The organism is Georgenia satyanarayanai, assembly GCF_009193135.1.
GTDB lineage: Bacteria > Actinomycetota > Actinomycetes > Actinomycetales > Actinomycetaceae > Oceanitalea > Oceanitalea satyanarayanai.
This window is the reverse complement of the sequence record NZ_VUKC01000001.1, coordinates 109937-167354: the sequence shown is the minus strand read 5'-3', so window position 1 is coordinate 167354 and position 57418 is coordinate 109937. Positions and strand designations below refer to the sequence as shown.

Annotated in this window: 54 protein-coding genes and 1 tRNA gene (2 of these 55 cut by a window edge); 9 read left to right on the top strand and 46 right to left on the bottom strand. The window is 71.2% G+C overall.

Annotated features, from left to right (window positions below):
* Positions 1-698, bottom strand: the 5' end (the start) of a protein-coding gene (locus GD632_RS00840) for an O-antigen ligase family protein (RefSeq protein ID WP_226924381.1). It extends 772 nt beyond the left edge of the window; the window shows 698 of its 1470 coding nt (coding positions 1-698); it begins with the start codon at positions 696-698; the stop codon falls past the left edge of the window.
* Positions 695-1384 (bottom strand): hypothetical protein, encoded by a 690-nt coding sequence (locus GD632_RS00835; protein WP_193311274.1) that lies wholly within the window; start codon positions 1382-1384, stop codon positions 695-697. The genes GD632_RS00840 and GD632_RS00835 overlap by 4 nt, the downstream gene beginning before the upstream one ends.
* A gap of 619 nt (positions 1385-2003) precedes the next feature.
* Between GD632_RS00835 and GD632_RS00830 the strand changes: the two genes are divergently transcribed.
* From GD632_RS00830 to GD632_RS00800, 7 genes are read left to right on the top strand one after another with little or no spacing between them, the layout of a single operon-like run.
* Complete coding sequence (locus GD632_RS00830) at positions 2004-3470, top strand: sugar transferase (protein WP_193311273.1); 1467 nt, start codon at positions 2004-2006, stop codon at positions 3468-3470.
* Positions 3457-4407, top strand: a complete 951-nt coding sequence (locus GD632_RS00825) for a glycosyltransferase (RefSeq protein WP_152187663.1) — start codon at positions 3457-3459, stop codon at positions 4405-4407. Before GD632_RS00830 ends, GD632_RS00825 begins: the two co-directional genes overlap by 14 nt.
* Entirely contained in the window at positions 4404-9500 is a 5097-nt protein-coding gene (locus GD632_RS00820; protein ID WP_152187659.1) for a Kelch repeat-containing protein, read from the top strand. The genes GD632_RS00825 and GD632_RS00820 overlap by 4 nt, the downstream gene beginning before the upstream one ends.
* A gap of 55 nt (positions 9501-9555) precedes the next feature.
* On the top strand, positions 9556-10875 hold the full coding sequence (locus GD632_RS00815) for a polysaccharide pyruvyl transferase family protein (protein ID WP_152187657.1): 1320 nt from the start codon (positions 9556-9558) through the stop codon (positions 10873-10875).
* Positions 10872-12110, top strand: coding sequence for a Coenzyme F420 hydrogenase/dehydrogenase, beta subunit C-terminal domain (locus GD632_RS00810; protein ID WP_152187655.1), 1239 nt, complete (start codon positions 10872-10874; stop codon positions 12108-12110). Before GD632_RS00815 ends, GD632_RS00810 begins: the two co-directional genes overlap by 4 nt.
* On the top strand, positions 12107-12952 hold the full coding sequence (locus GD632_RS00805; RefSeq protein ID WP_226924380.1) for a glycosyltransferase: 846 nt from the start codon (positions 12107-12109) through the stop codon (positions 12950-12952). Before GD632_RS00810 ends, GD632_RS00805 begins: the two co-directional genes overlap by 4 nt.
* Positions 12949-13926, top strand: a complete 978-nt coding sequence (locus GD632_RS00800) for a glycosyltransferase (protein ID WP_152187652.1) — start codon at positions 12949-12951, stop codon at positions 13924-13926. The genes GD632_RS00805 and GD632_RS00800 overlap by 4 nt, the downstream gene beginning before the upstream one ends.
* Here GD632_RS00800 and GD632_RS00795 read toward each other — a convergent pair.
* The 44 genes from GD632_RS00795 to GD632_RS00580 all read right to left on the bottom strand — a co-directional run bounded on the left by GD632_RS00795 (position 13884) and on the right by GD632_RS00580 (position 55577).
* Positions 13884-15743 (bottom strand): asparagine synthase-related protein, encoded by a 1860-nt coding sequence (locus GD632_RS00795; protein ID WP_152187650.1) that lies wholly within the window; start codon positions 15741-15743, stop codon positions 13884-13886. The genes GD632_RS00800 and GD632_RS00795 overlap by 43 nt on opposite strands.
* Positions 15733-16443, bottom strand: a complete 711-nt coding sequence (locus tag GD632_RS00790) for a cysteate racemase (protein WP_226924441.1) — start codon at positions 16441-16443, stop codon at positions 15733-15735. Before GD632_RS00790 ends, GD632_RS00795 begins: the two co-directional genes overlap by 11 nt.
* Positions 16444-16480: 37 nt before the next feature.
* A complete protein-coding gene (locus GD632_RS00785; protein WP_152187645.1) occupies positions 16481-18043 on the bottom strand; it encodes a lipopolysaccharide biosynthesis protein in 1563 nt (520 codons plus the stop codon).
* 192 nt (positions 18044-18235) lie between these two features.
* Entirely contained in the window at positions 18236-19642 is a 1407-nt protein-coding gene (locus GD632_RS15820) for a right-handed parallel beta-helix repeat-containing protein (protein WP_193311271.1), read from the bottom strand.
* A 136-nt stretch (positions 19643-19778) separates the two neighbouring features.
* The gene (locus GD632_RS00775) at positions 19779-20792 is read right to left on the bottom strand and encodes a glycosyltransferase (RefSeq protein ID WP_226924379.1); all 1014 of its coding nucleotides are present in this window, start codon (positions 20790-20792) and stop codon (positions 19779-19781) included.
* A 118-nt stretch (positions 20793-20910) separates the two neighbouring features.
* Entirely contained in the window at positions 20911-23427 is a 2517-nt protein-coding gene (locus GD632_RS16440) for a LuxR C-terminal-related transcriptional regulator (protein WP_152187643.1), read from the bottom strand.
* A gap of 2 nt (positions 23428-23429) precedes the next feature.
* A complete protein-coding gene (locus GD632_RS00765) occupies positions 23430-25820 on the bottom strand; it encodes a helix-turn-helix transcriptional regulator (protein ID WP_152187641.1) in 2391 nt (796 codons plus the stop codon).
* 91 nt (positions 25821-25911) lie between these two features.
* Complete coding sequence (map, locus tag GD632_RS00760; protein ID WP_152187639.1) at positions 25912-26739, bottom strand: type I methionyl aminopeptidase; 828 nt, start codon at positions 26737-26739, stop codon at positions 25912-25914.
* Positions 26739-27311, bottom strand: coding sequence for an adenylate kinase (locus tag GD632_RS00755; RefSeq protein ID WP_152187637.1), 573 nt, complete (start codon positions 27309-27311; stop codon positions 26739-26741). Before GD632_RS00755 ends, map begins: the two co-directional genes overlap by 1 nt.
* Positions 27308-28612: a preprotein translocase subunit SecY gene (gene secY, locus GD632_RS00750; protein WP_152187634.1), complete on the bottom strand. Its 1305-nt coding sequence runs from the start codon at positions 28610-28612 to the stop codon at positions 27308-27310. Before secY ends, GD632_RS00755 begins: the two co-directional genes overlap by 4 nt.
* Before the next feature lie 152 nt (positions 28613-28764).
* Positions 28765-29241, bottom strand: coding sequence for a 50S ribosomal protein L15 (gene rplO, locus GD632_RS00745; RefSeq protein WP_152187632.1), 477 nt, complete (start codon positions 29239-29241; stop codon positions 28765-28767).
* 2 nt (positions 29242-29243) lie between these two features.
* Entirely contained in the window at positions 29244-29426 is a 183-nt protein-coding gene (rpmD, locus tag GD632_RS00740) for a 50S ribosomal protein L30 (RefSeq protein ID WP_110852546.1), read from the bottom strand.
* Entirely contained in the window at positions 29426-30103 is a 678-nt protein-coding gene (gene rpsE / locus GD632_RS00735; protein WP_152187629.1) for a 30S ribosomal protein S5, read from the bottom strand. The genes rpmD and rpsE overlap by 1 nt, the downstream gene beginning before the upstream one ends.
* Before the next feature lie 34 nt (positions 30104-30137).
* The gene (gene rplR / locus GD632_RS00730; protein WP_152187627.1) at positions 30138-30509 is read right to left on the bottom strand and encodes a 50S ribosomal protein L18; all 372 of its coding nucleotides are present in this window, start codon (positions 30507-30509) and stop codon (positions 30138-30140) included.
* Positions 30509-31048 carry a 50S ribosomal protein L6 gene (gene rplF / locus GD632_RS00725; RefSeq protein WP_152187625.1) on the bottom strand — a complete coding sequence of 180 codons (540 nt, stop codon included), beginning with the start codon at positions 31046-31048 and terminating at the stop codon, positions 30509-30511. The genes rplR and rplF overlap by 1 nt, the downstream gene beginning before the upstream one ends.
* Positions 31049-31066: 18 nt before the next feature.
* Entirely contained in the window at positions 31067-31465 is a 399-nt protein-coding gene (rpsH, locus tag GD632_RS00720; protein WP_110852542.1) for a 30S ribosomal protein S8, read from the bottom strand.
* Between the two features lie 54 nt (positions 31466-31519).
* Complete coding sequence (locus tag GD632_RS00715; RefSeq protein WP_110852541.1) at positions 31520-31705, bottom strand: type Z 30S ribosomal protein S14; 186 nt, start codon at positions 31703-31705, stop codon at positions 31520-31522.
* Between the two features lies 1 nt (position 31706).
* Positions 31707-32273 carry a 50S ribosomal protein L5 gene (gene rplE, locus GD632_RS00710; RefSeq protein WP_152187623.1) on the bottom strand — a complete coding sequence of 189 codons (567 nt, stop codon included), beginning with the start codon at positions 32271-32273 and terminating at the stop codon, positions 31707-31709.
* Position 32274: 1 nt separating this feature from the next.
* Positions 32275-32616, bottom strand: coding sequence for a 50S ribosomal protein L24 (rplX, locus tag GD632_RS00705; protein ID WP_152187621.1), 342 nt, complete (start codon positions 32614-32616; stop codon positions 32275-32277).
* Position 32617: 1 nt separating this feature from the next.
* Positions 32618-32986 (bottom strand): 50S ribosomal protein L14, encoded by a 369-nt coding sequence (rplN, locus tag GD632_RS00700; RefSeq protein WP_110852538.1) that lies wholly within the window; start codon positions 32984-32986, stop codon positions 32618-32620.
* Positions 32987-33067: 81 nt separating this feature from the next.
* Positions 33068-33352 (bottom strand): 30S ribosomal protein S17, encoded by a 285-nt coding sequence (rpsQ, locus tag GD632_RS00695; RefSeq protein WP_152187619.1) that lies wholly within the window; start codon positions 33350-33352, stop codon positions 33068-33070.
* A gap of 8 nt (positions 33353-33360) precedes the next feature.
* On the bottom strand, positions 33361-33600 hold the full coding sequence (rpmC, locus tag GD632_RS00690) for a 50S ribosomal protein L29 (protein ID WP_152187617.1): 240 nt from the start codon (positions 33598-33600) through the stop codon (positions 33361-33363).
* Positions 33600-34019, bottom strand: a complete 420-nt coding sequence (gene rplP, locus GD632_RS00685; RefSeq protein ID WP_110852536.1) for a 50S ribosomal protein L16 — start codon at positions 34017-34019, stop codon at positions 33600-33602. Before rplP ends, rpmC begins: the two co-directional genes overlap by 1 nt.
* Before the next feature lie 5 nt (positions 34020-34024).
* On the bottom strand, positions 34025-34849 hold the full coding sequence (gene rpsC / locus GD632_RS00680) for a 30S ribosomal protein S3 (protein ID WP_152187615.1): 825 nt from the start codon (positions 34847-34849) through the stop codon (positions 34025-34027).
* Positions 34849-35247, bottom strand: coding sequence for a 50S ribosomal protein L22 (gene rplV / locus GD632_RS00675; protein ID WP_110852534.1), 399 nt, complete (start codon positions 35245-35247; stop codon positions 34849-34851). The genes rpsC and rplV overlap by 1 nt, the downstream gene beginning before the upstream one ends.
* Before the next feature lie 50 nt (positions 35248-35297).
* On the bottom strand, positions 35298-35579 hold the full coding sequence (rpsS, locus tag GD632_RS00670) for a 30S ribosomal protein S19 (protein ID WP_110852533.1): 282 nt from the start codon (positions 35577-35579) through the stop codon (positions 35298-35300).
* 18 nt (positions 35580-35597) lie between these two features.
* Positions 35598-36434, bottom strand: a complete 837-nt coding sequence (rplB, locus tag GD632_RS00665) for a 50S ribosomal protein L2 (RefSeq protein ID WP_152187613.1) — start codon at positions 36432-36434, stop codon at positions 35598-35600.
* Positions 36435-36468: 34 nt separating this feature from the next.
* Positions 36469-36774 carry a 50S ribosomal protein L23 gene (rplW, locus tag GD632_RS00660; protein WP_110852531.1) on the bottom strand — a complete coding sequence of 102 codons (306 nt, stop codon included), beginning with the start codon at positions 36772-36774 and terminating at the stop codon, positions 36469-36471.
* Complete coding sequence (rplD, locus tag GD632_RS00655) at positions 36771-37427, bottom strand: 50S ribosomal protein L4 (RefSeq protein ID WP_152187611.1); 657 nt, start codon at positions 37425-37427, stop codon at positions 36771-36773. The genes rplW and rplD overlap by 4 nt, the downstream gene beginning before the upstream one ends.
* A gap of 2 nt (positions 37428-37429) precedes the next feature.
* Positions 37430-38098 (bottom strand): 50S ribosomal protein L3, encoded by a 669-nt coding sequence (gene rplC, locus GD632_RS00650; RefSeq protein ID WP_152187608.1) that lies wholly within the window; start codon positions 38096-38098, stop codon positions 37430-37432.
* An 11-nt stretch (positions 38099-38109) separates the two neighbouring features.
* On the bottom strand, positions 38110-38418 hold the full coding sequence (rpsJ, locus tag GD632_RS00645; protein WP_110852528.1) for a 30S ribosomal protein S10: 309 nt from the start codon (positions 38416-38418) through the stop codon (positions 38110-38112).
* A gap of 880 nt (positions 38419-39298) precedes the next feature.
* Positions 39299-40492: an elongation factor Tu gene (gene tuf, locus GD632_RS00640; RefSeq protein ID WP_152187606.1), complete on the bottom strand. Its 1194-nt coding sequence runs from the start codon at positions 40490-40492 to the stop codon at positions 39299-39301.
* A 118-nt stretch (positions 40493-40610) separates the two neighbouring features.
* Positions 40611-42713 (bottom strand): elongation factor G, encoded by a 2103-nt coding sequence (gene fusA / locus GD632_RS00635; RefSeq protein WP_152187604.1) that lies wholly within the window; start codon positions 42711-42713, stop codon positions 40611-40613.
* A 46-nt stretch (positions 42714-42759) separates the two neighbouring features.
* Positions 42760-43230 (bottom strand): 30S ribosomal protein S7, encoded by a 471-nt coding sequence (rpsG, locus tag GD632_RS00630; RefSeq protein ID WP_152187602.1) that lies wholly within the window; start codon positions 43228-43230, stop codon positions 42760-42762.
* Positions 43230-43604: a 30S ribosomal protein S12 gene (gene rpsL, locus GD632_RS00625; protein ID WP_110852524.1), complete on the bottom strand. Its 375-nt coding sequence runs from the start codon at positions 43602-43604 to the stop codon at positions 43230-43232. Before rpsL ends, rpsG begins: the two co-directional genes overlap by 1 nt.
* A gap of 276 nt (positions 43605-43880) precedes the next feature.
* The gene (locus GD632_RS00620) at positions 43881-47771 is read right to left on the bottom strand and encodes a DNA-directed RNA polymerase subunit beta' (protein WP_152187600.1); all 3891 of its coding nucleotides are present in this window, start codon (positions 47769-47771) and stop codon (positions 43881-43883) included.
* Positions 47772-47864: 93 nt separating this feature from the next.
* Positions 47865-51380 carry a DNA-directed RNA polymerase subunit beta gene (rpoB, locus tag GD632_RS00615; protein WP_152187598.1) on the bottom strand — a complete coding sequence of 1172 codons (3516 nt, stop codon included), beginning with the start codon at positions 51378-51380 and terminating at the stop codon, positions 47865-47867.
* A 325-nt stretch (positions 51381-51705) separates the two neighbouring features.
* Complete coding sequence (gene rplL, locus GD632_RS00610; protein ID WP_152187596.1) at positions 51706-52095, bottom strand: 50S ribosomal protein L7/L12; 390 nt, start codon at positions 52093-52095, stop codon at positions 51706-51708.
* Between the two features lie 75 nt (positions 52096-52170).
* On the bottom strand, positions 52171-52695 hold the full coding sequence (gene rplJ, locus GD632_RS00605; RefSeq protein ID WP_152187594.1) for a 50S ribosomal protein L10: 525 nt from the start codon (positions 52693-52695) through the stop codon (positions 52171-52173).
* Between the two features lie 298 nt (positions 52696-52993).
* Positions 52994-53710, bottom strand: a complete 717-nt coding sequence (gene rplA / locus GD632_RS00600; RefSeq protein ID WP_152187592.1) for a 50S ribosomal protein L1 — start codon at positions 53708-53710, stop codon at positions 52994-52996.
* Positions 53711-53816: 106 nt separating this feature from the next.
* Positions 53817-54248 carry a 50S ribosomal protein L11 gene (gene rplK, locus GD632_RS00595; protein ID WP_152187590.1) on the bottom strand — a complete coding sequence of 144 codons (432 nt, stop codon included), beginning with the start codon at positions 54246-54248 and terminating at the stop codon, positions 53817-53819.
* Positions 54249-54338: 90 nt separating this feature from the next.
* Positions 54339-55124 (bottom strand): transcription termination/antitermination protein NusG, encoded by a 786-nt coding sequence (nusG, locus tag GD632_RS00590; protein ID WP_152187588.1) that lies wholly within the window; start codon positions 55122-55124, stop codon positions 54339-54341.
* Between the two features lie 48 nt (positions 55125-55172).
* Positions 55173-55442: a preprotein translocase subunit SecE gene (gene secE / locus GD632_RS00585; RefSeq protein WP_152187586.1), complete on the bottom strand. Its 270-nt coding sequence runs from the start codon at positions 55440-55442 to the stop codon at positions 55173-55175.
* A gap of 62 nt (positions 55443-55504) precedes the next feature.
* A tRNA-Trp gene (locus GD632_RS00580) sits at positions 55505-55577 on the bottom strand.
* Positions 55578-55769: 192 nt separating this feature from the next.
* Between GD632_RS00580 and GD632_RS00575 the strand changes: the two genes are divergently transcribed.
* Positions 55770-56996 (top strand): pyridoxal phosphate-dependent aminotransferase, encoded by a 1227-nt coding sequence (locus GD632_RS00575; protein ID WP_152187584.1) that lies wholly within the window; start codon positions 55770-55772, stop codon positions 56994-56996.
* An 85-nt stretch (positions 56997-57081) separates the two neighbouring features.
* Positions 57082-57418 carry the beginning of a sensor histidine kinase gene (locus GD632_RS00570; protein WP_226924378.1) on the top strand. The gene runs 1166 nt beyond the window's last position, so the window shows 337 of its 1503 coding nt (coding positions 1-337); the start codon lies at positions 57082-57084; its stop codon lies beyond the right edge, outside the window.

Genomic DNA, 57418 nt, shown 5'->3' with positions numbered 1-57418 from the left:
AGCACGAGAGCCAGGACCACACCGAACTCGATGTAGTGGTTCGCCGTGCCGGCCACCCGCGCGAAGTCACCGTCACCCCGTGCGCCGACGCCGATGAGCGTGGAGTTGTGCCGCAGGCCGGGGATGCGGATGAACCGGGTGAGGTCGACGACCCGGAAGAACTGGAGGATGCCCACGGTCGCCATGGCGGCGGCCAGTGTCACGAGGGTTCGCAGCAGCGTGTCGAGCTGCCGCCGCGTGACGAGGCCGTCGGCGACCGCGAGCGCCACGCCGACCATCGCGACGTTGAAGATCAGCCAGCGGTCGGCGCTGTTGGCCTCGATCTGCGGAAGGAGCCGGTCGTAGCCGACGGCGTAGCCGACGAGCTGGACGGCGAGGTAGCCCGCGAGGAGCCACCGCACCGGCTGCCGGCCGGCGGGCAGCCGCTGCGGACGCCGCATGGAGACGCACCACAGGAAGGCGAGGAGGATGCCGACGGCGACGGAGGGGCGACCCACCGACCCGAGGCCGCCGATGACGAGCCGGGCCGGGATGAGGAACTGCAGCACGAGGAAGGTGAGGAGCAGGGCGAGCGTGCTGATCCGCCGCCGGCGCAGCAGCACCGGCTGCCACTCCCCCGCGCCGCCCGGGCGGCGCAGCAGCGCCGGCTCGAAGTCCAGGTCCTGGCGGCCCGTGGACCGCCGCGGTCGCGCGCTCACGCGTGGGCGTGGTCGCGGTCCCGGCGCGGGTCCACGGGCGGCTGCGCGCCCTCGGACCACTCGGGCAGCTCCTCGACGGCGGGCGTCGAGCGTGCCTCCGCCCTCGCCCTCCGGCGGGCACGACGGCGCCGGAAGAGCCCGACGATGTCGTCGAAGAGCACCGCGACGAGGAGGGCGGCACTGGCCCCGAGCAGCCCCGTGACGGCCTGCACCTGGAGCTTGCCGTCGTAGACGACGGCCATGAGGGACGGAGCCGCGAGGACGTCCAACCCGTACTGGGCCGCTGCTGGGATCCCGGCGGCCGACTGACGCGCCTCGAGCTCCTCGACCGCCAGCCCGAAGACGAAACCGGCCGTGGCCATCGCCTGGTCGGCGTCGCCACCGCGCACCGTCACGGTCATGATCGTGCTGCGTGACTGGCCGGACACCTCATAGCTCGGGAGGAACCCCTCCGCCTGGGCGCGTGCCCGCATCTCGGCGCTGTTGAGGACGATGGCGACAGCGACGTTCGCCTGCTGCTCACCGCCGTACGGGTTGGGGACAGGGGCCGGCGCACTGCCGGGAGTGATGAGCGCGGTGCCGGCCACCTCGTACTCCGGGGCGACCCCCGCGCCGACGACCTGGACCGCTCCCGCCGTGAGCGCGAGAAGGGGCAGGAAGATGTACCACCGGCGCAATGTCGCCACCGTGATCCGCCAGACATCCACTGTGGCCTCCGTTGTGCGTGGTCGGGGTGGGGACGGGTGGGGACCGAGGTCCCCACCCGTCGGCCACCCGGTCGGGCCAGACGGCCCTGCCGATCACGGGCGTCGGTCCGTCGTCGACCCGTGGGCGGCCCCCAGCCCGTCGCTGACCGGGCGGTGCCAACGACAGGGCTGAGCCATGCGGGCACCGTCCACGTCGGGAGTGGTGCCCGTCACGTGACAAGCACAGCACCCGCCCCGCCGCTCCTGCGACGCGCCGCAGGATGACGACGAGCTGATCAGACGGCGGACGACGGGGTGACCAGCGGGGTGAGCCCGGCCGCGGGCCGGACGCCGCCGACGGCCCAGTCACCCCCGGCGCGCACCTCATCCCCGTGACGTCATCCGGCGGTCATCCTTAACGGCCCACGGACCCCGTGCCATGTTGAGACGGCTGCTCGGGCGAGCCAACGTCGTCCCGTCCGACGGCTCAGACCACGACGAGCGACGGAGGGCGAACTTCTCACGTGAACACCCCTCCAGACGCCCAGCGGCCCGCCACCTCCGCTCCTCCACCGGCCCAGCCGCTCCCCTGTCCGTCCCTCCCCGTGGGGTGGTCACGATGACCTTGCGCACCGACCGCTACCACGACGACGACCAGGCGCTCCCGCCCACGGCCGTGACCGAGGGGCCGCTGCGCGCGGCACGGTCCGGACTGCCGTGGCGGTCCGCGGTGACCCGCTACCTCGCCGCGCTCGCCGTGGCCGACCTCGGCCTCGCCGCGCTGGCCGTCGCCCTGTGCGTCCGGCAGGAGCACGAGCCCCTCGTGGTGGCCGTCCTCGCGGTCTCCGCCGGGGCGGGCCTCGTCCTCGCCGTGGCCGCGTCCCGGGGGTACCGCGCCGCGTGCGCGGCCTCGACGCTGGAGGACCTCTCCAGCCTCGTCCGCGCGGCCGGCGTCCTCGCGCTCGTGTCGCTCGGGGTGCACTACGTCGGCGTCGCGCAGGTCCCCCGGTCCCTCCTCTTCGAGGCCCTGGCGCTGTCCATCGGCTTCACCGCGCTCGCGCGGATCGCGGCCCGGCCCGTCCTGCGGCGCCTCCGCGCACGCGGCACGTTCCTGCGGCGGACGCTCGTCGTGGGCCCGGTCGACGGCCTGAGCCACCTGTTCGACGTGCTCGACGAGGCGCAGTCCCACGGGCTCGTCGTCGTCGGGGTGTGCACTCCCACGACCGACGACATCGCCAGCCGCAGCCCCGTCCTCGGCCGCTACGCCGACATCCCCGACCTCGTGCGGACCCTCGACATCGACGCCGTCGTCGTCTCCGGTGGGGCGATGGAGGCGCCTGATCTCCGGCGCCTCGGCTGGCAGCTCGCCTCGCTGTCCGCCGAGCTCCTCGTGCTTCCCGCGATCGCGGAGGTGGTGCCGCGCCGGCTGCGGCTGGAGTCGCTGGGCGGGACCCCACTCCTCGGGGTCGCGCTCACTCCCCCGCGGCCCTCGCTGTGGTCCAAGGCCGTCTTCGACCGCGTGCTCGGGAGCCTGCTGCTCCTCGCCGCCCTTCTCGTCATCGTGCCCGCCGCCGTCGCGGTGCGTCTCACCTCGCCGGGCCCGGCCTTCTTCGCCCAGACCCGCGTCGGCCTGGGTGGCCGCCCCTTCACCATGTACAAGCTCCGCTCGATGTACACCGACGCCGAGGCGCGCCTGGCGGAGCTGCTCGACCGCAACGAGGGCAACGGCATGCTCTTCAAGCTCCGGGAGGACCCCCGTGTGACGCGGGCTGGGCGGGTGCTGCGGCGCCTGTCGATCGACGAGCTGCCCCAGCTGTGGAACGTCGTCCGGGGAGACATGTCGCTCGTCGGGCCCCGGCCGGCCCTGCAGTCCGAGGTCGACCGCTTCACCGGGGACGTGTGCCAGCGGCTGCGTGTCAAGCCCGGCCTCACCGGCCTGTGGCAGGTGAGCGGGCGCTCCAACCTCTCGGTGGAGCAGTCGGTGCGTCTGGACCTGCGGTACACCGACAACTGGTCGGTCCGCATGGACCTCCACATCCTGTGGCGCACGGCCCACGCCGTGCTGGGCGGCCATGGCGCGTACTGACACCTCCGGGACCACCCCCGCGGGCACGGGGGCGGAGGGGCTCGGGTGCGTCGTCGTGCCGGCCCACAACGAGGCGGCCGTCATCGGCCGGCTCCTCCACGCGCTCACGGCCGACGGCGCCGACCTCGAGGTCGTCGTCGTCGCGAACGGCTGCACCGACGCGACGGCGCAGGTCGCCCGGTCGTTCCCGGGCGTCCGGGTCCTCGAGACCCCCGTACCGTCGAAGATGCACGCGCTCGCCCTCGGTGACCGGCACGTCTCCCGGTTCCCCCGCTTCTACGTCGACGCCGACGTCGTCGTCGGGGCGCGCGACCTGTCCGCGCTCGGCGCCGCTCTCGGCGAGCCGGGGGTGCACGCCGTCGGCCCCGGGCGAGACGTCGAGCTCTCCGGGTCGAGCTGGCCGGTACGGGCGTACTACTCGGTGTGGAGCCGGCTCCCCGGCGTCGCGACCGAGCTGTACGGCCGCGGCGTCATCGGCGTCGACGAGGCCGGCCACCGGCGCCTCGCCGGCTGGCGCGAGACGATGGCCGACGACCTCGTCGCGGCGATGAGCTTCGCCCCCGAGGAGCTGCGTGTCGTCCCCGGCGCCGCGGCTCGCATCCGTGCGCCCCGCGAGTACGGGGACCTTCTCCGCCGCCGGGCGCGGGCGATGACCGGCAACCGGCAGCTCGCGCGCGACCCCGATGCTCCCCCGATCCGCGGTGCCGGCGGCGGTGTCGGCACTCTGGCCACCCTCACCCGGCGCGACCCTCGACTCCTGCCGTCCGTCGCCGTCTTCCTCGGCACCGCCGTCCTCGCCCGGGCCCGCGCCCGGTGGGCTCTGGCCCGCGGCAGCACCACCTGGCTGCGCGACGAGAGCAGCCGGCGGGTGGACCCGCCCGCCGGCCCGCCCAGCACCCCCACCCCCGCCATCCCCCGAGCGGAGCGTTCCTCATGACCCGCACCACGGCCCGTAGCTGGGCCGCCGTCATCGCCCTCACCCTCCTCGCGAGCCTGCTCGGGACCCTGCCGGCGGCGTCGGCCGACGACCCCCAGATCTCCTTCAGCCTGGCCAGGAAGCGCACGTCACCGCAGACGCTGGACGGCGCCACCGTCGACGGCGTCATCCACCCCTTCCTCACCGGGGACACCGGTGTCACCGCCGTGAGCTGGTGGCTCGACGACCCCGCGGCGAGCGGCACCCCGGTCCGCACCGACACGACCTCGCCCTTCGACTACGCGCCAGGGTCCACCGCCCACGCCTCGGGCGCCTTCGACACCACGCAGCTCCCCGACGGCGAGCACACGATCACGGCTCGGGTGACCACGGCCGCCGGTGTGGTGACGCGCGAGGCCACCTTCGTCACGGACAACGATGTCGCGGCGCTGCTCGTCGCGAGCCCGTCGTCGGTCACCCTCGCGAGCACCGCGGGTGGGCCGGCCGCGGGGGCGACGATCGACGTGGGCACGTCCGACGGAGCGCCGCGCGCCTTCACCGCCACGGGCTCGGTCGACTGGCTCACCGTCGCCCCGTCGACCGGGACCGCGCCGGCAGCCGTGTCGCTCACCGCAGCCTCCGATCTGCCCGTCGGCACCCACACCGCCACGGTCACCCTCGCGAGTGCCGACCTCCCCGACGTCGTCGTCCCGGTGACCCTCACCGTGGCGGCGGCGCCGCTCGACGGCTTCACGGTCGTGCACAGCAAGGACTCCAAGCGCGGGAGCCCCACGGTTCTCGACGGCGCTGACGTCTCAGGGAACATCTACCCCTTCCTCGCGCCGACCGACGGCGTCACCGCGACCGCGTGGTGGCTCGACGACCCGCTCATGGGCGGCGCGCCGCTGCGGACCGACACGACGGAGCCGTTCGACTTCGGGCCCGGCTCCGTCACCCACCGGGCCGCTCCGCTCGACACGACGACCCTCGCCGACGGCGAGCACACGATCACCGTGCGCGTGACGACGTCCGGCGGCGCCCAGCACGTCTCGACAGCGACCTTCGAGACGAGCAACGGGACGAACGCCCTCCTCTGGGAGCCCGCCTCGCTCGTCGTCGAGGCCGGGGACGGGCCGCAGACCCGCACGCTCGCGCTCTCGGCGACCGAGCCCGGAACCGTCGCCACGCTGACGAGCGACGCCCCCTGGCTCGCCGTCACCGCCGGACCCGTCGCACTTCCCGGGTCGGTCGAGGTCACCGTCGACCCCGCCGGCCTCGCGGGCGGCACGCACACCGGGCGCGTCACGGCCACGGCCGACGGCGCCTCCTCCGCCGTGCTCACGGTCTCCTTCCTCGTCGACGCCGCGCCCGGCCTGGTCGTGGACCCCGGAGCCCTCACCCTCACGGCGCTCGCCGCCGGTGGACCGGCGAGCGCCCCGCTCGTCGTCTCGTCGAGCGACGGCTCGGCGCTCCCGTTCACGGTCTCGTCCTCGGCGCCCTGGCTCAGCGCGGACCCGACCACCGCCGCGGCACCCGCGCAGCTCACCGTGTCCGCCGACCCCGCCGGGCTCTCCCCCGGGTCGCGCACCGGGAACCTCACGCTGTCGTCGCCGGGCCTGCCCGACGTCGTCGTCCCGGTCACCCTCGCGGTCCAGGACGCGTCGCCGTTCCAGGTGGTCACGGGCGTCGACGCGAAGCGCCGGTCGCCCGAGCCGCTCGCGGGCCGCACCGTCAGCGGGAGCATCTACGCGTTCCTCGCCCAGACCGAGGGCGTCTCCTCGACGTCGTGGTGGGTGGACGACCCGCAGCACACCGGCGCACCGCTGCGCACCGACTCCGTCGCTCCCTTCGACATGGCGCCTGGCTCCGTCGCCCACGCCGCCGCCCCCTTCGACACCACCCTCATCCCCGACGGCGAGCACACGGTCACCGTCGCGGTCCTCACCTCCGACGGCACGACCCACGTGGTCCACACCGCCTTCACCACGGTCAACGACACGAACACGCTGACGTGGGCGCCGGCAGTCCTCGAGGTCCCCGCCACCGAGGGCGGGCAGGTGCAGGAGCGCCAGGTCTCCCTCGAGGCGACGACGCCCGGCACCGTGGCCCGGATCGCGAGCACCGCGCCATGGCTCAGCGCCACGACGAGCCAGGAGACCACCCCGGCGACCGTCGACGTCCTCGTCAACCCGGCGGGGCTGTCCGCCGGCGTGTGGCACGGGGAGCTCGTCGCCACCTCCGCCGGCGCGTTCACCGCCGTCCTCCCCGTCACGCTCGTCGTCGGGGACCCGGGCGGCTGCGCCCCGGTCTCCTGCGAGCTCATCAAGGTCGACACGCCCTACAACCTCGGCTTCCGCTACGAGGCCAAGGGGGTCATCGACGTCGACGGCGTCGGCACCGGCTTCACCACCCTGCTGCCCCGGCCGGACGACGCGGAGTACCTCCGCGAGCGCCTCCAGGTCGACCTCGGCGAGGGCACGCTCAACATCACCGGCGGCACCGGCTCGGTCAAGGAGAACACCCTCGACAACGCCCTCGGCGTCGGCTTCGACGGCCCGACGGCCACGACCGTGCTCACCGCGACCATCGCCGGTCCGCCCGCCACCACCGGGAAGTACGAGCAGGCCGGGATCTGGTTCGGCTACGACCAGGACCACGTCGACCGCGTCGCGCTCGTCAGCACCCCGCAGGGCTGGCGTGTGGAGCACGTCCTGGAGGTGGACGGCACCGAGGTGGCACGGCGCAACTCCGGCTACCTCACCATCCCCTCCGACGTCCCCGTCGAGCTGTCCATCCGCGTCGACCCGGGGACGCGCCAGGCGACGGGCTACTACCGGGTCGGGGACGGCGGCCAGTCCGCGCTGCGGAGCTTCGCCGTGCCCGGTGAGTTCTTCAGCTTCGACGCCGCCGGCATCGACCCGCTCATCGGCACCCGCAGCTTCGGCGGGGTCTTCGCGAGCAGCCGGAGCGCCGTGCAGCCGGCCGAGTTCCGCTTCTCCCAGTTCGCGGTCACCGGGGAGCACGACCCCGCGGACGTCGCGGACTACCCCTTCGACCGGTACTCGGTACCCGTCCCGTTCCCCACGTCGATGGCCTACGGCCCGGACGGCAAGCTGTACGTCCAGTCGATGTTCGGCAAGATCTACATCCTCTCCTTCGCGCCGGACGGCACCGTGAGCAGCACCCAGGTGGTGTCCACCCTCGGCACGCGTCTCGCGCTCGGCCTCGCCGTCGACCCCGCCTCCACCCCGGGCAACGTCATCGTGTGGGCGGGCCACTCCTCGCCCTCCGCCGACGACGGCGAGGCCGACTCGAGCATCGTGTCGCGCCTCTCCGGCCCGAACCTGGCGTACCGCAGCGACGTCATCACCGGCCTGCCCCGGTCCATCGCCAACCACGGCACCAACGCCATCCACTTCGGCAGCGACGGGCGCCTCTACATCGCCCAGGGCGGCAACACCGGGGCAGGTGCGCCGAACACGGCGAACACGGAGTTCGGCGACCGTGGCGAGCAGCCCCTGTCCGCCGCCCTCCTCGTCGCCGACCCCAAGGTCCCGGGCTTCGACGGTGCCTGCGCCCACCCCACGGACATCTACCAGTCCGGTGACTGTGACGTCGAGGTCTTCGCCTCGGGGCTGCGCAACACCTACGACTTCGTCGAGCACTCCAACGGGCACCTCTACGGGCCCGACAACGGGCTCGGCGTCGTCGGCAGCTACCCGCCCTCACCGGCTGCGCCCTGCCTCGGCTTCGGCGACACGCGCCCGTGGACCCAGGGTGGCAACAACCCGGGCAACCAGAACGACGTCCTCAACCTCATCGAGGAGGGGCGCTACTACGGCCACCCGAACCCCGCCCGCGACGAGTGCGTCTTCAAGACCGGCGCTTACCAGAACGTCGCGCCGCTGCCCACCTACACCCCACCGATCGGCGACCTGGGCGCCAACCGCTCGGCCAACGGCATCATCGAGTTCAGCGGTGACGCCTTCTGCGGGGCGCTCGAGCACGACCTCCTCATCACGAACTACTCGGTGGGCGACGACATCACCGCGGTGACGCTCTCCGCGGACGGGCGCTCGGTCGTCCGCGCGCGAAGCGTCGTCGGCGGCTTCACCGACCCGCTGCCGATCACCCAGGCGCCCGACGGCCGCATCGTCGTCGGCGAGTTCGCCGGCACGGGGGGACGGGTCACCTTCCTCACCCCCCGGGACATCGGCTGCTGGACGGAGGAGGCGCCGTTGCCCGTCGACGTCCTCGACGCCGGTGGTGTCGCGATCGGCGACGACCTCTACGTCGTCGGCGGCAAGGGCCCCGACGGCCACTCGACCCGCACCTACCGGTACGACGCGGCCGAGGGCACGTGGGCACGCGTCGCCGACCTGCCGGGGCCGGGGGTGGAGAACCCCGCCGTCACGACGGACGGGACCCGGCTCCTCGTGCTCGGCGGCTCCACCGCCCCGTTCTCCGGGGCCGTCGCGACAGCCTGGTCCTACGACCCGGCGACCGACGCGTGGTCGCCGCTGCCGTCCATGCCCACCGCCCGCGGCGGCGCGACCGCCCAGGTGGTCGGCGGCCAGGTGTACGTCGCGGGCGGCATGACCGCCGACGGCGCCTCGACGGCCGTCGTGGAGCGGCTCGACCTCGCGGCGGGCACCTGGCACGCCGCCCCCGCCCTCACCACGGCGAGGGACAACCCGGGCTCGGCCGTCGTCGACGGCGTCCTCCACGTCTTCGGGGGCCGTACTCGCCTGGCCAACGGGCAGACCCCGATGGGGACGCTCGGGTCCATGGAGGCGCTGCACCCGGGCGCCGGCGGAGGGTGGACGCCGCGAGCGCCCATGCCCACCGCACGCCGCACGATGGCGACGGGCGTCATCGCAGGCCGGATCGTCGCCGTCGGAGGAGAGGCCCGGCCCGACGGCCTGCCCTTCGACGCGACCGAGGTCTACGACCCGGCGACCGACACGTGGTCCACCGCACGTCGCGTCCCGACCGGCCGGCACGGCGCGGCCGCGGGCGTCATCGACGGACGTCTGCACGTCGTCGGTGGCGGGCAGTTCGCCGGTGCGGCGGCGAGTGCCGTCCACGAAGTCCTCACCCTGCCCAGTCCCTGACCAGCACAGCACTCGCGGGCGTGCCAGAGCACCCGCCGCGCACGGAAGGCGATGCATGACTACCCACAGCACGACGACAGCGACCGACGCCCCGGTCGCCGCGACAAGGACGCGGCTGGTCGTCGCCGGCGCCCCGCTCGACAACGACAACCGCGGGGTCGAGGCGCTCGGCACCTCCGTGGTCGCGCACCTCGCCTCAGCCGCCTCGGTGGGCGGCGTGAGTGTCCTGGACGACGGCTGGGGCGTGCGCGCCGACCCGTCCTGGGGCGCGACGGTCCGCGTCGACCGCATCGGCGTGCGGAACTCCCGGCGCTGGCACCGGAGGGAGAGCTGGGCACGGATCCGCGTCGACCAGGCGCTCGGCGGGCTCGGGAACCCGTTCCTCACCCGCCTGGCACGCGCCGACGCCCTGCTCGACCTCAGCGGCGGCGACAGCTTCACCGACCTCTACGGCCCCCGCCGCCTGGCCACCGTCTGCGCACCGAAGGAGGCAGCCGTCCGCGCGGGCCGGCCCCTCGTGCTCCTGCCGCAGACCTTCGGCCCGTTCACGACGCCAGAGGGACGCCGACGCGCCGAGCGACTCGTGCGACGGTCGGCACTGGCGTACGCACGCGACGCCTGGAGCCACGAGCAGCTGCTCGACCTCGCCGGGACGTCCGCGGACACCAGCCGCCTGCGTCAGGGGGTGGACGTCGCGTTCGGTCTGACGGCACGCGAGCCGGACCCCGGCACGGTGGCGCGCTTCGCTGAGCTCGCCGGGGAGCTCGTCGTCGGCGTCAACGTCAGCGGTCTGCTGCGGGAGGAGGACGCCGGTGGCCGGTTCGGCCTTGCCGGGCCCTACCTCGCGACGATGGTCGAGCTGGTGCGCGCCCTCGTCCAGCGCGGTGCCGTCGTCGTCCTCGTCTCGCACGTCGACGGCGGAGACCCGACGGAGCGCGACGCCGCGGCCCACGCTCAGGTCGAGGCGGCCCTGAGCCCGTCCGAGCGGGCGCGGGTCTGGCGCCTGACGCCGACGCTGCGGGCCGCGGAGCTCAAGTGGTGCATCGCGCGACTCGAGTGGTTCGCAGGCTCCCGGATGCACGCCACCATCGCCGCCCTGAGCTCGGCCGTGCCCGCCTTCGGCTACGCCTACAGCGACAAGGCGCGGGGAGTCTTCGGGACCTGCGGCGTGGCCGACCACGTCACCGATGCCCGGGCCGTGGCCGGCGCCGAAGCGGTGGAGCGGGCCCTGGACTCCTTCACCGCGCGCGCGCAGGCGCGTGCGGTCCTGCTCGAGCGGGTGCCGGGGGTCGTCTCCCGCGCCCGCGGCCAGCTCGACGAGGTGCTCGAGGCGGCCCTGTCCTGGCGCGACGAGCCCGCGGGCACGATCACATGATCGGCCGTCTGCCCCGGTCCATCCCCGAGGTCGTCGCCTCGCACCTGTGCACGGGCTGCGGCGCCTGCGCCCACGTCGCGGGGGACGTCCTCACCATGCGCGACGTCCCCGACGTCGGCCGCCGGCCGCTGCCCATCGCCTCCGTCAACGGCTCGCTCAGCGGTGACGCGCTGGCGGTGTGCCCGGGACGGCGGCTCGAGCACCGGCCCGAGACGCTCGAGGGGGCACCGCTGCACGGTGAGTGGGGACCGGTGCTCGCGCTGTACGAGTGCTGGTCCACCGACCCGGACGTGCGCCACCGCGGTTCCTCGGGCGGCGTGGCGACCGCCCTCGCGGCCCACGCCGTGACGAGCGGACGCGCGACCGGCGCGCTGCAGGTCCAGGCCGACCCGCTCGACCCGATCCGGAACGTCACCGTGCGCAACACCACCTACGCGACGATCACGGCGGCCACCGGCTCCCGGTACGCACCGGCGAGCCCCTGCGAGCGCCTCGACCTCGTCGAGGAGGCCGAGGGGCGCACGCTCTTCGTCGGCAAGCCCTGCGACGTCGCGGCCGTCCGGAACGTCGCCGCCGTCCGGCCCGCCCTCGCCGACCGGCTCGACATCACCGTGGCGATCTTCTGCGCCGGGACGCCGTCCACGAGGGCGACCGAGGAGCTCGTCCGCACCCTCGGCACGGACCCGGAGGACGTCACGTCCGTCGACTACCGGGGCGAGGGGTGGCCGGGGAGCTTCCGGGTGCGCTCCCGCACCGGCGAGGTGCGGAGCATGACCTACGCCGAGGCGTGGAACGGCACCCTGACCAGGAACCGCCAGTGGCGCTGCCTCATCTGCCCCGACCACACCGGCGAGTTCGCCGACCTGTCCGTCGGGGACCCGTGGTACCGGGAGATCGGGGCCGACGAGCCCGGCCGCTCGCTCGTCGTCGTACGCACCGAGGCCGGTCGCGACGCGCTGCTCGCCGCCCTGGCCGACGGCGCCCTCGACGGCGGCCCGATCCCTCTCGAGCGTCTCGAGCAGTCCCAGCCGAGCCTCGCCGCGACCCGTGGGGCAGTGTGGGGCCGGGTCCTCACCATGGCGCTCATGGGCCTGCGCGTCCCCCGGTACCGCAACGTCCCGGCCTTCCGGCTGTGGCTGCGCCTGCCGCTGCGCGGGAAGGTCACCTCGATCGCCGGGACCTACAACCGCGCTCGCCGGCGCGGCCTCCGCCGACCGGAAGCGAGTGCCCCGTGACCCCCCGTGCCGACGTCCTCATGATCACCTACCGCAGCGCCGGGTACCTCCACCTGAGCCTGCCCAGGCTGCTCGACACCCTGGGTGAGCGCGACCGGGTGTGGCTCTGGCACAACGGGGACGACGAGGCGACGCTCGAGGCGCTGCGCCCCTTCCGTGACGACCCCCGGGTGCACCGCTTCCACCACAGCCGCGAGAACGTGCAGCTCCGTGAGCCGACCAACTGGCTGTGGCAGGAGTCGGAGGCCACCTACGTCTCCAAGGTCGACGACGACTGCCGCGTGAGCCCCGGCTGGCTCGACACCTTCGCGGCCGCACACGCGGCGAACCCGCAGCTGGGCGCGGTGGGCAGCTGGCGCCACCCGGAGGAGGACTTCGTGCCGGAGCTGGCCTCGCGCAAGATCGTCGACCTGGCCGGCGGTCACCGTCTCATGCGCAACCTGTGGGTCCAGGGCAGCGGCTACCTGCTGCCGCGAGCGCTCACGACCCGTCACGGCGGCATCCGGGAGGCCGAGTCCTTCACCGGCTACTGCATCCGCCTCGCGCGCGGCGGCGCCGTCAACGGCTTCTACTACCCCTTCGTGCCCGAGGACCACATGGACGACCCCCGCTCCCCGCACACGCTCATCCGCACCGATGCCGACCTGCGGGACCGGATGCCGCTCTCCGCCCGGGCGAACGGCGTCACCACCGTCGCCGACTGGACGGCGCAGCTCGTCCAGAGCGCTCGTGTGCTCCAGGTGGCCTCCCTGGACGTCCGCGCGCACTCCGGGTGGCGGCGCAAGCTCACCTCGGCGCGCAAGCGCGCCCGGCGGGCCGTCGGGAAGCCGGCTCGCTGGTGAGCCCGGTACCCGCCCCGCTCGCCCCGGCGCCCGGGGACGAGCCGGACGTCCTCGTCGCCGTCGTCACCTACAACAGCGCCGCGATCGTGGCCCCCTTCCTGCGCGCGCTGCCGGCCGCCCTCGAGGGCGCGGGGACCGCACGGGTCGTCGTCGTCGACAACGACTCCCGGGACGGGACCGTGGACCGCGTGAGGGCGCTGGCCCCGTGGGCCACCGTGGTGGAACCGCGAGCGAACCTCGGGTACGGCGCCGGGATCAACCTGGCACTGCGCCAGGCCCGGCCACGCAGGGGTGCCTACGTCCTCAACCCGGACGCCGTCCCGTCCCCCGGCAGCGTCGTCCGCCTCGTGCGCGTGGTCGAGAGCGCCGACGACGTCGGCATCGCGGTCCCCCGCGTCCTCGACGGCCAGGGCCGGCTCAAGTTCTCGCTGCGCCGGGAGCCGACGATCCGCCGAGCGCTCGGGGAAGCGGTCCTCGGGGGGCATCGCGCCGCCCGCTACCCCGCCTGGGGAGACATGATCCGTGACCCCGCCTACTACGTCGACGGGGCCACCGCGGACTGGGCGACGGGTGCGGCGATGTTCCTCGCCCCCCGGACCCTCGACGCGGTCGGCAGCTGGACCGAGGACTTCTTCCTGTACTCGGAGGAGACCGACTACGCCCTGCGAGCCCGTGATGCAGGCCTGTGCCTCCGGTACGTCGCCTCTGCCGACGTCGTCCACCCGGGAGGCGACATGTCGGTGTCCCCGTGGCTGTGGAGCCTCGTGGCGCTCAACCGGACACGGCTGTACCGCCGGCGACACGGCGGCGTGCCCGGTGCCGTCTTCTGGCTCGTCGTCCTGCTCAACGAGACCAGCCGCGCGCTCCTGGGGCGACCGACCCACCGTGAGGCGGCGCGAGCGCTCCTGCGGGGACGGGTGAGGCCCCTGGGTCAGGCGCCCGCCGGTACCCGGGCACGAGCGCGGCTCTCGTAGTCCGACAGCCAGATACCCGCAGCCGCCACCCTGCCGAGGAGGAGTGCGGGGGCGGCCGGCCTGCCGGCGCGGACGGCGCTCACCTGCGCCGCCACGGCGGACTCGTCGATGATCCGGTGCCTGCCGAGCTCGAGCAGCTCGCCCAGCCGCTCCCCGTAGCGCGGCTCGGTCCGCAGCCAGACGTCGGCGGGGAAGACCGAGCGACGCCGCTCGCTGCGGTCGGCCGGTCCCTCCAGACCGACGACGTCACGGAGCCTCGTCCGCACCATGTGGCCACCGAGCCGGGCCGCGCGACGGGCCCCGGAGACCGGGTGGCGCCGGGTGAGCCCCATGAGCTGCGTGACGTAGGACGTCTCGCCGGACCAGTACACGTGGTCCAGGGCGGCGGGCGCGTTGCCGTCGTCGCTGCGGGGAACTCCGGCGGTCCGTGGGAAGAGCTCGCGGTGCACTCTCAGGTACAGGTTCCCGTTACGACGCTGCTGCGGGGACAGCCGCGCGGCGAGCTGGAGGAAGCGGGAGTCGAGGAACGGCGCCTCGGCGCGCACACCGGACCGCCGCAGGGCGTTGGTGAGCATGTTCCCCCAGCGGACCTGCCGGTTGGCGATCTTCCAGTACAGGACCATGTCGTCGCGCGCGCCGAGGTCCCAGCCTCCCAGCGAGTCGGCGAGGGAGTCGCGGAGGAGCTGCGGTGCTCGCTCAGCGAGCTCGCCTGCGAGGAAACCCGCCGAGAGCCGGGCATCACCGGCGTACCGCTGCCACTGCCGGTCCAGGACCGCCCGGGGATCGGTGAGCCCGACCGCCTTGTCGTCCCCCCACAGCGGGCCTCCGGCCAGCCCGTTGACGACGGTGCCGGTGAGTGACCGCAGCGTGTCGAGGAACCACAGCTCGTACATCTCGCTCGCACTGTGCGCCCCGTCCAGCCGGTCCAGCGCCTGGGCGCCACCGGCGAGCACGGTCTCGCCGGTGACCGGGATGGCCACGTGGTCCAGGCCGAGGGCCGCAGCCACGCGGGCCGCGACCACGGGCTCGTGGGTGGGTGGGGTCCCGTAGGTGTAGGTGCTGGGCCGGAGACCGATCTGGACGGCGGCCTCGGCGATGGCACGGCTGTCCAGACCCCCGCTGAGCCCGAGAGCCGCCTCCCCGGGCCCGTCGAAGGCGTCCGCGACGACCTGGGGCCACAGCTCGGCGAAGGTGGCGATGACGGCGTCGTCGCTCAGGACGTCACCGGTCGGCACGAACAGCGGGACGGCGCGGACCGAGACGTCGACGTCCGGTGCCCAGCGCAACCGCCCTCCCGCCGGGAGCATCCGCGCGTCCCGGAGCAGGGTCCGCGTCCCCAGCGGGTGGTGCATCGCGAGGTACTCCACCACGCCCCGCTCGTCCGGCTCGGGGCTGACACCGAGGCTCACGAGCGTGGCCAGGTGCGTCGACACAGCGACCCCGTCGGGGACCGTCCCCCAGTAGCACGGGAGGAAGCCCACGCCGTCGGTGGTGAGCTCGACGGCGCCATCGGCGGCGAGCGCGAGACTGACGTGGCCGGCCTCCGCGCCCACCTCCCGGGCCCCTCCGGCCGCCGTGAGCCCGCGGGGAGAGGTCGCCACGGTGAGGCGTGCCGCCGTGCCGGCGGGGCGGGTCTCCGCGACGGTGCCCCCGGCCGGTGCCGTCGTGACGAGGGCGGCGCACGACGTCGAGGTCTCGTGCACCGTCCAGCGCGTCGCGCCGGGGACCGCTGCGGCAGCGTGCTCCACCACGTCCCGGCGCCGCGCGCCGAGCTCCGGACCCACGGGCCCCGTGACGGCGATCAGCTCATACGACATGGGGGACCAGCTCCGGTGGCTCAGGGACCGATGTGGCGAGGCGCAGGGTGGAGGACACGAGGACGTCCAGTGCGTCCACGACGGGGACGGGCAGCGGGAGCTCGCCGGCGACGAGGGAGATCTCGGTGCACCCGACGACGACGTGGTCCGCGCCCGCGCTGACGAGGCAGAGCGCGGCAGCGGCGAGGGCGCTGACGACGCCGTCGCCGACGTCCCCGGCCTTGATCGCCCCGATCGCGTCCATCACCCGGCTCTGGACCGGGGCCTCGAGGGTGACGAGTCCGAGGCCCGCCCGCTGCAGCTCCGCCTGGTAGAGCCCCGTCGCCACCGTCCCGGTGGTGGCGAGCAGGCCGACCCGGCGCGCACCGAGGGCAGCGACGCGCGACGCCGTCTCCCGCAGCATGTGGACGATCGGCACGGGGACCCGTCGCTGCAACCACTCGTGGTAGGCGTGCGCCGTGTTGCACGGGATGCACAGCACCTCGGCGCCGGCGACGACGAGGCGCTGCGCCCCTGCGTGCAGGAGCGGGCGGGGGTCCTCCCCGCCGGAGAGAAGGGCCGCGGTCCGGTCCGGGACGGCCGGGTTGGAGTCGATGACGACGTGGAGGTGGTCCTGGTCGCGCCGCGCCGGCGTCGACGCGACGATCCGGCGGTAGGTCTCGACCGTCGCCAGGGGCCCCATCCCCCCGAGAACACCCACCGTCCGGTTGCGTCGCACCTCGGCTGTCCGGCCGACGTCAAGCACCGCTGCCTCCACCGCTCGCCGTGGTGCGGGAGGGACGCGCCTTGCGCTTCCGCGCCATCGCCACCAGCTCCCTCACCTCTCCACGGGCGCGCGGCCAGGCAGCCAGGCAGCCGACCCACACCGCGCCCGCCGCACCGCAGGTCACGGCCAGGGTGCCGAGGGCCGGGAGGTCAACGCTCGTGCGCACGGTCACGCTGACCAGCAGGACGGCCGTCGAGACAACGACCGGGCGCGCCATCGCCCGGAAGGGGTCGGCCGGTGACAGCGCCGTGTCCCGGCACGCGACGACGAAGGCGGGCACCAGGAGGAGGAGCTGGGTCACCGCGTACGACACGGCGACCCCGGTGACGCCCCACCGGACACCGACGGCGAACCCGCCGATCGTCACGGCCCCGTTGACGACGGCCCAGCCCGCGTACGCGGCGCCACGGCCGGTGCTGGTGAAGATCCACCCGGTCGTCGTCGAGACGAGCTGCACGAAGCCGGCGACCGCGAGGACCTGGAAGAGCGGTGCTGCGCCCACCCACTGCTCGCCGAGGACGACCAGCACGAGTTCGTGAGAGGTCACGGCCATGACCACGACGGCCGGCATGCCGGCGTGGCTGAGCCCGCTGACGGCCCGACGGTACGCGTCGCGGTACCGCTCCGGCTCCCCCTGGAGCGAGGCCAGGGCCGGCACCATGACCGCCTGGACGGGTGTCTTGAGCTGCCGCAGCGGCAGCATGAGGAGGCTGTAGGCGCGGCTGTACAGGCCCAGCGCGCCGGCGTCGAGCACGCGGCCGATGATGACGTTGTCGGCCTGGCGGGAGAGCGTGTAGCAGAGGTTGGCCACCGAGACGTGGGCACCGAACGTCAGGAGCGGCAACGCCTCACGCAGACCGGACGGGCGGCTCGGCCGCCACGGGACGGCCCACCAGTTCAGCGCCGTCGCGATGACGAGGGCGCTGACGTTCTGCACGACGAGCGACCACACGCCCATGCCGAGGAGAGCCGCTGCCACGGCGGCCGCGCTCGAGAGGACCCCGGCCGCCATGTTGCGCACGGCGATCCGGCGGAACTGCATCGCCCGGTTGAGGAGCGCGCCGTGCTGGACCGCGAGACCCGAGAACACGAAGCCGGCGCCGAGGGCAGCGCACAGCGACACGACCGCGGGCTCGCCGTAGAAGGCCGCCAGCGGCACACCGGCTGCGGCCACGACCACCGCGAGCAGCACGCCCGCGGCGGCGTTGACCCAGAACAGCGCGTTGACCTGGGTCCAGGTGAGGTTCTCCCGCTGGACGACAGCCTGGCTCAGACCGAGCTGCCGGAACTGCGTCACGATGACCGTCAGTGTCAGGGCCATGGCCATGAGGCCGAAGTCCGCGGGGGTGAGGAGGCGGGCCAGGACGACGGTGGTGGCGATCTGCAGCCCGGCGGCGACCCAGTTGCTCAGCAGCGTCCAGCTGATGCCCCGGGCGACCGTGTGCCCGAGGTCGTCACGCCGTACCGACCGGTCCAGCCACGCGTCGAGGGAGGGGGTGGTCTCCGCCCGCGTCCGGTGTGCAAGGAGCCGCAACAGACACCTCCCTACCCGACGACGACGTCCTCCAGCGTGGTGCGTCCCTGCTGCCGGCGCCTAGACCGACGAGCGGGTGACACACCGCTGTCGCCGGGGTGAGAGGGGGGCGGCGCGGGCGTCACGAACGAGCGGGCCGCCTCGAGACATCTCGAGGCGGCCCGCCGTGTGTACCCGTGGACTGTGGCTGCGTCAGCCGGCGTTGACGGGCTTGCCCGTCTCGTGCCAGACGTTGCCCTTCCACTCGTTGCCGCGGACACCGTCGTCGAAGCCACTGATGGCCCCGTACCGGCCGCACGAGTCGAAGTACTCCGTGGAGAAGTGGTTGTCGATGAACCGGATGTTCCTGCCGTCGGGGAACGGCTTGGAGTCGAGGCTCCCGCCGTACGCGCAGTACGAACCCGTCGTGGCGAGGAGGTTGCCCTCGACCCGGTAGCCGTCGATCGTGCGGAAGTCGCCGTACATGGGCAGGGCGGCCGAGCACCCGGTGCCCTCGCACTTGATGACGTTGTTCAGCAGGGCGTTGTTCGTCCCGCCGTTGTTCCCGATGCCGCCGCGGTGCGCGCCGGAGTTCCCGGTCCTGTCGGAGAAGATGTAGGAGTTGCTGATCGTCGTGTCGTGCACGACCCGCGACGCCCTGCCCACGTTGTGGATGTGGCCGTGGTCGAAGGTGTAGCCGCAGTCGGGCGAGTACAGCGGGATGTCGTTCTCCGCGGCCTTGGCGCCGTCGATCTCGACGTACTCGAAGCGGACGTTCTCCGGGCACTGCCCGTCGTTGCCCGGCTTCACCTGCACCATGTAGGTACCCGTGCCGTTGACCGTGACGTCGCGGACAGTGACGTTGTCGTGCGTCACGGTCAGCCGCCCGTCGATCTCCAGGCGCTCGATGACCTCACCGTCGCGGGAGCTCTCGAACCCGCCGGTGACTCGCCGGTCCGCGTCGTAGCGCGGGCCGGTCGTCTCCGGTGTGGGCCACTGCCCGTCCGTGCCGGGCGCCGGAGTCGGCTCCGGCGCGGGAGTCGGCTGCGGCTCGGGGGTCGGCTCCGGCGCGGGAGTCAGCTCCGGCTTGTCGCCGGGACGCTCGTCGGCGTTGAGGCTGAAGGCCTCGCCGTCGACGGTGCTGTCGACGACGACCGCCGGCTTGCCCTTCTGCGACATGAAGTCGTTCCGGCAACCCTCGAGGGCCACGCCCTCGGCGTAGTAGTTGCCGAAGGTGATGCCGTTCGTCTTGCTCGGGTTCTCGCACTCGACCGTCGTGTCGAGGATGCGGGCGTTCTTCACGTCGGCGTCGACACGGATGCTGTGGTTGCCCCCGTAGGACACCTTCGTGTTCTTGATGGTGACGTCGTCGGCACGGACGTGGATCCTGCCGTCGACGTGGAGCCCGTCGACGACGGTGCCCGGCTCGGTGATCGTGAGGCTTCCGGACGGTGCCAGCTCGACGTCGTCAGGGACCCCGACCGTCGTGGCTGCTGCCGATCCTGCCACGAGGCCGATGCCGCCCAGGGCGACGACCAGGCTCGTGAGCGCGTGTGTAACTCGCATGTAGTAGCTCGCTCTTTCTCGGTTGCGGAACAGCGGCGCGGAGGCGCCGGCCATTGGGGAAAATCCGCCCGAGTCCCCCCATGGACCGCGCCATCGTAACCAGACCGTTACCGGCCTTGAGTGGACACGACGGCGCAGAGGCCCTAGCAGAGGGGTGAACCTCCTGGTCAGTGCGGTGCCGTGGACCTCCTCACACTGCCCCCAGGACGAAGGTCTGCGGGGCCACGGCCGCCTGCACACGCCGCGCCATCGCGGCCCGCAGGTCTTGTGCCGTGAGCTCGCCCGGCAGCCGGCGCACGGCCAGACCGCGGCGGTCCAGCTCGTGGGCGATGAGCTCCTGGTGGTTGTCGACGTGCTCCCCGTGCTCCTGCCTGCGCGGCAGCACGACGGGGCAGCGGCCGGCGTCGAGCGCGGTCAGGCACGACCCGATGCCGGCGTGTGCGACGACGAGGTCGGCCTCCCCGATCGCGGCGTGCAGCTCGGCGGCCGGCACGTCGACCCGGGCGCGGATCGGGAGACCGGAGGCGTCGGTGACACCCACCTGCCACAGCACCTCGGCGTCCGGTGCGAGAACCTGCGGAAGCGCCCGGCACACGGCCTCCAGGCCGCGGCGGAAGCCGTAGGTCTTCATCGTCCCGAGCGTGACGACGACGCGACCGGCCGTCGTGACCGGGCGCTCCTCGACGGCGTCGTAGCCGTCGAAGAGCGAGCCGCGGTACTGCCACCGCTCGTCCGCCCACCGCGGGTACTGGCTGTACGTCTGCGTGCCGGGGACCCGGGAGATGATCCGCCCGGTGAGGCTCGGCCCCTCCGCCCGGGCGGCGCTCTCGATGTAGTGCGTGCGGATCCCCAGGGCCCGCGCGACGGGCAGGAAGGCGAGCGCGATCCCGGAGCCGGTGCTCACCACCCGGTCGAAGTGTCCGTCGTGCAGGATCCGCCGGGCCTCGGGGATGACCCGCACCACCGCGCCGTAGCCGCGGGGCGGGATGTACGGGACGTGGTGGACCGTCTCCCCGGCGAGGAGCGAGCGCGACTGCGCCTCGTCGAAGGTCGCCCACTCGACGTCCCCGAGTGCCGGCCGCAGCCTGCCGCGCAGGCGCCACAGCTGCTCGAGGTGGCCACCGGTGGACGCGACGAGCAGCGTCCTCCCCTGCTGCCCACCGTCGGTCGGCCGGGAGAGACGCGCTGGCATGGTGGTACTCACGACGAACCTCTCCGGTGGGTGCACCCGCCAACCCCATCATCCCGGCGCACGGGACGGTGCGCGTGGCCGGGTGATCCGGACCCGATCGCGGCGCGCGCCGGGGGTGAGTGCGCCGCCGTCAGTCGCCGTCGAGCAGGGACAGCTCCCGGGCCCGCTCGAGCGCGTGCGTCCTGTCCGACACCCCGAGCTTGCGGTAGATGCGCCGCACGTGGGTCTTGACCGTCGACTCCGACAGGTACAGGCGCCGCCCGATGTGGGCGAGCGGGACGTCGGCCCGCAGCTCGCGCAGCACACGGAGCTCGGCGACGCTGAGCTGACCGGCGCGCAGGGGCTCGGGGAACACGGTGTCGGTGTGGACCAGGCGCGGCTCGTCGAGGAACTGCCGCGCCCAGGAGCCGTCGGGCGCGATCGCCTCCAGGTCGCTCCGCGGGACGGTGAGGAAGGGCAGCAGCACCTCGGTGTCGGCCGCGAGACCCACGGCGGTGGCGAGGTCGTCCACAGCGGCCTCCCGCTGCCCCGCGCGCCACGCCGCGCACGCATGGAGCAGGAGCAGCTCGAGCCCGGCCCGCGGTCGTGTGCCGGCGAAGGTGGCCCCGTCCTCGGTCAGACGTAAGGTCTCGGCGTAGGCGCCCACGTAGAACGCGTGCCGCGCCCGGCTCGCGCGCGTCCAGGCGGCGTCGTCGTGCACGCTGGCGAGGAGCGCGCCGGCACGGTCGAGCCGGCCCTCGGCGAGCGCAAGGTCGACCCTCAGCGCCGTGACCGAGGCGCGGACCAGCTCCGGCTGGTCGTGCCCGTGGTCCGTCGCGTGGCGCTGGAGGACGACGCGCGCGTGCTCGAAACGGCCGTGGAGGATGTCGGCGAAGGCGGCCGCGACCCGTGTCAGCTCCAGCAGCGGGGCGAGCCCGTGCTCCCCGGACAGCGTCGGCACGCTCGGCCACGAGCTCCGGGCCAGCCGCATGCCCGCCAGGACCGTGCGCGCCAGCGGACGGGCCACCACCTCCAGCGGGGTGGGGGCGGCGGCCAGCCCGTCGCCGTAGGTGCTCCACGCGTCGGCGCTGCGGGTGTGGCCGAGCAGCGCCATCGCCAGGGCGGTGCCGTGGGCGGCCTCCCGTGCGGCAGCGGAGTTGCCCAGCCGTACGGCCTCCTGGCAGGCGAGCGCGAAGCCGTAGGCCGCGCGCACGCCGTCGTTGGCGTGGAGCATCGACAGCGCCCACTGCGTGAGGAGCTCGGGGATCGCCCGCTCGACCTCGGGACTGTGCTGGGGATGTCCGCCGTCGGCGAGGGCGCTGTCCAGCCGTCCCAGCAGGATCTGCGCGGCACCGAAGGCCGGCGTGCCGTCGAAACGGAGCGCCAGGCGCTGCGTCGTGGTCAGCGTGCGCACCGGTAGGGGGCCGCCCGGGGTGAGCAGGCCGCTGCGGAGCGCCGCCTCGGCCTGGTGCCGGGTGTCCCGGTCGAGCACGTAGTCACGGGCGACGACGAGCCGGGCGCTGGAGGCCACGAGCTCTCGCGGCATCGCCCGCACCGCCGCCTGGACGGCGTCGGAGTGCCGGCCCAGGAGCTCGGCCCAGTGGTCCTCGAGGATCCCGAGGACCAGCGGCCACGCCTCGGCGCGCATGGCGTAGATGAGTGCCTCCCCCGCCAGCCGCTGCTCGCGGCGACGACGGGCGAGGCGGCCGTTGAGGTCGCGGAAGCGGTCCGGGCTGTCGGACCGCAGGTTCTCCAGCAGCGCCTGGCGCAGACCGGGAGGGTAGGCGGTGGTGCCGTCCGGCCGGCGGTCCGTGTACGAGCTCTCGACGACGACGTCCGCCAGCGGGAGCTGCGTCGGCTCGTCGACGAGCACGTCGAGGTCCCCGGGGCGCAGCGGGTCGGGGACGGCCAGCGCCGTCAGCACGTCACGCCACTCCGCCCGTTCCTGGTCCCTGACGATGAGAGCCGTGTAGCGGGCGATCGCCGCGGCGTCCGTGACGAGCCGGCCGTCGCCCGCCCGGCGCGCCTCGAGGAGCGCCGCGCGGACGAGCGCCGGCCACCCCGCGTACGCGGCAAGGATGTCGGCGATCTCCTCCTGGGACAGGGACAGGCCGAGGCGCCCGGCGAGGAGCGCGCCCTCCGCGGGCGTGAGACGCAGGTCGGCGATGTCGAGGACCGCGGCGTCGACCGTCGCGGGGCCGATGCTGAGGATCGGCCGCACGAGTCGCGTGGTGACGACGAGGTGGAGCAGCTCGTGCACCTGGGCGAGCTCGACGAGCTCGGGGTCGACGCCGACGTCGGTCACCTGGTGCAGCCCGTCGATGACGAGGACGAGCCGGCGGGTGAGGCGCCGCAGCGCCTGGTCCACGGTGTCGAGGTCGGGCGCGGCGGCGGGCGACGCGACGCCGGCAGCGACGAGCGCGTCGTGGACGGCCGCCCAGAGCTCGGCGACACCGGTGCGGTCCGAGAGCGTGAGCCAGGCGACGGCCCTGTCGTCGAACTCGCCGCTGCGCAGCCAGTACGCGACCGTGCTCGTCTTGCCGTACCCGCGGGGCGCCCGGAGGAGGACGAGCGCGGGGAGGTGGCGCGCGACCGCGACGACGGCCGGGGTGGGGCAGAAGACGCTCGGCACGCGCGGCAGCCGCGTGCCGTGGCCGCTGTCCCCCACCGCTACCGCCGCTCCACGCTGAGGCCCCTGCTGAGCACGAGGGCCTCGTCCCTGCTCGAGGCACCGAGCTTGCGGTACACGTGCCGCAGGTGGGTCTTGGCCGTGTTGACGGACATGCCCAGGGCCGCCGCCACCCCGGCCGGTCCGGCACTGTCCTGGAGCGCGGCGAGGACCTGCAGCTCACGGGCGCTGAGCTCGGTGGGCGCGGCGGGCGAGGACGGGACGGCCGGGGGCCGCTGCGCCTCGGTCGTGGACGGCAGGGGCCGCAGGGCGAGCAGGTCAGGGTCGTTGCCGGCGAGCGCGGTGAACACGTCCGCGCCGATGAGGGCGAAGGGACGCCGCTGCCCGGTCTCGTAGGCGATCCGCACGGCCCGGCTGAAGCGCCGGCGAGCCGCCGTTCCCTGCCCGAGCCGGTGGAGCGCCGCGGCGATGACGAGCTCGTTGATGAGCCGGCTGCGTGCCGTCATCCGACGGTCGCCGAGGTCGCGGGCGGCGATGTCGATGGCTTCCTGCTCCCGCCCCTGCGCGTGGAGCAGGTAGGCGCGCGTGGAGCTCGACACGAAGCCGTCGGCAAGCCGGTCGAGCACCTGCTCGGCCACGTCCACCATCCCGCCGGCCACGAGCAGCTCGACCAGCTGGGTGCCGATGGTCGACTCCGCGATGCCGCCCGGCTCCAGGTGCCGCAGCGCGGCCCGCAGCTGGCCGACCACCCGTGCCTGGTCCTCCGGGTTGCCGTACACCGAGGCGTACATCCCGCGGGCATGGATCGCCAGCGCCCACAGCTCGTCGCGCCGCCCGGGCTCGACGATCGCCGCGACGGCCTCGTGGACCTCCGGCCGCATCCCGTCGACGGTGGCGATCGCCCGCATGATCCGCGCGCCCACCCGCACGAGGCGGCTCACCTCGTCGTCGTCCCCGCCGGAGATGACGTCGGCGAGCTCGGCGTCCTCCAGCAGCCGCAACGCGAGGTCGGTCTCCCCGTGGAAGGTCTTGGCGGTGAGCATGCCGCCGATGCCGAGCAGCCGCGCGGTGCGGTCGTCGTGACGCAGCCCGTGGTCCCGGACACGCTCGAAGGCGTACGCGGCTGCCTCGTGCTCCCCCGCGAAGACAGCGGCCAGTCCGGACTGGATGAGGATGTGCACCTCGTCGGTGGTCTCCCGCATCTCCCGCCAGCGCTGCTTGACGGCCGCGTCGACGAAGTGGGCGCCGGTGGGCGTCCAGGCGCTTGCCTCCTTCTCGCTCGTCGGCGCCATCCGGGGCAGGTGGCGGCGCACCACCTGGAGCCGGGGGTCCCCGTCGGCAATCTCCCGGGGGAAGCTGCCGGCAAGCTCGATGAGCCGGTGCGGGTGCTGGGTGAGGAGGGTGGACCACTCCTCGGCGATGATCCGCAGCGCCGTGTCCCACTCCTGGGCCCGGACGGCGTGGCGGAGCACCCCGACCGGCCCCTCCTCCTGGGCGGCGAGCGCCATGAGGGCGATGTGGACCTCCCGCTCCAGGTGCGGGTGGAGCTCGAGCGCCACGCGGCGCAGCGCGTCACGGATGGCCGGCGGGTAGGAGTAGCGCAGCCCCTCGACCGTCTCGCGCTCGCGCAGCAGACCACCGACGCGGAGGTTGCGCAGCTCGCGCAGCGCGGTGCCGTCGGGGACGATCGCGCGGGCGGCCGCCGCGGAGAACTCGTCCGGGACGGCGGTGCGCATGAGGAACTCCCGCAGCGCCGTCGAGCGCACGTCCGCCAGGAGGGCCTCGATGAAGCCGTCGACCGTCCCGGCGTCGACGGCGGCCTGACGCCCGCCGACGAGGGCGGCCGCGATGCACGTACGCACGGCAGCGGGCCAGCCCCCCAGCTCCATCGCGAGCTCGCTGGCGTCGTCCAGTGTCATCGTGACGCCGTGCAGCTCGGCCAGCGCGAGCACGTCCTCGGCCTGCATGGCGAGGTCGGCCGGGCGCACGACGGTGAGGTCGACCGAGAGCGCCCCCGTCGTCTCCAGCGCCCGCAGCGACCGGGTGGAGACGACGAGCTCGAGCGCCGCGCTCGACCGGACGAGCTCGAGGAGCTGGTCGTCGATCTCGTTGCGGCCCTCGAGGTGCCCGGCCTCGTGGTAGTTGTCGACGATGAGCCGCAGCGGCTCCTCGTGCCGGAGGAGTGCGCCGAGCACGGCGGCCCGGTCGGGGTCCACCTCCTCCGCCCCGGACCTGTGCCCGTCGAGACCGGCCGTCAGGAGGGCCTCACGCAGCGTGGCCCAGAATCCCGGGGCGAGTCGCGAGCCCTCGTCGAGGGGGACGTAGAGGGTGGGGACGCCGTCGTCCTCGCTGCTGAGCCAGTCCACGAGCGCGGTCGTCTTGCCGTACCCGCGGGGCCCGCGCAGGACGGTGAGAGGCGCGCGGGATCCCAACGCGTCCAGGATCCGCGGCGCCACGTAGGCGGCGCGACTGGCGCGTGGGAGGGGTCCGTGAACCCGCCGCCCCAGGCGATTCATGCCCGTATCATTGCAGAGTCGCGACGCGCACGTTCCGTCTTTCGAGCTCGGTCGCCCCGCCGTCCTCGGCGGTGAGGACCCAGATGCCGTGCTCGGTGACCGCGACGGAGTGCTCCCAGTGCGCCGCACGAGCGCCGTCGGCCGTGACGACCGTCCAGTCGTCGGCCAGGACGCGGGTCTCGATGCCGCCGCGGGTGAGCATCGGCTCGATCGCCAGACACATCCCCGGCCGCAGCTTCGGGCCGCGCCGCGAGGCGCGGTAGTTGAGGACGTCGGGGGGCTGGTGCATCGCGCTGCCGATGCCGTGGCCCACGTAGTCCTCGATGATGCCGAGAGGCTCGCTGCCCCCGGCGACGTGCGCGGCCACCGCGTCCTCGACGGCCGCCCCGACGACGTCGAGACGGTCCGCGCCGGCCAGGGCGGCGATGGCGTCCCACATCGCGGTGCGGGTGGCCTGGCTGAGCGCGTGGTCGCGGGGGTCGCCCTCCCCGAGGACGACGGTGAACGCGGCGTCGCCGTGCCAGCCGTCGACGACGGCGCCGCAGTCGAAGGAGACGACGTCACCGTCGGTGAGCACCCGGTCCCCCGGGATGCCGTGGACGACCTCCTCGTTGACGGAGATGCACACGTGCGCCGGGTAGCCGTGGTACCCGAGGAAGTTCGAGCGCGCCCCCGCGCGCTCCAGGACCTCCCGGGCGACGTCGTCGAGCTCGGCGGTGGTCCGCCCGGGGGCCGCGGCCTCCCGCAGCGCCGCGTGGATCTCGGCGACGACGAGACCCGCCCGACGCATCACCCGGACCTGGTCCGGGGTCTTGTACTCGATGCGCTCGCGCATCAGCCCGCGTGCAGCGCGCTGAGCAGCCGCTCGGTGACCTCCTCGACGGCACCGATCCCGTCGACCCGCGCGAGCAGCCCGCGCTCGGCATAGTGGTCGGCCAGCGGCGCGGTCTGGTCGTGGTACACCTCGAGGCGCCGACGGATGACCACGTCGGTGTCGTCGGCGCGGTTCTGCTCGGCCGCGCGGCCGAGCAGACGCTGGACGACGACCTCGTCGTCGGCGGTGAGCTCGACGACGGCGTCCAGGGCGGTACCGCTCGCCTCGAGCATCGCGTCGAGCTCGCGGACCTGGTCCAGCGTCCGTGGGTAGCCGTCGAGCAGGAAGCCCTCGGCGGCGTCCTCGCGGGCGAGGCGGTCACGGACCATGTCGTTGGTGATCTCGTCGGGCACGTACTCCCCGGCGTCCATGTACCGCTGCGCGCGCTGCCCGAGCTCGGTGCGCTCGGCGACGTTGCTGCGGAAGATGTCGCCGGTGGAGATCGCCGGGATGCCGAGGCTGGAGCTCAGGCGGGTGGCCTGGGTGCCCTTGCCCGCGCCGGGAGGTCCGAGAAGGACGAGGCGGCGGCTCATCGGAGGAACCCTTCGTAGTGACGCTGCTGGAGCTGGGAGTCGATCTCCTTGACGGTCTGCAGACCGACGCCCACGACGATGAGGATCGAGGTGCCGCCCAGGGCGAAGCCGACGGTGTCGGGCAGGTTGAGGGCGGCGAACACGATGACCGGGAAGATCGCGATGAGCGCGAGGTACAGCGCACCCGCGGTGGTGATCCGGGTGATGACGTACTGGAGGTACTCCGCCGTCGGCCGGCCGGCCCGGATCCCGGGGATGAAGCCGCCGTAGCGCTTCATGTTGTCCGCCACGTCGTCGGGGTTGAAGGTGATCGCCGTGTAGAAGAACGCGAAGAACAGGACGAGGACGAAGTAGATCGCCATGTAGAGCGGCGCCGTGGGCGACAGGAGGTTGAGGCTCACCCACTGCACCCAGCCCTCGGTCTGGTCGCCGAACTGGGAGAACAGGCCCGGCAGCGCGAGCAGGGAGGAGGCGAAGATGACCGGAATGACGCCCGCCATGTTGATCTTGATCGGGATGTAGGTGCTCGACCCGCCGTACATGCGCCGCCCCACCATGCGCTTGGCGTACTGGACGGGCACCCGGCGCTGGGACTGCTCGACGAACACGACGAGCAGGGTGATGACGAGGAGCAGGGCGATCACGATCGTCACGTTCGCGATGCCGTTGGCGGCGCCGCCGACCGACCACAGCGCCGACGGGAAGCCGGCCGCGATCGAGGTGAAGATGAGCAGCGACATGCCGTTGCCGACACCGCGCTCGGTGATGAGCTCGCCCAGCCACATGATGAGTCCCGTGCCCGCCGTCATGACGATGATCATGATGACGATCGTGAGGACCGAGTCGTTCGGGATGAGCGGGACGGAGCAGCCCGGGATGAGGTTCCCGCTGCGCGCCATCGTGATCATCGTCGTCGACTGGAGGACGGCGAGGAAGATCGTGAGGTAGCGGGTGTACTGCGTGAGCTTGGCCTGCCCCTGCTGGCCCTCCTTCTGCAGCGCCTCGAAGCGCGGGATGACCACACGCAGGAGCTGGGTGATGATGCTCGCGGTGATGTAGGGCATGATGCCCAGCGCGAAGATCGACAGCTGCAGCAGGGCGCCGCCGGAGAAGAGGTTGACGAGGCCGAGGAGGTCGTTGGTGCTGCCGACGGCCTCGAGGCACTGCTGCACGTTCGGGTACGACACCCCGGGGGTGGGGATGACGGACCCGAGGCGGAAGATCGCCATGATCCCCAGCGTGAAGAGCAGCTTGCGCCGCAGGTCCGGCGTACGGAACGCCTGGGCGAATGCGCTGAGCAATCTTCCTCCTGCAATGTGACGACGGCGGGCGACATAGCTCGCGTCGGCGGTCTGGACCGCAACGTACTGTACCGGTTCCGGAACGTGGCCTGTGCCACGTCCGGGAGCGCGAACGGGCGGCCCGGTGTCCGGACCGCCCGTTCGTCGGCAGCTCAGGCCTGGGTCAGGGACCCGCCGGCTGCCTCGATCTTCTCCTGCGCCGACGCGGACCACGCGTTGGCCACGATGTCGAGCTTGACGGTGATCTCACCGCTGCCCAGCACCTTGACCAGCTGGCCGGAGCGCACGGCGCCCTTGGCGACGAGGTCGTCGACTGTCACGGAGCCACCCTCGGGGAAGAGGGCGGACAGACGGTCGAGGTTGACGACCTGGTACTCGACGCGGAAGGGGTTCTTGAAGCCGCGGAGCTTGGGCAGCCGCATGTGCAGCGGCATCTGCCCACCCTCGAAGCCGGCGGGCACCTGGTAGCGGGCCTTGGTGCCCTTGGTGCCGCGACCCGCGGTCTTCCCGCGCTTGCCGCCCTCACCGCGTCCCACGCGGATCTTGGCGCTCTTCGCGCCCGGGGCCGGACGCAGGTGGTGCACCTTGAGGGTGCGTGCCTGCTCGGGAGTCTGCTTGGACTCTGCCATGGTTACTTGACCTCCTCGACGGAGACCAGGTGGGCCACCGTCGTGATCATGCCGCGGACCTCGGGACGGTCCTCACGCACGACGCTCCGGCCGATCCGGCCCAGACCGAGCGTGCGCAGGGTCTGGCGCTGGTTCTCCTTGCCGCCGATCGCGGACTTCGTCTGCGTGACCTTGAGCTGTGCCATCACGCACCGACCTTCCCGGCGGCCTCGGCCTGCTTCTCCTCGCGGGCCGCGGCCTCGCCTGCCGCGCGGTTGCGCAGCATGACGGCGGGAGCGACACGCTCGAGGGGCAGACCGCGGCGGGCCGCGACGGACTCGGGCTGCTCGAGGTTGCGCAGCGCCTGAGCGGTGGCGTGCACGATGTTGATCGCGTTCTCCGAGCCGAGCGACTTGCTCAGCACGTCGTGGATCCCGGCGCAGTCGAGGACGGCGCGGACGGGACCACCGGCGATGACTCCGGTACCCGGGGCTGCGGGGCGCAGGAACACCACGCCTGCCGCGGCCTCGCCGGTGACGGCGTGCGGGATCGTCTTCTGGATCATCGGGACGCGGAAGAAGTTCTTCTTCGCCTCCTCGACGCCCTTGGCGATCGCGGCCGGCACCTCCTTGGCCTTGCCGTAGCCGACGCCGACCGTCCCGTTGCCGTCCCCGACGACGACGAGAGCGGTGAAGCTGAAGCGACGACCACCCTTGACGACCTTGGAGACGCGGTTGATCGTGACGACGCGCTCGATGAACTCGTTCCTCGGCTCGGCGGCGCCGCGACGGCCCTCGCCCCGGCGACCGCCGGAACGCTCGCCGCCGGCGGCGGGGCCGGCGCCGGTACCGGAACCGGTCCTGCTTCGCTGCGGTGCAGCCATCAGATGTTCCTTTGCTCTCGTACGTTCACGCTGGTCACAGGGCGAGCCCGCCCTCACGGGCGCCGTCGGCGACGGCGGCCACGCGGCCGTGGTACCGGTTGCCGCCGCGGTCGAACACCGCGACCTCGACACCGGCAGCCTTGGCCCGCTCGGCGACGAGCTCGCCGACGCGACGCGCCTTGGCGACCTTCTCGTCGTCCGACGCCCGCAGGTCGGCCTCGAGGGTCGACGCGGACGCGATCGTGGTGCCGCTCGTGTCGTCGACCAGCTGCGCGACCATGTGGCGCGAGGAGCGGGTGACGACGAGGCGCGGACGCTCCGGCGTGCCGGAGACCTTCTTGCGGACACGGAGGTGACGGCGCCCGCGAGCGGCGTTCTTGCCCTTGCCCTTGCCGGACAGTGCCATCACTTACCTGCCTTTCCGGCCTTGCGGCGCACCTGCTCGCCGGCGTAGCGCACACCCTTGCCCTTGTAGGGCTCGGGCTTGCGGATCTTGCGGATGTTGGCGGCCAGCTCGCCGACCTGCTGCTTGTCGATCCCGGAGACCGTGAGCTTGGTGGGGGCGTCGACGGTGACCGTCACGCCCTCCGGCGGCTCGATGACGACCGGGTGGGAGAAGCCGAGCGCCAGCTCGACCGAGGAGCCCTTGGCGACGGCGCGGTAACCCGTGCCGACGATCTCGAGCTTGCGCTCGTAGCCCTGGGTCACGCCGGTGACGAGGTTGGCGATGAGCGTGCGGGTGAGGCCGTGCAGCGAACGCGACTCGCGCTCGTCGTCCGGCCGGGTCACGACGATCGCACCCGCGTCGTCGCGAGCGACGGCGATGGGGGCGGCGACGGTGTGGCTGAGGGTGCCCTTGGGGCCCTTGACGGTCACGACCGAGCCCTCGATGGTGACGTCGACACCTGCGGGGACCGGGACGGGGACCTTTCCGATACGGGACATGTCTCTACTCCTTCCCGGTTACCAGACGTAGGCGAGGACTTCCCCGCCAACGCCCTTGGTCTGTGCCTCGCGGTCGGTGAGCAGACCGGAGGAGGTGGACAGGATCGCCACACCCAGGCCGCCGAGCACCCGGGGCAGGTTGGTGGACTTGGCGTACACGCGCAGTCCGGGCTTGGACACGCGGCGCACACCGGCGAGCGAGCGCTCGCGCTGCGGGCCGAACTTCAGCTGGAGCGTGAGGTTCTTGCCCACCGGGGCGTCCTCGACGTCCCAGCCGGCGATGTAACCCTCGGTCTTGAGGATCTCGGCGATGTTCTGCTTGAGCTTCGAGTACGGCATGGTCACCGACTCGTGGTACGCCGAGTTGGCGTTACGCAGACGCGTGAGCATGTCTGCGATGGGGTCAGTCATTGTCATCGGGCCTCGGCCCTTCCTCGTCGGGGTTTCCTACGGGACCTACGACGTAGTCGTTTACCAGCTGCTCTTCGTGATGCCGGGGAGCTGGCCGGCGAGGGCCATCTCCCGCAGGCAGATCCGGCACAGGCCGAACTTGCGGTAGACCGAGTGCGGACGGCCGCACCGCTGGCACCGGGTGTAGGCGCGCACCGCGAACTTGGGCTTGCGGTTCGCCTTCTGGATCAGGGCGGTCTTCGCCACGTCAGTTCTCCTTGAACGGGAAGCCGAGGTGCTTGAGCAGCGAGCGCGCCTCGTCGTCGGTCTTGGCCGTGGTGACGACCGTGATGTCCATGCCGCGCACGCGGTCGATCTTGTCCTGGTCGATCTCGTGGAACATCGACTGCTCGTTGAGACCGAAGGTGTAGTTCCCGTTCCCGTCGAACTGCTTGGGCGAGAGCCCACGGAAGTCGCGGATGCGGGGCAGCGCGATCGACAGCAGCCGGTCGAGGAACTCCCACATGCGGTCGCCGCGCAGCGTGACGTGGGCGCCGATGGGCTGCCCCTCACGGAGCTTGAACTGGGCGATCGACTTGCGGGCCTTCGTCACCTGCGGCTTCTGGCCGGTGATGAGAGCCAGGTCGCGGATCGCGCCCTCGATGAGCTTGGAGTCGCGTGCCGCGTCCCCCACGCCCATGTTGACGACGATCTTGGTCAGACCGGCGACCTGGTTGACGTTCGGGTGCTGGAACTCGTCCCGCAGGGCGGTGACGATGTCCTCGCGGTAGCGCAGCTTGAGGCGCGGGCTCGTTGCGGTGGTGGTCTCGCTCATGTCAGATGTCCTTACCGGAGCGCTTGGCGACGCGGACACGCTGCGTGCGCTCCACGCCGTCGCGCTCGACCGTCTCGGTGCGGATCCCGACCCGGGTGCCCTTCTTGGTCTCCGGGTCGACGACCATGACGTTGCTGGCGTGGATCGCCGCCTCGATGGTCTCGATGCCACCGGTCTTGGCGCCGCGGCCGGACTGGCCGACCTTGGTGTGGCGCTTCATGCGCTGGACACCCTCCACGACGACGCGGTCACGCTCGACGTCGACCTCGAGGACACGACCCTGCTTGCCCTTGTCGCGGCCTGCGATGACGACCACGAGGTCGCCCTTCTTGATCCGAGCCATCTCAGATCACCTCCGGAGCCAGGGAGACGATGCGCATGAACTTCTTGTCGCGCAGCTCGCGGCCCACGGGGCCGAAGATGCGGGTTCCGCGCGGCTCGCCGTCAGCCTTGAGGATGACGGCGGCGTTCTCGTCGAAGCGGATGTAGGAACCGTCGGGGCGACGACGCTGCTTGGCAGCGCGCACGACGACAGCCTTGACGACGTCGCCCTTCTTGACGTTGCCGCCGGGGATGGCGTCCTTGACGGTGGCGACGATGACGTCACCGATACCGGCGTAGCGCCGGCCGGAGCCTCCGAGCACACGGATGCACAAGATCTCCTTGGCACCGGTGTTGTCGGCGACCTTCAGTCGCGACTCCTGCTGGATCATTCGATGTACTCCTGTCGTCGAGCCGGTTCTCAGGGCGCGAGGCCCCGAGCCTTGCCGAACGGATGGGGGGCTTGGTTTGGGCTACTTGGCCTTCTCGACGATGTCGAGAAGTCGCCAGCGCTTGGTCGCGCTCAGCGGCCGCGTCTCCATGATGCGGACGAGGTCACCGACGCCGGCCGAGTTGGCCTCGTCGTGCGCCTTGACCTTGCTCGTGCGGCGGATGACCTTGCCGTACAGCGGGTGCTTGACGCGGTCCTCCACCTCGACGACGACGGTCTTGTCCATCTTGTCGGACACCACGTAGCCACGGCGCACCTTGCGGTCGTTGCGCTCCTGCGTGGTGGTCTCTTCGGTGTTCTCGCTCATGGCCTCGATCACTTCTCGCTGCTGGGCGCGGTGCGGATGCCGAGCTCGCGCTCGTGCACGATGGTGTAGATGCGGGCGATGTCGCGACGCACGGCCTTGAGCCGACCGTGGTCCTCGAGCTGCCCGGTGGCCGAGGAGAAGCGCAGCTTGAACAGCTCCTCCTTGGCCTTCGCGAGCTCTTCAGCCAGGGTCTCGTCGGTCATCGCGTCCAGGTCGAACGGAGTCAGGCCCTTGGATCCGATAGCCATCAGCCTTCACCACCCTCACGGCTCACGAAACGAGTCTTCATGGGGAGCTTGTGCTGCGCGCGGGACAGCGCCTCGCGTGCCAGCTCCTCGGGGACACCGGCCAGCTCGAAGAGCACGCGGCCGGGCTTGACGTTGGCGACCCACCACTCGGGCGAGCCCTTGCCGGAACCCATGCGGGTCTCGGCCGGCTTCTTGGTCAGCGGGCGGTCGGGGTAGATGTTGATCCACACCTTTCCACCACGCTTGATGTGCCGGGTCATGGCGATACGGGCGGCCTCGATCTGCCGGTTGGTGACGTACGCGGGCTCGAGAGCCTGGATCGCGAACTCACCGAAGGCGATCTCGGTGCCACCCTTGGCCACGCCGGAGCGCTTGGGGTGGTGCTGCTTGCGGAACTTGGTCCGCCGGGGGATGAGCATCTCGCTCAGGCCTCCGTTCCTGACTCGGCGGGGGCTGCGGCCTGCTCGGCAGGCGCGCCCTCGGTCTGCTCGGCCTGGCGAGGACCACGACCCTCGGGCCGGCGGCCACGGGGACGGTCGGCGCCGCCACGCTCGCCGGCGCGACCGCGGCCACGCGGGGTGGCGTCGGCCTGCTCGCGGGCGAACTCGCGCTCGGTCTGGTCGCCCTTGTAGATCCACACCTTGACGCCGATGCGACCGAACGTAGTGCGGGCCTCGAAGAAGCCGTAGTCGATGTTCGCGCGGAGGGTGTGCAGGGGCACGCGGCCCTCGCGGTAGAACTCCGAGCGCGACATCTCGGCGCCGCCGAGACGGCCGGAGCACTGGACCCGGATGCCCTTGGCGCCGGCGCGCTGGGCGGACTGCATGCCCTTGCGCATCGCACGGCGGAAGGACACGCGGCTCGCGAGCTGCTCGGCGATGCCCTGGGCGACGAGCTGCGCGTCGATCTCGGGGTTCTTGACCTCGAGGATGTTCAGCTGCACCTGCTTGCCCGTGAGCTTCTCCAGCTCCCCGCGCAGGCGGTCGGCCTCGGCGCCGCGGCGACCGATGACGATGCCCGGACGCGCGGTGTGCAGGTCGACGCGGACCCGGTCCCGGGTGCGCTCGATGTCGACCTTGGAGATGCCGGCGCGCTCGAGCCCGGAGGCCATGAGCTTGCGGATCGCGACGTCCTCACGGACGTAGTCGCGGTAGCGCTGCCCCGGCTTCGTGCTGTCTGCGAACCACCGCGAGCGGTGGTCAGTCGTGATGCCGAGCCGGAACCCGGTCGGGTTGACCTTCTGACCCACTATCGGGTCCTCCCCTTCGTTCCAGCGGCGGATGAGCTCGCGCCGACCTTGCTGTCGTCGCCCACGACCACGGTGATGTGGCTCGTGCGCTTGAGGATCCGGCTCGCGCTGCCCTTGGCCCGGGGCCGGAAGCGCTTGAGCGTCGGTCCCTCGTCCACGAATGCCGCGCTGATGACGAGAGCGTTCTCGTCGAACGCCTCGCCGGCCTGGTCGGCCTTGACGCGAGCATTGGCGATCGCGCTCTCCACGACCTTACGCACCGTCTCGGCTGCCGCCTGAGGGGCGAACCGCAGCACGGTCACGGCCTCGGAGGCGCGCTGACCGCGGATGGTGTCCACGACGCGCCGAGCCTTGAGGGGCGTGACGCGCACGTATCGCGCCTGCGCCTTGGCTTCCATCATTCCTGCCTTACTTGTCGGATGTGCGGGTTGCTGGGTCACCAGACGCCTCAGCGGCGTCGGGCCTTGCGGTCGTCCTTGTCGTGCCCGCGATAGGTGCGGGTCGGGGCGAACTCCCCCAGCTTGTGGCCGACCATCGACTCGGTGATGAAGACCGGGACGTGCTTGCGGCCGTCGTGCACCGCGAAGGTGTGGCCCAGGAAGTCGGGCGTGATGACCGACCGGCGGGACCAGGTCTTGATGACGTTCTTGGAGCCCGTCTCGTTGGCCGTGTCCACCTTCTTGAGCAGGTGGCCGTCGACGAAGGGACCCTTCTTGAGGCTGCGAGGCATCTCGTCGCTCTCCTACTCTCAGCGCTTCTTGCCGGTGCGCCGGCGGCGCACGATGAGCTGGTCGCTCGGCTTGTTCGGACGGCGGGTCCGGCCCTCGGGCTGACCCCAGGGGCTGACCGGGTGGCGACCACCGGAGGTCTTACCCTCACCACCACCGTGGGGGTGGTCGACGGGGTTCATCGCGACACCGCGGACGGTCGGGCGCTTGCCCTTCCACCGCATGCGGCCGGCCTTGCCCCAGTTGATGTTCGACTGCTCGGCGTTGCCGACCTCGCCGATGGTGGCGCGGCAGCGGGAGTCGACGTTGCGGATCTCACCGGAGGGCATCCGCAGCTGGGCCATCGTGCCCTCACGGGCGACGAGCTGGACCGACGCACCGGCCGAGCGGGCGATCTTTGCGCCGCCACCGGGCTTGAGCTCGATGGCGTGGATGACCGTACCGACGGGGATGTTGCGCAGCGGCAGGTTGTTGCCCGGCTTGATGTCGGCGCCCGGACCGTTCTCGATGACGGTGCCGACCGAGATCTTGTTCGGCGCGATGATGTAGCGCTTCTCGCCGTCGGCGTAGTGCAGGAGCGCGATGCGCGCCGTGCGGTTGGGGTCGTACTCGATGTGCGCGACCTTCGCCGGGACGCCGTCCTTGTCGTGGCGACGGAAGTCGATGACGCGGTAGGCACGCTTGTGGCCACCACCCTTGTGACGGGTGGTGATGCGACCGGTGCTGTTGCGGCCACCGCTCTTGCTCAGCGGACGGACCAGCGACTTCTCGGGCTGCGACCGGGTGATCTCGACGAAGTCGGCCACGCTCGAGCCACGACGGCCCGGCGTCGTCGGCTTGTACTTACGGATTGCCATGGGTGTCGATCCTCAATCTCTCCAGCGCGCGGCGTCAGCCGGCAACTTCACCGAAGATGTCGATGGTGCCCTCGCGCAGCGTGACGATCGCGCGCTTGGTGTCCTTACGCTTGCCGAGGCCGGTGCGCGTCCGCCGGGTCTTGCCCTGGCGGTTCGCCGTGTTCACCGAGCTGACCTTGACCTGGAAGATCGCCTCGACGGCGTTCTTGATCTCGGTCTTGTTCGAGCGCGGGTCGACGAGGAAGGTGTACTTCCCCTCGTCGATGAGGCTGTAGCTCTTCTCGGAGACCACCGGGGCGATGATGACGTCCCGGGGGTTCTTGTTGTGCTCGATGCTCACTTGCCATCCTCCTCGCGCGGCGCGGCGGTCCCGAGGAACTCCTCGAGGGCGGCGGCCGTGAACACGACGTCGTCGTTGACGAGGACGTCGTAGGTGTTGAGCTGGTCGACCCAGATGAGGTGCGTGCTGGGGACGTTGCGCAGCGACTTGAGCGTGAGCTCGTCACCACGCGCCAGCACGACCAGCGCGCTCCGCTCGGCGACGACGTTGCGCAGCGCGGTCAGCGCGGCGGACGTCTTGGGGACGTCGCTGGAGACGAGCTCGCTGACGACGTGCAGACGGCCGGCGCGGGCGCGGTCCGACAGGGCGCCACGGAGGGCGGCAGCCTTCATCTTCTTCGGGGTGCGCTGGGTGTAGTCGCGCGGGACCGGCCCGTGGACGACGCCACCACCGGCGTACTGCGGCGCGCGGATCGAGCCCTGACGGGCGCGGCCGGTGCCCTTCTGGCGGTACGGCTTCTTGCCACCACCGCGGACCTCGCCGCGGGTCTTGGTCTTCGCGGTGCCCTGACGCGCGGCGGCGAGCTGGGCGACGACGACCTGGTGGATCAGCGGCACGTTCGTGGGGACGTCGAAGATCGCGGCGGGCAGCTCGGCGGAGCCGGCCTTCTTGCCCGTGGCGTCCAGGACGTCGACGGTCTGGGTGTCAGCCATGGTCACGCCCCCTTCACAGCGGTACGGACGACGACGACGCCGCGCTTCGGGCCGGGGATCGGGCCGGCAACGAGCAGCAGGCCCCTCTCGACGTCGACGGCGTGGATCGTGAGGTTCTGGGTGGTCTGGCGCTTGTGGCCCATGCGGCCGGCCATCCGCTGGCCACGGAACACGCGGCCGGGCGTCGAGGCCCCGCCGATCGAGCCGGGCTTGCGGTGGTTGCGGTGCGCACCGTGGGAGGCGCCGACGCCGGAGAAGCCGTGACGCTTCATGACGCCCGCGGTGCCCTTGCCCTTCGTGGTGCCGACGACGTCGACGACGGTGCCGGCCTCGAACGCGTCAGCGCGCAGCTCCTGGCCGACGGTGTAGCTGTCGGACTCGGAGGTGCGGACCTCGGTGACGAAGCGGCGCGGCGTCGTGCCGGCCTTCTCGAAGTGGCCCTTGAGGGGCTGGGTGACCTTGCGCGGGTCGATCTCGCCGAAGGCGAGCTGTACGGCGCTGTACCCGTCGGTCTCGGGGGTGCGCAGCTGGGTCACCACGTTGGTGCCCACCTGCACGACCGTCACCGGGACGAGACGTCCGTCCTCGTCCCAGACCTGGGTCATGCCGAGCTTGGTGCCGAGCAGGGCCGTGACCGGCCTGCTCGCAGCCTGCTTGGTGAAGGTAGTCATTGTGGCGAACCTCAGAGCTTGATCTCGATGTTGACGTCGGCGGGCAGGTCGAGCCGCATGAGCGAGTCAACGGCCTTCGGCGTCGGGTCGATGATGTCGATGAGGCGCTTGTGGGTGCGCATCTCGAACTGCTCGCGGCTGTCCTTGTACTTGTGCGGTGAACGAATGACGACGAAGACGTTCTTCTCCGTCGGCAGCGGCACCGGACCCACGACCGTCGCACCAGCGCGAGTCACCGTGTCGACGATCTTGCGCGCCGAGCTGTCGATGACTTCGTGGTCGTAGGACTTGAGCCTGATGCGGATCTTCTGTCCCGCCATGGCGTCGTCTAACCTCTCTCGTACCGCTCTGTTACCGTCCCCCGCGCTCGGGCGTGTCGCGCTGTGCGCACACACCTGAGCACGGCGCATCGTCGATGCGGGGCCCTTGTGCTTGCTTGTGGAGCCAGGGCTCGGGGCCCGACTCAGCCTGACACCCGGGGGCACGCCCCCAGGCAACCGGAACAGTCTGCCAGACCCGACCGCCTCATGGCGAATCGGCTCCGGCCCTCACCGGTGTGTTCTTGGTCATCGGCGGGCTGGAGGCCCACCGACGAGCTCTTGTCGGCGCCCACGGTGCGGTCACCGCGGGCACGCGTGCCGGGCTCTCACCCGACCCGATCCACCCTACCAGCCCGCGCGCCTCCTTGACGAGGCGGTCCCCGGTGACCTCCCGCACCCCGACCGCCGACAGCCGACTTGTCGCCCAGAGCCGACCTGTCCCGACAGCCGACTTGTCACCGACAGCCGACTTACCGCCGACAGCCGAGTTGTCGACGTCGACTTCCCACCGGGCGCAATCGATAGCCGGCCCCGGAGCCGCGACGTCTCAGCGTCAGCGCCGCACTGTGCGAACGGCCGCCTCTCCTGCCAGGGCACGGCACCCGGCCCGACCACAACCCCCGCCTCTCACGCGAGATCACCCTCGCACCGACGGGCCGGCCATCCCGAGCAACGGCTGTCGGCGGCGTTCCAGCTGACGGGGGTAAGTCGGCTGTCGGCGATAAGTCGACTGTCGGCGGTAAGTCGGCTGTCGGCGGTGGGGTGATGTGGGCGGGCGCGGGTGGGGGTGGGGGCCGGGAGGGACGGCGAAGGGCCCGGCGAGCGTGCTCGCCGGGCCCTTCGGGTCGTGCTGGGTGCTGGGTCTAGGCCCAGCGCAAGATCACTGGAGGATCTTGACGACGCGGCCGGAGCCCACGGTGCGGCCACCCTCACGGATGGCGAAGCCGAGGCCCTCCTCCATCGCGATCGGCTGGATGAGGTCGACCGTCATCTCGGTGTTGTCGCCGGGCATGACCATCTCGGTGCCCTCGGGCAGCTGGATGACGCCGGTGACGTCCGTGGTGCGGAAGTAGAACTGCGGGCGGTAGTTCGAGTAGAAGGGGTTGTGACGCCCACCCTCGTCCTTGCTCAGGATGTAGACCTGGGCCTCGAACTTCGTGTGCGGGGTGATCGAACCCGGCTTCACGACGACCTGGCCACGCTCGACCTCCTCGCGCTTGGTGCCGCGGAGGAGCAGACCGACGTTCTCACCGGCCTCGGCGGTGTCGAGGAGCTTGCGGAACATCTCGACGCCGGTGACGGTCGTCTTGATGGACTTCTCCTTGATACCGACGATCTCGACCTCGTCGTTGACCTTGAGCGCACCGCGCTCGACGCGGCCGGTGACGACCGTGCCACGACCGGTGATCGTGAAGACGTCCTCGATCGGCATGAGGAAGGGCTTGTCGATGTCGCGCTCCGGGGTCGGAACGTTCTCGTCGACAGCGGTCATGAGCTCCTCGACGGAGGCGACCCACTTCGGGTCACCCTCGAGGGCCTTGAGCGCGGAGACGCGCACGACCGGCGCGTCGTCGCCCGGGAACTCCTGGCTGGAGAGCAGGTCGCGGACCTCGACCTCGACGAGCTCGAGGATCTCCTCGTCGTCGACCATGTCGGACTTGTTCAGCGCGACGAGGACGTAGGGCACGCCGACCTGACGGGCGAGCAGGACGTGCTCACGCGTCTGGGCCATCGGGCCGTCGGTCGCCGCGACCACGAGGATCGCGCCGTCCATCTGCGCGGCACCCGTGATCATGTTCTTGATGTAGTCCGCGTGACCGGGAGCGTCGACGTGGGCGTAGTGGCGCGCCTCGGTCTGGTACTCGACGTGCGAGACGTTGATGGTGATACCGCGCTGACGCTCCTCGGGAGCGTTGTCGACCTGGTCGAACGGGGTGAACTCGTTCAGGTCGGGGTACTTGTCGTGCAGCACCTTGGAGATGGCCGCGGTCAGCGTCGTCTTACCGTGGTCGACGTGACCGATGGTGCCGATGTTGACGTGCGGCTTGGTCCGCTCGAACTTGGCCTTCGCCACTTGTGTCCTCCTGGGACTCGGGTAGTTGTCTGCTCATCGTCAGGTGCGTGTGCGCCTGTCGGGGAGCAAGCCCTACGGGTCGGTTTTGTGATGGGTACTGCTGGTCGACCAGTGGGACTTACTCGCCCCGGGTCTTCTTGATGATCTCCTCGGCAACGTTCCGAGGAACCTCGGCGTAGCTGTCGAACTGCATCGAGTACACGGCGCGACCCTGGGTCTTGGACCGCAGGTCACCGACGTAGCCGAACATCTCCGACAGCGGCACCAGTGCGCGAACGACCTTGATGCCAGTCGCGTCCGTCATGGACTGGATCATTCCACGACGGGAGTTGAGGTCGCCGATGACGTCGCCCATGTACTCCTCGGGCGTACGCACCTCGACGTCCATGACGGGCTCGAGGAGCACGGGGTCCGCCTTGCGGACACCCTCCTTGAACACCATCGAGCCGGCGATCTTGAAGGCCATCTCCGAGGAGTCGACCTCGTGGTATCCACCGTCGAGCAGGATCGCCTTGACACCCACCATGGGGTAGCCGGCGAGGACACCGTTCTGCATGGAGTCCTGGATGCCCGCGTCCACGCTCGGGATGTACTCGCGCGGGATGCGGCCACCGGTGACCTTGTTCTCGAACTCGTACAGCTCGCCCTCGGCGGTGTCGAGCGGCTCGAAGGTGACCTGCACCTTCGCGAACTGCCCGGAGCCACCGGTCTGCTTCTTGTGCGTGTAGTCGACCTTCTCCGCCGCGCGGCGGATGGTCTCGCGGTAGGCGACCTGCGGCTTGCCGACGTTCGCCTCGACCTTGAACTCGCGACGCATGCGGTCGACGAGGACGTCGAGGTGGAGCTCGCCCATGCCGCCGATGACGGTCTGACCGGTCTCGTCGTCCAGGCGCACGGTGAAGGTCGGGTCCTCCTCGGCGAGCTTCTGGATCGCGGTGCCGAGCTTCTCCTGGTCACCCTTGGTCTTGGGCTCGACCGCCACGTGGATGACGGGCTCGGGGAAGGTCATCGACTCGAGGACGATCGGCGCGTCCTGGGCGCACAGGGTGTCACCGGTGGTGGTGTCCTTGAGGCCGATGAACGCGTAGATGTGGCCCGCGTGGGCCTCGTCGACCGGGTTCTCCTTGTTGGAGTGCATCTGGAAGAGCTTCCCGATGCGCTCCTTCTTCCCCTTGGTCGAGTTGAGGACCATGTTGCCCTGCGTCACCTTGCCCGAGTAGACCCGGACGTAGGTGAGCTTGCCGAAGAAGGGGTGGACGGCGACCTTGAAGGCCAGGGCCGCGAACGGCTCGTCCTCGCTCGGCTTGCGGGTGAGCTCCTTCTCCTCGTCGCCGACGGCGTGACCGATCATCGCCGGGACGTCGAGCGGGGAGGGGAGGTAGTCGATGACGGCGTCGAGGATGGGCTGGACACCCTTGTTCTTGAACGCCGTGCCGCAGAAGACCGGGAACGCCTCGCCGGTGACCGTGAGGGCGCGGACGCCCTGCTTGATCTCCTCGGGGGTCAGCTCCTCACCGCCGAGGTACTTCTCGAGGAGCTCCTCGTCGGCCTCGGCGACGTCCTCGATGAGGGCGGCACGGTACTCGGCGACCTTCTCGACGAGGTCCGCGGGGACCTCCTCGATCGTGTAGTCCTCGCCCTTGGTGACCTCGCCACGCCAGGTGAGGGCGCGGTTGTAGACGACGTCGACGACACCGATGAAGTCGGACTCGGAACCGATCGGCAGCTGCATGACGAGCGGCTTGGCCTTGAGGCGGTCCTTGATGGTCTGCACGGTGAAGTAGAAGTCCGCGCCGAGCTTGTCCATCTTGTTGACGAAGCAGATGCGCGGGACGTTGTACTTGTCCGCCTGCCGCCACACGGTCTCCGACTGCGGCTCGACACCCTCCTTGCCGTCGAAGACGGCGACGGCGCCGTCGAGGACGCGCAGCGAGCGCTCCACCTCGACGGTGAAGTCGACGTGCCCGGGGGTGTCGATGATGTTGATCTGGTTGTCGTGCCAGTAGCAGGTCGTGGCGGCCGACGTGATCGTGATGCCGCGCTCCTGCTCCTGCTCCATCCAGTCCATCGTCGAGGCGCCGTCGTGCGTCTCGCCGATCTTGTAGTTGATGCCGGTGTAGAACAGGATCCGCTCGGTGGTCGTCGTCTTGCCGGCGTCGATGTGCGCCATGATGCCGATGTTGCGGACCTTGGTCAGATCGGTCAGCACGTCAAGTGCCACAGGAGACTCTCTTCAGTCGATTCGTGCAGGGCGGCAGGGCGACGAACTACCAGCGGTAGTGCGCGAAGGCCCGGTTGGACTCGGCCATCTTGTGGGTGTCCTCGCGGCGCTTGACCGCGGCACCGAGACCGTTGGAGGCGTCGAGGATCTCGTTCATGAGGCGCTCGGTCATCGTCTTCTCGCGACGCGCCCGGGCGTAGTCGACGAGCCACCGGAGCGCCAGCGTGGTCTGGCGGGAGGGGCGCACCTCGACGGGCACCTGGTAGGTGGCGCCACCGACGCGGCGCGAACGTACCTCGAGGGACGGTCGCACGTTCTCGAGCGCACGCTTGAGGACGACGGCGGGGTCGCTGTCGGTCTTCTCGCGCACACCCTCGAGGGCGTCGTAGACGATCCGCTCGGCGGTCGACTTCTTGCCGTCCTGCAGGATGCGGTTGACGAGCTGGGTGACGGTCGGCGACCCGTAGACGGGGTCGACGACGAGCGGCCGTACGGGTGCGGGGCCCTTGCGCGGCATTACTTCTTCTCCTTCTTCGCGCCGTAACGGCTGCGAGCCTGCTGGCGACCACGGACACCCTGGGTGTCGAGCGCGCCGCGCACGATCTTGTATCGGACACCGGGGAGGTCCTTCACGCGACCGCCGCGGACGAGCACGATGGAGTGCTCCTGAAGGTTGTGACCGACACCGGGGATGTAGGCCGTGACCTCGATGCCGCTGGACAGGCGCACGCGCGCGACCTTGCGGAGCGCCGAGTTCGGCTTCTTCGGGGTCGTCGTGTACACGCGGGTGCACACCCCGCGCCGCTGGGGGCTGCCCTTGAGGGCGGGCGTCTTCGACGTCGAGGTCTTGACGCTGCGGCCCTTGCGGACCAGCTGCTGAATCGTGGGCACTACGTCTCCGTCTCGGATGTGTTTCTCTGCTTGATGTTCGCCCGGCGAACCGGGTGGGCCGCCGGCCTGACCGATGGACGGTCGTCTGCTGGCCCCTGCCCCCCGCGCTCGGGAGTGTCGCCGAGCCTGCGGATCACAAGCACGCACGAGGGACCCGATGTCGCGGGCACCGCCCAGTAGCGTACTCTGCCGCAGTTTCTTGCGTCAAAGCGTGGCGGCTTGACGTCCGTCACGCGTTCCGTGGGGCGGCCGCACCAGCGGCCGCCCCACGGTCGGTCACACGCCGCGGAAGTCCACGCCGAAGGAGTCCGGGCCGAAGTCCAGCTCCTCGAGCATGATCGGGTCCGAGCCGCCCTGGACGAAGTCCAGCTCGCTGTAACCCAGCTGGGAGAAGGCCTTGGCCTTGGCCTCCTCGGTGGGCTCGACGTCCACGTTGCGGTAGCGGGGCAGGCCCGTGCCGGCGGGGATGAGCTTTCCGAGGATGACGTTCTCCTTGAGGCCGAGGAGCGGGTCGCGCCGCCCGCTCATCGCGGCCTCGGTCAGCACCTTGGTGGTCTCCTGGAAGGAGGCCGCCGACAGCCACGAGTCCGTGGCCAGCGACGCCTTGGTGATGCCCATGAGCTCGGGGCGGCCGGAGGCCGGCGCCCCGCCCTCGGAGACGGTGCGACGGTTCTCGTCCTCGAAGCGGCCGCGCTCGGCGAGCTCACCCGGCAGGAGCCGGGAGTCGCCGGAGTCGAGCACGGTGACGCGGCGCAGCATCTGGCGGACGATGACCTCGACGTGCTTGTCGTGGATGTCCACGCCCTGGGAGCGGTAGACCTCCTGGACCTGGTCGACGAGGTGCTTCTGGACCGCGCGCGGGCCGAGGATGCGCAGGACCTTCTTCGGGTCCACGGCGCCGGCGACGAGCTGGCGGCCGACGGCGATGTGCTCGCCGTCCTCGACCAGCAGGCGCACGCGCTTGGAGACCGGGTAGGCCAGGTCCTCACCGCCGTCGTCGCGGACGACGACGATCTTGCGGGTCCGCTCGGAGTCGTCGATCTTCACGCGGCCGGCGGCCTCGCTGATCGGCGCCTCACCCTTGGGGGTGCGGGCCTCGAAGAGCTCCTGGATACGGGGCAGACCCTGGGTGATGTCCTCGGCCGAGGCCGCACCACCGGTGTGGAAGGTCCGCATGGTCAGCTGCGTGCCGGGCTCACCGATGGACTGCGCCGCGATGATGCCGACGGCCTCACCGATGTCGACGAGCTTGCCGGTGGCCAGCGAGCGGCCGTAGCACTTGGCGCAGGTGCCCACCCGGGACTGGCAGGTGAGGACCGAGCGGACCTTGACCTGCGTGACCCCCGCGGCCACGAGCTTGGCGATGAGGACGTCACCGACGTCCTCGCCCCCCTCGGCGACGACGGTGCCGTCGTCGGTCGCGGCGTCCTGGGCGAGCGTACGGGCGTAGACGCTGGTCTCGACGGTGTCGAGCAGCATGAGGTTCCCGGAGGAGTCCGTCTCCGCGATCGGCAGGGTGAGGCCCAGCGTGGTCCCGCAGTCGTCCTCGCGGACGATGACGTCCTGGGAGACGTCGACGAGACGACGGGTGAGGTAGCCGGAGTCGGCGGTCCGCAGCGCGGTGTCCGCCAGCCCCTTGCGGGCGCCGTGCGTCGCGGTGAAGTACTCGAGGACCGACAGGCCCTCGCGGTAGTTCGACTTGATCGGACGCGGGATGATCTGGCCCTTGGGGTCGGCGACCAGACCACGCATACCGGCGATCTGACGCACCTGGTGCCAGTTACCACGGGCACCGGAGGTCACCATCCGGAAGATGTTGTTGTCCGCCGGGAAGTTCGCTCGCATGGCCTGGTCGACCTCGTTGGTCGCCTGGGTCCAGATGTCGATGAGCTCGGAGCGACGCTCCTCCTCGCTGCGGCGGCCGAGGTCGTACTCGCGCTGGACCTTCTGGGCCTTCTCCTCGTAGGACTCGAGGATGTGCGCCTTGATGTCCGGGGCGACGACGTCGGAGATCGCGATCGTCACGCCCGAGCGGGTGGCCCAGTGGAAACCGGCCTCCTTGAGGGCGTCGAGGCTCGCGGCCACCTCGACCTTCGGGTAGCGCTCGGCGAGGTCGTTGACGATCCCCGAGAGCTCCTTCTTGCCGACGACGCCGTTGACGAACGGGTAGTCGATCGGCAGCGCCTCGTTGAACAGCGCGCGGCCCAGGGAGGTCTCGAGGGTGATCGAGTCACCCTCCTCCCAGCCCTCCGGCGCCGTCCAGCCGAGCGGCGGGACGAGGTCGGTGAAGCGGATCCGCACGGTCGCGTTGATGTCGAGCTCGCCGGCGTCGAAGGCCATGCGAGCCTCGGAGGGCGAGCCGAAGACCCGGCCGGCACCCGTCGCGTCGGCCTTCTCACCGGTGAGGTGGAACAGGCCGATGATCATGTCCTGGGTGGGCATGGTCACCGGACGGCCGTCCGAGGGCTTGAGGATGTTGTTGCTCGAGAGCATGAGGATGCGGGCCTCGGCCTGCGCCTCGGTGCTCAGCGGCAGGTGCACGGCCATCTGGTCGCCGTCGAAGTCGGCGTTGAAGGCGCCGCACACGAGCGGGTGGAGCTGGATGGCCTTGCCCTCGACGAGCTGCGGCTCGAAGGCCTGGATGCCGAGGCGGTGCAGGGTGGGGGCACGGTTGAGCAGCACGGGGTGCTCGGTGATGACCTCCTCGAGCACGTCCCACACCTGGGTGCGGGCCCGCTCGACCATCCGCTTGGCGGCCTTGATGTTCTGCGCGTGGTTGAGGTCGACGAGCCGCTTCATGACGAAGGGCTTGAAGAGCTCGAGCGCCATCTGCTTGGGCAGACCGCACTGGTGCAGCTGCAGCTGCGGGCCGACGACGATGACCGAACGGCCGGAGTAGTCGACGCGCTTGCCGAGCAGGTTCTGCCGGAACCGGCCCTGCTTGCCCTTGAGCATGTCGGAGATCGACTTGAGCGCGCGGTTGCCCGGCCCAGTGACCGGACGGCCACGGCGGCCGTTGTCGAACAGCGAGTCGACGGCCTCCTGGAGCATCCGCTTCTCGTTGTTGACGATGATCTCCGGCGCACCGAGGTCGAGCAGCCGCTTGAGGCGGTTGTTCCGGTTGATGACGCGGCGGTAGAGGTCGTTGAGGTCGGAGGTCGCGAAGCGGCCACCGTCCAGCTGGACCATCGGACGCAGGTCCGGCGGGATGACCGGGACGGCGTCCAGGACCATGCCCAGCGGCGAGTTCTCCGTGGTGAGGAACGCGTTGACGACCTTGAGGCGCTTGAGGGCGCGGGTCTTGCGCTGCCCGGTGCCGGTCGAGATCGTCTCGCGCAGCGACTCGGCCTCGGCGGCCAGGTCGAAGGTCTCCAGGCGCTTCTGGATGGCCTCGGCCCCCATGTAGCCCTTGAAGTAGATGCCGTAGCGGGCCTGGAGCTCGCGGTAGAGCAGCTCGTCACCCTCGAGGTCACCGACCTTGAGGTTCTTGAACCGGTCCCAGATCGTGTCGAGACGGTCGAGGTCCTGGTCGGCGCGCTTGCGGATCTGCGCCATCTCGCGCTCGGCGGACTTGCGCAGCTTCTCGCGGGCGTCGGCCTTGGCCCCGGCCTGCTCGAGCTCGGCGAGGTCCTCCTCCAGGCGCTTGGCGCGGCCCTCGATGTCGGTGTCGCGCTTGCGCTCGACGTCCTGCTTCTCGAGGTCCATCTCGTTCTGGAGGCTGGACAGGTCCTCGTGGCGACCGTCCTGGTCGACCTCGGTGATCATGTACGCCGCGAAGTAGATGACCTTCTCGAGGTCCTTCGGGGCGAGGTTGAGCAGGTACCCCAGGCGCGAGGGGACGCCCTTGAAGTACCAGATGTGGGTGACGGGGGCGGCGAGCTCGATGTGGCCCATCCGCTCACGGCGCACCTTGGAGCGCGTGACCTCGACACCACAGCGCTCGCAGATGATGCCCTTGTACCGCACGCGCTTGTACTTGCCGCAGTTGCACTCCCAGTCCCGGGTGGGACCGAAGATCCGCTCGCAGAACAGGCCGTCCTTCTCGGGCTTGAGCGTGCGGTAGTTGATCGTCTCGGGCTTCTTCACCTCTCCGTGGGACCACCCACGGATCTCCGATGCCGTGGCCAGGCCGATGTGGAGCTGGTCGAAGACATTGACGTCGAGCAAGGTTTCCTACTTCCTTCGGTATGTCACCGTGTGGAATCCAAACGGGGCCGGCGGGGCTGCCGTGACGCCGGGCGTCACGGCAGCCGCGGCCTCCTAGATGTCGTCGACGCTGCTGGCGTCGGGACGACGCGACAGGTCGATCCCGAGCTCGTCGGCAGCCCGGTAGACCTCCTCGTCGGCGTCACGCAGCTCGATGGCGTTGCCCTCCGCGTCCAGGGCCTCGACGTTCAGGCACAGGGACTGCATCTCCTTCATGAGCACCTTGAAGGACTCGGGGATGCCGGGCTCGGGGATGTTCTCGCCCTTGACGATGGCCTCGTACACCTTGACGCGTCCGGGGATGTCGTCGGACTTGATCGTCAGGAGCTCCTGCAGCGCGTAGGCGGCGCCGTAGGCCTCCAGGGCCCACACCTCCATCTCACCGAAGCGCTGGCCACCGAACTGTGCCTTACCGCCCAGCGGCTGCTGGGTGATCATCGAGTACGGGCCGGTGGAGCGGGCGTGGATCTTGTCGTCCACGAGGTGGTGGAGCTTGAGGATGTACATGTAGCCGACCGCGACGGGCTCGGGGAAGGGCTCCCCGGAGCGGCCGTCGAACAGGCGCGCCTTGCCGTCGGTGCCGACCACGCGCTGGCCGTCACGGTTGGGCGTCGTGTGGCCGAGCAGACCGGTGAGCTCGTGCTCGTGGATGCCGTCGAACACCGGCGTCGCGACCGGGGTCCCGGCCTCTCCGCGCAGCGAGCCCTCGGGCAGGTTCTCGGTCCACGTGCCCTCGCCCTGCGGCGCGTCGGTGGCGTCCCAGCCCTGCTTGGCGACCCACCCGAGGTGGGTCTCGAGCACCTGGCCGACGTTCATGCGGCCGGGCACACCGAGCGGGTTGAGGATGATGTCGACCGGCGTGCCGTCCTCGAGGAAGGGCATGTCCTCGACGGGGAGGATCTTGGAGATGACACCCTTGTTGCCGTGGCGCCCGGCGAGCTTGTCGCCGTCGGTGATCTTGCGGCGCTGGGCGATGTAGACGCGCACCATCTGGTTGACGCCGGCGGGCAGCTCGTCGTCCTCGTCCGCGTTGAACTCCTGGATCCCGATGACGGTCCCGGACTCACCGTGGGGCACCTTGAGGGACGTGTCGCGCACCTCGCGGGCCTTCTCACCGAAGATCGCGCGCAGCAGGCGCTCCTCGCTGGTCAGCTCGGTCTCGCCCTTCGGGGTGACCTTGCCGACGAGGATGTCACCGGCGCTGACCTCGGCGCCGATGCGGATGATGCCGCGCTCGTCGAGGTCGGCCAGCACGTCCTCGGAGACGTTCGGGATGTCCCGGGTGATCTCCTCGGCACCGAGCTTGGTGTCGCGGGCGTCGACCTCGTGCTCCTCGATGTGGATCGAGGACAGGACGTCCTCGGCCACGAGACGCTGGGAGAGGATGATCGCGTCCTCGTAGTTGTGGCCCTCCCACGACATGAACGCGACGAGGAGGTTGCGGCCCAGGGCCAGCTCGCCGTCGTCGGTCGCCGGGCCGTCGGCCAGCGCGGAGCCGACCTCGACGCGGTCGCCCTCGTCGACCAGCACGCGCTGGTTGTAGGACGTGCCCTGGTTGGAGCGACGGAACTTCGCGACGCGGTAGACCTGGTTCGTGCCGTCGTCGGCGGCCACGTGGATCGCGTCCGCGGAGACCTCGGTGACGACACCGGGCTTGCTCGCCGTGATGACGTCCCCGGCGTCCACTGCCGCACGACGCTCCATGCCGGTGCCGACGAGCGGCGCCTCGCTGCGGACCAGCGGGACCGCCTGACGCTGCATGTTGGCGCCCATGAGCGCGCGGTTCGCGTCGTCGTGCTCGAGGAACGGGATCATCGCGGTGGCGACGGACACCATCTGGCGGGCGGAGACGTCCATGTAGTCGATCTCGTCCGCGGGGACGGTGGCCATTTCGCCGCTGCCGCCGCTCGCCCGGACGAGGACCTGCTCCTCACGGAAGCGGCCGTCGTCGTCGAGCTTGGCGTTGGCCTGCGCGATGACGTAGCGGTCCTCGTCGTCGGCCGTGAGGTAGTCGACGTCGTCGGTGACCCGGCCGTCGACGACGCGACGGTAGGGGGTCTCGACGAACCCGAAGGGGTTGATGCGCGCGAAGGTCGCGAGCGAGCCGATGAGGCCGATGTTCGGGCCCTCAGGGGTCTCGATCGGGCACATGCGGCCGTAGTGCGAGGGGTGGACGTCACGGACCTCCATCGCCGCGCGGTCACGGGACAGACCACCGGGGCCGAGGGCGTTGAGACGACGCTTGTGCGTCAGCCCGGCCAGCGGGTTGTTCTGGTCCATGAACTGCGAGAGCTGCGACGTGCCGAAGAACTCCTTGATGGAGGCGACGACCGGCCGGATGTTGATGAGGGTCTGCGGCGTGATCGCCTCGACGTCCTGCGTGGTCATGCGCTCGCGCACGACGCGCTCCATCCGGGACAGACCCGTGCGGATCTGGTTCTGGATGAGCTCACCCACGGAGCGGATGCGGCGGTTGCCGAAGTGGTCGATGTCGTCGGTCTCGACGCGCACCGTGACCTGCTCGCCGTCGCGCTCGACGGTGTACTCCGTCTCGCCCTTGTGCAGGGCGAGGAGGTAGCGGACCGCGGCCTTGACGTCCTCGACGCGCAGCACGGACTCGGTGAGGTCACCGCTCGTGCCGAGCTTCTTGTTCACCTTGTAGCGGCCGACCTTGGCGAGGTCGTAGCGCTTGGAGTTGAAGTAGTAGTTGTCGAGGAGGTTGCGACCGGCCTCGACCGTCGGCGGCTCGCCGGGGCGGACCTTGCGGTAGATGTCGAGCAGGGCCTCGTCCTGGGTGCTGACGTTGTCCTTCTCGAGGGTCTCCAGGAGGACCGGGTAGTCGGCGAACTCCTCGCGGATCTCGCTCTCCGTCATACCCAGCGCGCGCAGGAAGACGGTGATCGACTGCTTGCGCTTGCGGTCGATGCGGATACCGACGGCGTCGCGCTTGTCGATCTCGAACTCGAGCCAGGCGCCACGCGAGGGGATGATCTTCGTCGTGAAGATGTCCTTGTCGGACGTCTTGTCGGCGCTGCGCTCGAAGTACACGCCCGGGGAGCGGACGAGCTGGGAGACGACGACACGCTCGGTGCCGTTGATGATGAACGTGCCGCGCTCGGTCATGAGCGGGAAGTCGCCCATGAAGACCGTCTGCGACTTGATCTCGCCGGTCTCGTAGTTCGTGAACTCCGCCGTGACGAACAGCGGGGCGGCGTAGGTGAAGTCCTTCTCCTTGCACTCCTCCGGCGTGTACTTCGCCGGCTCGAAGCGGTGGTCGTTGAAGGAGAGGGACATCGACTGGCCGAAGTCCTCGATCGGGGAGATCTCCGCGAAGATCTCCTCCAGTCCCGAGGTGCGGGGAACGTTCTTGTCGCCCTGCTCGATGGCAGCGGCGACGCGGTCGCGCCACGCCGGGTTGCCGAGGAGCCAGTCGAAGCTCTCGGTCTGCAGCCCGAGGAGGTCGGGCGCCTGGAGCGGCTCCTGGATCTTGGCGAACGAGACTCGGCGCGATGCGAGCCGAGTGGCGATGTCTTCAGCGGTGGGAACAGAAGAGGTGCGCGAGGCAGCCAAAGGGGGTCCTTCCCTGCGAATTGTGTGCACACTGCGCTGTCGGGACTGTCTCCTCGTCGCGTCGACCCGGCACGTGGCAGGGTTCGGGGGCGGCAGACAGGCAGGCAGAAGTCAGCGCAAAGCGACAGCATACACACGTGCGCAGGGCTGTGTCCAGCGCACCCTCGCGCTGCGGACCCTGGTCGGACCGACGCCGCCACCATACGCCATCGTCTCGGGTCGGAGAAGTCATGGCGCGCCGGGAGATCCGACAGGACGTCGAAGGCCCGGCACCCCGAGGGGTGCCGGGCCGTGACGGGCCGTGAGGCCGGGTGGTGCTACGAGGTCACTTGACGGAGACGGTGGCCCCGGCGCCCTCGAGGGCCTCCTTGGCCTTGTCCGCGGTGTCCTTGTCGACGCCCTCGAGGATGGCCTTGGGGGCCGAGTCCACGAGGTCCTTGGCCTCCTTGAGGCCGAGGCTCGTGAGCGCGCGGACCTCCTTGATGACCTGGATCTTCTTGTCGCCGATCGCGTCGAGGACGACGTCGAACTCGGTCTTCTCCTCCTCGGCGGCGCCGGCGTCGCCGCCGCCGGCCGGGGCGGCCGCGGCAGCGGCGACCGGAGCAGCGGCGGTGACCTCGAAGGTCTCCTCGAACTGCTTCACGAACTCGGAGAGCTCGATGAGGGTGAGCTCCTTGAAAGCCTCGATGAGCTCGTCGGTGGTGAGCTTCGCCATGGTGGCGTCCTTCCTGGTTGTTCTGCCCTGTGCTGTCTACTGCGTGGAGCAGGGTGGGGTGGGGGTACCGAAGCCTCAGGCGGCGTCGGCGGCCTGCTTCTCGCGCAGGGCCTCGATGGTGCGCGCGGCCTGGGTGGCCGGCGCGGTGAACAGGTACGCAGCCTGGTAGAGCGCTGCCTTGAACGCGCCAGCCGCCTTGCCCAGCAGCACCTCACGGCTCTCGAGGCTCGCGAGCGTGTCGACGTCCTGCGCCGACAGCGTCCGGCCCTCGAGCACGCCGCCCTTGATGACGAGCTGGGGGTTGCTCTTGGCGAAGTCACGCAGACCCTTGGCAGCCTCGGAAGGCTCCCCGGTCACGAACGCGATCGCCGTCGGGCCGGTGAGCTGCGCCTCGAGTCCCTCGAGCCCAGCCTCCTTCGCCGCGATGGTGGTCAGCGTGTTCTTCACGACGGCGTAGCTGGCATTGGTGCCGAGCGAGCGACGCAGCTCCTTGAGCTGGCCGACGCTGAGCCCGCGGTACTCGGTGAGCACGACGGCGTTTGCCTCACGCAGCTGCTGCGTGAGCTCGGTGACTGCCGCCACCTTGTCAGGCCTCGCCATGGCCCTCCTTCTCGGTCGTGCCGCCGGAGGATGGAGTCGAGCAACAGAAAAGCCCCGCGCAGCGTGTGCACGGGGCGCGTCGCGAGACGGCGTCACATGAGCACCTGCGCTGGCTCCGCTTGCTGCGGACTTCGACCCGTCATGGCTGACGGGGGACCGGCGGTCTTGGGCAGAGGCAACAGTACCCCGGGACCGGGCCCCGGTCCAAGCTCGCGGGTGCCGGTGTGCCGCACCGCACACGCAGACGCAGCAGCGCCCCGGTCCTCGTGGGCCGGGGCGCTGCTGACGGACGCTCAGGTCAGGACGGGCTGTCCGACGTGAGGTTGCGCGTGAGGGTGGCGTCGAGCGGGATGCCCGGGCCCATCGTCGTGGCCATGGTGGCCTTGGAGATGTACCGGCCCTTGGCCGAGGCCGGCTTGAGCCGCAGGACCTCGTCGAGGGCGGCCGCGTAGTTCTCCACCAGCTGCTCCTCGGTGAAGGAGGCCTTGCCCACGATGAAGTGGAGGTTGGAGTTCTTGTCGACGCGGAACTCGATCCGCCCGCCCTTGATCTCCGTGACCGCCTTGGCGACGTCCATGGTCACCGTGCCGGTCTTCGGGTTGGGCATGAGGCCACGGGGGCCGAGCACGCGGCCGAGGCGGCCCACCTTGCCCATAAGGTCCGGCGTCGCGACGGCGGCGTCGAAGTTCGTGTAGCCCCCGGCGACCTTCTCGATGAGCTCGTCGCCGCCGACCTCGTCGGCGCCGGCGGCCTCGGCCTGCGCCGCGCGCTCGCCGACGGCGAAGACGAGGACGCGGGCCGACTTGCCGGTGCCGTGGGGCAGGCTGACGGTGCCGCGCACCATCTGGTCCGCCTTGCGGGGGTCGACGCCGAGACGGAAGACGACCTCGACGGTCTGGTCGAACGTGGTGGTCGCGCTCTCCTTGGCGAGGCGGACGGCCTCGAGGGGGGCGTAGACCTGGGAGCGGTCGATCTTCTCGGCCGCCTTGCGGTAGTTCTTGCTGCGCGTGGTCATGCTGCTTCTCCTAGTTTCAGCAGTCGTGGTCCGCGGGTCCGCGCCGGACCCTGCCACGGGGCGCCGAGGCGCCTGGAACGACGGACGCGGGGAGCGTCCTGGTGCCTCAGTCCGAGACGGTGATGCCCATGGAACGGGCGGTGCCGGCGATGATCTTCGCGGCGGCGTCGACGTCGTTGGCGTTGAGGTCGACCATCTTGCCCTCGGCGATCTCGCGGACCTGCGCCATCGTGAGGCTGCCGACCTTCGCGGTGTGCGGGGTGCCGGAGCCCTTGGCGACGCCGGCGGCCTTCTTGATGAGCTCGGCGGCCGGCGGGGTCTTGGTGATGAAGGTGAACGAGCGGTCCTCGTACACCGTGATCTCGACCGGGATGACGTTGCCGCGCTGCGACTCGGTCGCGGCGTTGTACGCCTTGCAGAACTCCATGATGTTCACGCCGTGCTGGCCCAGCGCGGGGCCGATGGGCGGCGCGGGGGTCGCGGCGCCGGCCTGGATCTGGAGCTTGATCAGGCCTGCGACCTTCTTCTTGGGAGGCATGGTGCGTCCTTATGTTCCTGGGCGCCGGTGACCGCCGACGCCGCCTTGCGGGTCCGGCGCAGCAGGAAGCGTGCGCCGGGGGCCGTCCGCTCAGATCTTGGCGACCTGCGAGAACGACAGCTCGACCGGGGTCTCCCGGCCGAAGATCGACACGAGCACCTTGAGCTTCTGCTGCTCCGGGCTGATCTCGGAGATCGTGGCCGGGAGGGTCTCGAAGGGCCCGTCGGTGACGGTGACGGACTCGCCGACGGAGAACTCGACCTCGATCGGGGTGCTCGGGGCACTCCCGCCGGCGGCGGCCTTGGCCGTCTCCTTGGGGGCGAGGGTCGGGGCGAGCATCGAGAAGACCTCGTCCTCGGTCAGCGGCACGGGCTGGTGCGTGTGGCCGACGAAGCCGGTGACACCGGGCGTGTGGCGCACCGCGCCCCACGACTCGTCGGTCAGGTCCATGCGCACGAGCACGTAGCCCGGGATGCGGACCCGGGTGACGAGCTTGCGCTGGGAGTTCTTGATCTCGACGACGTCCTCCATCGGGACCTCGACCTGGAAGATGTAGTCCTCCATGTTGAGGCTCTGGATGCGGTTCTCGAGGTTCGCCTTGACGCGCTTCTCGTAGCCCGCGTAGGAGTGCACGACGTACCAGTAGCCCGGCAGCAGCCGCAGCTCGCGGCGGAACTCCTCCTCGGGGGAGACGTCCTCGGCGTCCTCGGACGTGTCCTCGACGACGGCCGGGTCCTCGGCCGGGGTCGAGTCCTCGCCTGCCGCCTCGGCCTCCGTCACGGCTGCGGGGCTCTCGGCCTCCGCACCCGGCAGGTCGCTCGGGGTGTCGTCAGGAGCCTCGTCCGGGGCCGTGTGCTCCACGGTCTCCTCAGTCACGGGGTCACCAACTTTCTTGCGTCGTAGTTCGATGCTGCGGGGGGCGGCTCAGCCGCCGAACACCCACAGCGCCAGCCGCCCGAAGCCCAGGTCGACAAGGCCCACGTAGGCCATGATCGCCAGCACGAAGACGATGACGACGACGAAGAACGTGAACAGCTCGTTGCGGGTCGGCTTGACGACCTTCTTCAGCTCGGCGATCACCTGGCGGACGAACAGCGCGATCCGGGCGAACAGACCACGCTTCTTGGTCGTCCCGGCCCCGTCGCGGCCGGCACGCTCGGGCTTGCCCGAGGTCGTGCTCGCGGACTCACTCACAGGCGGTCTTCCTCACTGGTCTGGGTGTCGTGGCTGAGGGCGCCGTGCCGACGCCGCTGCTGCAGGGCAGGAGGGACTCGAACCCACAACCGCCGGTTTTGGAGACCGGTGCGCTACCAATTGCGCCACTGCCCTTCGCGACTTCCTCCCGCCGACGGACCGTCGCAGCGCGCGGTCCAGCCGATGGTCGAGAGCCACCAGGGATCGAGTGTACGCGTCCGGGGCCGCTTGGTCGAATACGGCTCCCCGTGACGCTCGTCGCGGGGGGCTCGTCCGCGGGACGGGCGGCCCTGGGACGGCATCCTCGAGCCGTGCCACCATAGCCGGGTGAGCGAGCACACGAGCACCCCGAGCACCCCGTCCCCCACGCGCGTCTCCGCCCGGCTGGCGGCGATCGCCGAGAGCGCCACGCTGGCGGTCGACGCGAAGGCGAAGGCGCTCAAGGCCGCCGGCCGGCCGGTCATCGGCTTCGGCGCCGGCGAGCCGGACTTCCCCACGCCGCAGTACATCGTCGACGCGGCCGTCGCCGCGGCGCAGGACCCGGTCAACCACCGCTACTCCCCTGCCAAGGGCCTGCCCGTCCTGCGCGAGGCCATCGCGGCCAAGACGCTGCGGGACTCCGGGTACGAGGTCTCCCCGGACCAGGTCCTCGTGACGAACGGCGGCAAGCAGGCGGTCTACCAGGCCTTCGCCGCGATCATCGACCCGGGCGACGAGGTCATCCTCCCCGCCCCGTACTGGACCACCTACCCGGAGGCCATCGCGCTGGCCGGGGGCCGCACCGTCGAGGTCTTCGCCGGCTCCGACCAGGACTACCTCGTCACGGTCGAGCAGCTCGAGGCGGCCCGCACCTCCCGCACCAAGGCGCTGCTCTTCTGCTCCCCCTCCAACCCCACCGGCGCCGTCTACTCCCCCGAGCAGACCGCCGCGATCGGCCGCTGGGCGCACGAGCACGGCGTGTGGGTCATCACCGACGAGATCTACGAGCACCTCGTGTACGACGACGCCGTGTTCACCCCCGTCCTGCGGGCCGTGCCCGAGCTGGCCGACACGACGATCGTCCTCAACGGCGTCGCCAAGACCTACGCGATGACCGGCTGGCGGGTGGGCTGGATGGCCGGCCCGAGCGACGTCATCAAGGCGGCGACGAACCTCCAGTCCCACCTCACCTCCAACGTCGCGAACGTCTCCCAGCGCGCCGCCCTCGCGGCGGTGTCCGGCGACCTCAGCGCCGTCGAGACGATGCGGGCCGCCTTCGACGAGCGGCGCCGCACGATGGTGGGCATGCTGCGGGAGATCGACGGCGTCGAGGTCCCCACCCCGCGCGGGGCCTTCTACGCCTACCCGAACGTCGAGGGCGTCCTCAGGCGGACCATCCGCGGCCGCACGCCGCAGACCTCCGCGGAGCTGGCGGCGCTCATCCTCGAGGAGGCCGAGGTCGCCGTCGTCCCCGGTGAGGCCTTCGGCCCCAGCGGCTACCTCCGCCTGAGCTACGCGCTCGGGACCGACGACCTGGTCGAGGGCATCCGCCGCATCCAGGAGCTCCTCGGCTGAGCCGAGCACGCGACGAGAAGGGCCCGGGCGAGATGTCCGGGCCCTTTCTCATCCCTGTCTCATGCCCCGCCCCGATACTGGGCCCGTGAGCACCCGCCGTCGTCCCCTCACGGTCCGCGCCCGCATCCTCGCGACCGTGCTGGTGCTGAGCGCGCTCGCGCTCGTCGCGGCCGGAGGGACGGCGTGGGGTCTGCAGCGCATCCGCGTGGACCGGAACATCGACGAGGCCCTGGGCCGGACGATCACCGAGCTGCGCACCCTGGCGGCGACGGGCGTCGACCCGGACACCGGCACCGCCTTCCGGGACTCCGACCGCCTGCTCTACACGATGATGAGCCGGGAGGTGCCGGCGACCCACGAGGGCATGATCGCCTTCATCCGGGACAACGTCCGCTACCAGACCCAGGACATCGGGGTCCCCC

What these genes read in the sequence shown, in the direction of transcription:
- GD632_RS00830 (WP_193311273.1), top strand. Translation starts at nt 2,004, where the DNA reads ATGACCTTGCGCACCGACCGCTACCACGACGACGACCAGGCGCTCCCG.
- GD632_RS00825 (WP_152187663.1), top strand. Translation starts at nt 3,457, where the DNA reads ATGGCGCGTACTGACACCTCCGGGACCACCCCCGCGGGCACGGGGGCG.
- GD632_RS00820 (WP_152187659.1), top strand. Translation starts at nt 4,404, where the DNA reads ATGACCCGCACCACGGCCCGTAGCTGGGCCGCCGTCATCGCCCTCACC.
- GD632_RS00815 (WP_152187657.1), top strand. Translation starts at nt 9,556, where the DNA reads ATGACTACCCACAGCACGACGACAGCGACCGACGCCCCGGTCGCCGCG.
- GD632_RS00810 (WP_152187655.1), top strand. Translation starts at nt 10,872, where the DNA reads ATGATCGGCCGTCTGCCCCGGTCCATCCCCGAGGTCGTCGCCTCGCAC.
- GD632_RS00795 (WP_152187650.1), bottom strand. Translation starts at nt 15,743, where the DNA reads ATGTCGTATGAGCTGATCGCCGTCACGGGGCCCGTGGGTCCGGAGCTC.
- GD632_RS15820 (WP_193311271.1), bottom strand. Translation starts at nt 19,642, where the DNA reads ATGGCCGGCGCCTCCGCGCCGCTGTTCCGCAACCGAGAAAGAGCGAGC.
- map (WP_152187639.1), bottom strand. Translation starts at nt 26,739, where the DNA reads ATGCGCGAGCGCATCGAGTACAAGACCCCGGACCAGGTCCGGGTGATG.
- GD632_RS00755 (WP_152187637.1), bottom strand. Translation starts at nt 27,311, where the DNA reads ATGAGCCGCCGCCTCGTCCTTCTCGGACCTCCCGGCGCGGGCAAGGGC.
- rplO (WP_152187632.1), bottom strand. Translation starts at nt 29,241, where the DNA reads ATGGCAGAGTCCAAGCAGACTCCCGAGCAGGCACGCACCCTCAAGGTG.
- rpmD (WP_110852546.1), bottom strand. Translation starts at nt 29,426, where the DNA reads ATGGCACAGCTCAAGGTCACGCAGACGAAGTCCGCGATCGGCGGCAAG.
- rpsE (WP_152187629.1), bottom strand. Translation starts at nt 30,103, where the DNA reads ATGGCTGCACCGCAGCGAAGCAGGACCGGTTCCGGTACCGGCGCCGGC.
- rplR (WP_152187627.1), bottom strand. Translation starts at nt 30,509, where the DNA reads ATGGCACTGTCCGGCAAGGGCAAGGGCAAGAACGCCGCTCGCGGGCGC.
- rplF (WP_152187625.1), bottom strand. Translation starts at nt 31,048, where the DNA reads ATGTCCCGTATCGGAAAGGTCCCCGTCCCGGTCCCCGCAGGTGTCGAC.
- rpsH (WP_110852542.1), bottom strand. Translation starts at nt 31,465, where the DNA reads ATGACAATGACTGACCCCATCGCAGACATGCTCACGCGTCTGCGTAAC.
- rplE (WP_152187623.1), bottom strand. Translation starts at nt 32,273, where the DNA reads ATGAGCGAGACCACCACCGCAACGAGCCCGCGCCTCAAGCTGCGCTAC.
- rplX (WP_152187621.1), bottom strand. Translation starts at nt 32,616, where the DNA reads ATGGCTCGGATCAAGAAGGGCGACCTCGTGGTCGTCATCGCAGGCCGC.
- rplN (WP_110852538.1), bottom strand. Translation starts at nt 32,986, where the DNA reads ATGATCCAGCAGGAGTCGCGACTGAAGGTCGCCGACAACACCGGTGCC.
- rpsQ (WP_152187619.1), bottom strand. Translation starts at nt 33,352, where the DNA reads ATGAGCGAGAACACCGAAGAGACCACCACGCAGGAGCGCAACGACCGC.
- rpmC (WP_152187617.1), bottom strand. Translation starts at nt 33,600, where the DNA reads ATGGCTATCGGATCCAAGGGCCTGACTCCGTTCGACCTGGACGCGATG.
- rplP (WP_110852536.1), bottom strand. Translation starts at nt 34,019, where the DNA reads ATGCTCATCCCCCGGCGGACCAAGTTCCGCAAGCAGCACCACCCCAAG.
- rplV (WP_110852534.1), bottom strand. Translation starts at nt 35,247, where the DNA reads ATGGAAGCCAAGGCGCAGGCGCGATACGTGCGCGTCACGCCCCTCAAG.
- rpsS (WP_110852533.1), bottom strand. Translation starts at nt 35,579, where the DNA reads ATGCCTCGCAGCCTCAAGAAGGGTCCCTTCGTCGACGGCCACCTGCTC.
- rplB (WP_152187613.1), bottom strand. Translation starts at nt 36,434, where the DNA reads ATGGCAATCCGTAAGTACAAGCCGACGACGCCGGGCCGTCGTGGCTCG.
- rplD (WP_152187611.1), bottom strand. Translation starts at nt 37,427, where the DNA reads ATGGCTGACACCCAGACCGTCGACGTCCTGGACGCCACGGGCAAGAAG.
- rplC (WP_152187608.1), bottom strand. Translation starts at nt 38,098, where the DNA reads ATGACTACCTTCACCAAGCAGGCTGCGAGCAGGCCGGTCACGGCCCTG.
- rpsJ (WP_110852528.1), bottom strand. Translation starts at nt 38,418, where the DNA reads ATGGCGGGACAGAAGATCCGCATCAGGCTCAAGTCCTACGACCACGAA.
- rpsG (WP_152187602.1), bottom strand. Translation starts at nt 43,230, where the DNA reads ATGCCGCGCAAGGGCCCCGCACCCGTACGGCCGCTCGTCGTCGACCCC.
- rplL (WP_152187596.1), bottom strand. Translation starts at nt 52,095, where the DNA reads ATGGCGAAGCTCACCACCGACGAGCTCATCGAGGCTTTCAAGGAGCTC.
- rplJ (WP_152187594.1), bottom strand. Translation starts at nt 52,695, where the DNA reads ATGGCGAGGCCTGACAAGGTGGCGGCAGTCACCGAGCTCACGCAGCAG.
- rplA (WP_152187592.1), bottom strand. Translation starts at nt 53,710, where the DNA reads ATGACCACGCGCAGCAAGAACTACCGCAAGGCGGCCGAGAAGATCGAC.
- rplK (WP_152187590.1), bottom strand. Translation starts at nt 54,248, where the DNA reads ATGCCTCCCAAGAAGAAGGTCGCAGGCCTGATCAAGCTCCAGATCCAG.